General features: G+C 75.3%; 54 protein-coding genes and 2 tRNA genes (1 of these 56 cut by a window edge). 15 read left to right on the plus strand and 41 right to left on the minus strand.

Annotation, left to right across the window (positions count from 1 at the left end; translation table 11 throughout):
• Positions 1-183: 183 nt before the first annotated feature.
• From ACI781_RS05630 to ACI781_RS05645, 4 genes are all read right to left on the minus strand, one after another.
• Positions 184-1,611, minus strand: a complete 1,428-nt coding sequence (locus tag ACI781_RS05630; protein WP_456565095.1) for a vWA domain-containing protein — start codon at positions 1,609-1,611, stop codon at positions 184-186.
• Positions 1,611-2,501: an AAA family ATPase gene (locus ACI781_RS05635; RefSeq protein WP_456565096.1), complete on the minus strand. Its 891-nt coding sequence runs from the start codon at positions 2,499-2,501 to the stop codon at positions 1,611-1,613. The genes ACI781_RS05630 and ACI781_RS05635 overlap by 1 nt, the downstream gene beginning before the upstream one ends.
• A gap of 29 nt (positions 2,502-2,530) precedes the next feature.
• Positions 2,531-3,784: a glutamate-5-semialdehyde dehydrogenase gene (locus ACI781_RS05640; protein ID WP_456565097.1), complete on the minus strand. Its 1,254-nt coding sequence runs from the start codon at positions 3,782-3,784 to the stop codon at positions 2,531-2,533.
• Between the two features lie 75 nt (positions 3,785-3,859).
• Positions 3,860-4,294, minus strand: a complete 435-nt coding sequence (locus tag ACI781_RS05645) for a MarR family winged helix-turn-helix transcriptional regulator (protein WP_456565098.1) — start codon at positions 4,292-4,294, stop codon at positions 3,860-3,862.
• A 70-nt stretch (positions 4,295-4,364) separates the two neighbouring features.
• On the opposite strand from ACI781_RS05645, the gene ACI781_RS05650 reads away from it, so the two are divergent.
• Positions 4,365-5,024 carry a maleylpyruvate isomerase family mycothiol-dependent enzyme gene (locus tag ACI781_RS05650; protein ID WP_456565099.1) on the plus strand — a complete coding sequence of 220 codons (660 nt, stop codon included), beginning with the start codon at positions 4,365-4,367 and terminating at the stop codon, positions 5,022-5,024.
• Positions 5,021-5,329 (plus strand): hypothetical protein, encoded by a 309-nt coding sequence (locus ACI781_RS05655; protein WP_456565100.1) that lies wholly within the window; start codon positions 5,021-5,023, stop codon positions 5,327-5,329. The genes ACI781_RS05650 and ACI781_RS05655 overlap by 4 nt, the downstream gene beginning before the upstream one ends.
• A 6-nt stretch (positions 5,330-5,335) precedes the next feature.
• On the opposite strand, the gene ACI781_RS05660 is transcribed toward ACI781_RS05655, so the two are convergent.
• From ACI781_RS05660 to folC, 13 genes are all read right to left on the minus strand, one after another.
• A complete protein-coding gene (locus tag ACI781_RS05660; RefSeq protein WP_456565101.1) occupies positions 5,336-6,118 on the minus strand; it encodes an isocitrate lyase/PEP mutase family protein in 783 nt (260 codons plus the stop codon).
• Positions 6,119-6,141: 23 nt separating this feature from the next.
• Positions 6,142-6,414 carry a hypothetical protein gene (locus tag ACI781_RS05665; RefSeq protein WP_456565102.1) on the minus strand — a complete coding sequence of 91 codons (273 nt, stop codon included), beginning with the start codon at positions 6,412-6,414 and terminating at the stop codon, positions 6,142-6,144.
• Positions 6,415-6,502: 88 nt separating this feature from the next.
• Complete coding sequence (gene def / locus ACI781_RS05670; protein WP_456565103.1) at positions 6,503-6,985, minus strand: peptide deformylase; 483 nt, start codon at positions 6,983-6,985, stop codon at positions 6,503-6,505.
• Between the two features lie 12 nt (positions 6,986-6,997).
• On the minus strand, positions 6,998-8,134 hold the full coding sequence (gene proB, locus ACI781_RS05675) for a glutamate 5-kinase (protein WP_456565104.1): 1,137 nt from the start codon (positions 8,132-8,134) through the stop codon (positions 6,998-7,000).
• A complete protein-coding gene (gene obgE / locus ACI781_RS05680; protein WP_456565105.1) occupies positions 8,131-9,609 on the minus strand; it encodes a GTPase ObgE in 1,479 nt (492 codons plus the stop codon). The genes proB and obgE overlap by 4 nt, the downstream gene beginning before the upstream one ends.
• Positions 9,610-9,718: 109 nt before the next feature.
• Positions 9,719-9,976 (minus strand): 50S ribosomal protein L27, encoded by a 258-nt coding sequence (gene rpmA, locus ACI781_RS05685; RefSeq protein WP_113840870.1) that lies wholly within the window; start codon positions 9,974-9,976, stop codon positions 9,719-9,721.
• A gap of 7 nt (positions 9,977-9,983) precedes the next feature.
• Positions 9,984-10,295 carry a 50S ribosomal protein L21 gene (rplU, locus tag ACI781_RS05690; protein WP_456565106.1) on the minus strand — a complete coding sequence of 104 codons (312 nt, stop codon included), beginning with the start codon at positions 10,293-10,295 and terminating at the stop codon, positions 9,984-9,986.
• A gap of 189 nt (positions 10,296-10,484) precedes the next feature.
• Entirely contained in the window at positions 10,485-13,643 is a 3,159-nt protein-coding gene (locus ACI781_RS05695) for an Rne/Rng family ribonuclease (protein WP_456565107.1), read from the minus strand.
• Positions 13,644-13,904: 261 nt separating this feature from the next.
• The gene (locus ACI781_RS05700) at positions 13,905-14,672 is read right to left on the minus strand and encodes a TIGR03936 family radical SAM-associated protein (protein WP_456565108.1); all 768 of its coding nucleotides are present in this window, start codon (positions 14,670-14,672) and stop codon (positions 13,905-13,907) included.
• A gap of 2 nt (positions 14,673-14,674) precedes the next feature.
• A complete protein-coding gene (locus ACI781_RS05705; RefSeq protein WP_456565109.1) occupies positions 14,675-16,603 on the minus strand; it encodes a TIGR03960 family B12-binding radical SAM protein in 1,929 nt (642 codons plus the stop codon).
• 191 nt (positions 16,604-16,794) lie between these two features.
• Positions 16,795-17,205: a nucleoside-diphosphate kinase gene (ndk, locus tag ACI781_RS05710; RefSeq protein WP_456565110.1), complete on the minus strand. Its 411-nt coding sequence runs from the start codon at positions 17,203-17,205 to the stop codon at positions 16,795-16,797.
• Positions 17,206-17,216: 11 nt separating this feature from the next.
• A complete protein-coding gene (locus ACI781_RS05715; protein ID WP_456565111.1) occupies positions 17,217-17,624 on the minus strand; it encodes a DUF4233 domain-containing protein in 408 nt (135 codons plus the stop codon).
• Complete coding sequence (folC, locus tag ACI781_RS05720) at positions 17,621-18,970, minus strand: bifunctional tetrahydrofolate synthase/dihydrofolate synthase (RefSeq protein WP_456565112.1); 1,350 nt, start codon at positions 18,968-18,970, stop codon at positions 17,621-17,623. The genes ACI781_RS05715 and folC overlap by 4 nt, the downstream gene beginning before the upstream one ends.
• Before the next feature lie 42 nt (positions 18,971-19,012).
• On the opposite strand from folC, the gene valS reads away from it, so the two are divergent.
• On the plus strand, positions 19,013-21,601 hold the full coding sequence (gene valS, locus ACI781_RS05725; RefSeq protein ID WP_456565113.1) for a valine--tRNA ligase: 2,589 nt from the start codon (positions 19,013-19,015) through the stop codon (positions 21,599-21,601).
• A gap of 72 nt (positions 21,602-21,673) precedes the next feature.
• Here the strand turns inward: valS and ACI781_RS05730 are convergent, their stop codons facing one another.
• From ACI781_RS05730 to ACI781_RS05760, 7 genes are all read right to left on the minus strand, one after another.
• Complete coding sequence (locus ACI781_RS05730) at positions 21,674-22,609, minus strand: oxygenase MpaB family protein (RefSeq protein ID WP_456565114.1); 936 nt, start codon at positions 22,607-22,609, stop codon at positions 21,674-21,676.
• Positions 22,610-22,736: 127 nt separating this feature from the next.
• On the minus strand, positions 22,737-23,654 hold the full coding sequence (locus tag ACI781_RS05735) for a DUF559 domain-containing protein (RefSeq protein ID WP_456565115.1): 918 nt from the start codon (positions 23,652-23,654) through the stop codon (positions 22,737-22,739).
• A gap of 214 nt (positions 23,655-23,868) precedes the next feature.
• On the minus strand, positions 23,869-25,137 hold the full coding sequence (clpX, locus tag ACI781_RS05740) for an ATP-dependent Clp protease ATP-binding subunit ClpX (protein ID WP_456565116.1): 1,269 nt from the start codon (positions 25,135-25,137) through the stop codon (positions 23,869-23,871).
• Between the two features lie 324 nt (positions 25,138-25,461).
• A complete protein-coding gene (locus ACI781_RS05745; RefSeq protein WP_456565117.1) occupies positions 25,462-26,097 on the minus strand; it encodes an ATP-dependent Clp protease proteolytic subunit in 636 nt (211 codons plus the stop codon).
• Between the two features lie 20 nt (positions 26,098-26,117).
• Positions 26,118-26,753, minus strand: a complete 636-nt coding sequence (locus ACI781_RS05750; RefSeq protein WP_456565118.1) for an ATP-dependent Clp protease proteolytic subunit — start codon at positions 26,751-26,753, stop codon at positions 26,118-26,120.
• 366 nt (positions 26,754-27,119) lie between these two features.
• Positions 27,120-28,580: a trigger factor gene (gene tig / locus ACI781_RS05755; RefSeq protein ID WP_456565119.1), complete on the minus strand. Its 1,461-nt coding sequence runs from the start codon at positions 28,578-28,580 to the stop codon at positions 27,120-27,122.
• A 108-nt stretch (positions 28,581-28,688) separates the two neighbouring features.
• A tRNA-Pro gene (locus ACI781_RS05760) sits at positions 28,689-28,762 on the minus strand.
• Positions 28,763-28,882: 120 nt separating this feature from the next.
• On the opposite strand from ACI781_RS05760, the gene ACI781_RS05765 reads away from it, so the two are divergent.
• The 4 genes from ACI781_RS05765 to ACI781_RS05780 all read left to right on the plus strand — a co-directional run bounded on the left by ACI781_RS05765 (position 28,883) and on the right by ACI781_RS05780 (position 31,181).
• Positions 28,883-28,956, plus strand: a tRNA-Gly gene (locus tag ACI781_RS05765).
• Positions 28,957-29,056: 100 nt separating this feature from the next.
• Complete coding sequence (locus tag ACI781_RS05770; protein ID WP_456565120.1) at positions 29,057-29,413, plus strand: iron chaperone; 357 nt, start codon at positions 29,057-29,059, stop codon at positions 29,411-29,413.
• Positions 29,414-29,820: 407 nt separating this feature from the next.
• Positions 29,821-30,723, plus strand: coding sequence for a CmcJ/NvfI family oxidoreductase (locus tag ACI781_RS05775; protein WP_456565121.1), 903 nt, complete (start codon positions 29,821-29,823; stop codon positions 30,721-30,723).
• Positions 30,720-31,181 carry a nuclear transport factor 2 family protein gene (locus ACI781_RS05780; protein ID WP_456565122.1) on the plus strand — a complete coding sequence of 154 codons (462 nt, stop codon included), beginning with the start codon at positions 30,720-30,722 and terminating at the stop codon, positions 31,179-31,181. Before ACI781_RS05775 ends, ACI781_RS05780 begins: the two co-directional genes overlap by 4 nt.
• Positions 31,182-31,263: 82 nt before the next feature.
• On the opposite strand, the gene ACI781_RS05785 is transcribed toward ACI781_RS05780, so the two are convergent.
• The 6 genes from ACI781_RS05785 to ACI781_RS05810 form a co-directional block, all read right to left on the minus strand.
• Positions 31,264-31,833, minus strand: coding sequence for a dihydrofolate reductase family protein (locus ACI781_RS05785; protein ID WP_456565123.1), 570 nt, complete (start codon positions 31,831-31,833; stop codon positions 31,264-31,266).
• Positions 31,834-31,906: 73 nt separating this feature from the next.
• A complete protein-coding gene (locus ACI781_RS05790; RefSeq protein WP_456565124.1) occupies positions 31,907-32,335 on the minus strand; it encodes a DUF3995 domain-containing protein in 429 nt (142 codons plus the stop codon).
• A complete protein-coding gene (locus ACI781_RS05795) occupies positions 32,332-32,766 on the minus strand; it encodes an MmcQ/YjbR family DNA-binding protein (protein ID WP_456565125.1) in 435 nt (144 codons plus the stop codon). Before ACI781_RS05795 ends, ACI781_RS05790 begins: the two co-directional genes overlap by 4 nt.
• Before the next feature lie 133 nt (positions 32,767-32,899).
• Positions 32,900-33,172: a GlsB/YeaQ/YmgE family stress response membrane protein gene (locus ACI781_RS05800; RefSeq protein WP_456565126.1), complete on the minus strand. Its 273-nt coding sequence runs from the start codon at positions 33,170-33,172 to the stop codon at positions 32,900-32,902.
• A 92-nt stretch (positions 33,173-33,264) separates the two neighbouring features.
• Positions 33,265-34,743, minus strand: a complete 1,479-nt coding sequence (locus ACI781_RS05805) for a GntP family permease (RefSeq protein WP_456565127.1) — start codon at positions 34,741-34,743, stop codon at positions 33,265-33,267.
• Positions 34,740-35,294 carry a gluconokinase gene (locus tag ACI781_RS05810; RefSeq protein ID WP_456565128.1) on the minus strand — a complete coding sequence of 185 codons (555 nt, stop codon included), beginning with the start codon at positions 35,292-35,294 and terminating at the stop codon, positions 34,740-34,742. The genes ACI781_RS05805 and ACI781_RS05810 overlap by 4 nt, the downstream gene beginning before the upstream one ends.
• A 558-nt stretch (positions 35,295-35,852) precedes the next feature.
• Here ACI781_RS05810 and ACI781_RS05815 point away from each other — a divergent pair.
• Both ACI781_RS05815 and ACI781_RS05820 read left to right on the plus strand, forming a co-directional pair.
• Positions 35,853-36,542 carry an NRDE family protein gene (locus ACI781_RS05815; RefSeq protein WP_456565129.1) on the plus strand — a complete coding sequence of 230 codons (690 nt, stop codon included), beginning with the start codon at positions 35,853-35,855 and terminating at the stop codon, positions 36,540-36,542.
• Between the two features lie 4 nt (positions 36,543-36,546).
• Positions 36,547-37,092, plus strand: coding sequence for a hypothetical protein (locus tag ACI781_RS05820; RefSeq protein WP_456565130.1), 546 nt, complete (start codon positions 36,547-36,549; stop codon positions 37,090-37,092).
• Here ACI781_RS05820 and ACI781_RS05825 read toward each other — a convergent pair.
• From ACI781_RS05825 to ACI781_RS05845, 5 genes are all read right to left on the minus strand, one after another.
• Complete coding sequence (locus ACI781_RS05825) at positions 37,055-38,227, minus strand: RNA polymerase sigma factor (RefSeq protein ID WP_456565131.1); 1,173 nt, start codon at positions 38,225-38,227, stop codon at positions 37,055-37,057. The genes ACI781_RS05820 and ACI781_RS05825 overlap by 38 nt on opposite strands.
• Positions 38,224-38,631, minus strand: coding sequence for a YciI family protein (locus ACI781_RS05830; protein ID WP_456565132.1), 408 nt, complete (start codon positions 38,629-38,631; stop codon positions 38,224-38,226). The genes ACI781_RS05825 and ACI781_RS05830 overlap by 4 nt, the downstream gene beginning before the upstream one ends.
• A 93-nt stretch (positions 38,632-38,724) precedes the next feature.
• Positions 38,725-39,261 carry a DUF1697 domain-containing protein gene (locus tag ACI781_RS05835; protein WP_456565133.1) on the minus strand — a complete coding sequence of 179 codons (537 nt, stop codon included), beginning with the start codon at positions 39,259-39,261 and terminating at the stop codon, positions 38,725-38,727.
• Positions 39,258-41,495 carry an RNA polymerase recycling motor ATPase HelR gene (gene helR, locus ACI781_RS05840; RefSeq protein ID WP_456565134.1) on the minus strand — a complete coding sequence of 746 codons (2,238 nt, stop codon included), beginning with the start codon at positions 41,493-41,495 and terminating at the stop codon, positions 39,258-39,260. Before helR ends, ACI781_RS05835 begins: the two co-directional genes overlap by 4 nt.
• A gap of 121 nt (positions 41,496-41,616) precedes the next feature.
• Positions 41,617-43,101, minus strand: coding sequence for an MFS transporter (locus ACI781_RS05845; RefSeq protein ID WP_456565135.1), 1,485 nt, complete (start codon positions 43,099-43,101; stop codon positions 41,617-41,619).
• A 157-nt stretch (positions 43,102-43,258) separates the two neighbouring features.
• Between ACI781_RS05845 and ACI781_RS05850 the strand changes: the two genes are divergently transcribed.
• From ACI781_RS05850 to ACI781_RS05860, 3 genes are all read left to right on the plus strand, one after another.
• Complete coding sequence (locus tag ACI781_RS05850; RefSeq protein ID WP_456565136.1) at positions 43,259-44,428, plus strand: sensor histidine kinase; 1,170 nt, start codon at positions 43,259-43,261, stop codon at positions 44,426-44,428.
• Entirely contained in the window at positions 44,425-45,078 is a 654-nt protein-coding gene (locus tag ACI781_RS05855; protein ID WP_456565137.1) for a response regulator, read from the plus strand. Before ACI781_RS05850 ends, ACI781_RS05855 begins: the two co-directional genes overlap by 4 nt.
• Positions 45,079-45,281: 203 nt before the next feature.
• Positions 45,282-47,447: an MMPL family transporter gene (locus ACI781_RS05860; protein WP_456565138.1), complete on the plus strand. Its 2,166-nt coding sequence runs from the start codon at positions 45,282-45,284 to the stop codon at positions 47,445-47,447.
• A gap of 106 nt (positions 47,448-47,553) precedes the next feature.
• Here ACI781_RS05860 and ACI781_RS05865 read toward each other — a convergent pair whose 3' ends face one another.
• Positions 47,554-48,552, minus strand: coding sequence for a sigma-70 family RNA polymerase sigma factor (locus ACI781_RS05865; protein ID WP_456565139.1), 999 nt, complete (start codon positions 48,550-48,552; stop codon positions 47,554-47,556).
• Between the two features lie 71 nt (positions 48,553-48,623).
• Positions 48,624-50,249, minus strand: coding sequence for a hypothetical protein (locus ACI781_RS05870; RefSeq protein WP_456565140.1), 1,626 nt, complete (start codon positions 50,247-50,249; stop codon positions 48,624-48,626).
• Positions 50,250-50,455: 206 nt separating this feature from the next.
• On the opposite strand from ACI781_RS05870, the gene ACI781_RS05875 reads away from it, so the two are divergent.
• Positions 50,456-51,832: a sensor histidine kinase gene (locus ACI781_RS05875; RefSeq protein WP_456565141.1), complete on the plus strand. Its 1,377-nt coding sequence runs from the start codon at positions 50,456-50,458 to the stop codon at positions 51,830-51,832.
• A complete protein-coding gene (locus ACI781_RS05880; protein WP_456565269.1) occupies positions 51,832-52,476 on the plus strand; it encodes a response regulator in 645 nt (214 codons plus the stop codon). Before ACI781_RS05875 ends, ACI781_RS05880 begins: the two co-directional genes overlap by 1 nt.
• 28 nt (positions 52,477-52,504) lie before the next feature.
• Here ACI781_RS05880 and ACI781_RS05885 read toward each other — a convergent pair whose 3' ends face one another.
• Positions 52,505-52,924, minus strand: coding sequence for a MarR family winged helix-turn-helix transcriptional regulator (locus ACI781_RS05885; RefSeq protein ID WP_456565142.1), 420 nt, complete (start codon positions 52,922-52,924; stop codon positions 52,505-52,507).
• A 77-nt stretch (positions 52,925-53,001) separates the two neighbouring features.
• On the opposite strand from ACI781_RS05885, the gene ACI781_RS05890 reads away from it, so the two are divergent.
• Positions 53,002-54,243, plus strand: a complete 1,242-nt coding sequence (locus tag ACI781_RS05890) for a GNAT family N-acetyltransferase (protein WP_456565143.1) — start codon at positions 53,002-53,004, stop codon at positions 54,241-54,243.
• Positions 54,244-54,252: 9 nt separating this feature from the next.
• Here ACI781_RS05890 and ACI781_RS05895 read toward each other — a convergent pair whose 3' ends face one another.
• The 3 genes in view from ACI781_RS05895 to ACI781_RS05905 are tightly spaced (at most 41 nt apart) and all read right to left on the minus strand, a layout consistent with a single transcriptional unit that may run on beyond the window.
• Positions 54,253-55,152 (minus strand): hypothetical protein, encoded by a 900-nt coding sequence (locus ACI781_RS05895; RefSeq protein WP_456565144.1) that lies wholly within the window; start codon positions 55,150-55,152, stop codon positions 54,253-54,255.
• Between the two features lie 41 nt (positions 55,153-55,193).
• Positions 55,194-56,453: a hypothetical protein gene (locus ACI781_RS05900; RefSeq protein ID WP_456565145.1), complete on the minus strand. Its 1,260-nt coding sequence runs from the start codon at positions 56,451-56,453 to the stop codon at positions 55,194-55,196.
• Positions 56,443-56,551, minus strand: partial view of an RNA polymerase sigma factor gene (locus ACI781_RS05905; protein WP_456565270.1) — the final stretch only. It continues 470 nt past the right edge of the window; the window shows 109 of its 579 coding nt (coding positions 471-579); its start codon lies off the right edge, out of view — the gene reads right to left on this strand; it ends in the stop codon at positions 56,443-56,445. Before ACI781_RS05905 ends, ACI781_RS05900 begins: the two co-directional genes overlap by 11 nt.

Consider the following 56,551-nt stretch of genomic DNA (forward strand, 5'->3'; position numbering starts at 1 on the left):
AGGACCCGGCACACCAGGACCCGGCACACCAGGACCCGGCACACCAGGACCCGGCACACCAGGACCCGGCACACCAGGACCCGGCACACCAGGACCCGGCACACCAGGACCCGGCACACCAGGACCCGGCACACCAGGACCCACCCCGAGGACTCGGCGCCCGAGGACCCGGCGCCCGCGAACTCAGAGCAGCGTGACGAAGTCGGCCAGCTGGGCCGCGTTGCGGCACTCGACCATGTCGACGACCTCGGCGTACTTCGGCGCCGCCGAGTCACCGGTCCCCCACAGCCGCCTCGGCTCGGGGTTCAGCCAGTGCGCCGACCGCGACCGGCGCACCAGGTCGGTGAGCACCGGAACCCCGGGCGGCCGGTAGTTGGTGCGGCCGTCGCCGAGCACCAGCAGCGAGGTCTTCGGCCCCACCACGGTCGGGTACCGGTCGGCGAACACCTCGAAGGCGTTGCCGTAGTCGCTGTGCCCCTCGAACGCGACGACGTCGGCCTCCCGGCCGATGCGGCGGACCGCGTCGGCCACGTCGGCTCCGGGCGAGAAGAAGCGCGTCACCTCGTCGGTGGCGTCGACGAAGGCGAACGCCCGCACCCCCGAGAAGTGCTCCCGCAGCGCCTGGGTCAGCATCAGCGTGAAGTGGCTGAACCCGGCCACCGACCCGCTGATGTCGCAGAGCACCACGAGCTCGGGCTTGTGCACCGTCCGGGGCCGGTGGTGGGTCACCACCGGCACCCCGCCGGTGGCCAGCGACGCGCGCACCGTCTTGCGGAAGTCCAGCCGGCCCTGGCGTCCCATCCGCCGGCGGGCCGACAGCCGCACGGCCAGCCGGCGCGCCAGCGGCGCCACCATGCGGCGCAGCTCCGCGAGGTCGGTCTGCTGGGCGTGCAGGAAGTCCACCTGGTCGGCCAGCGGCGTGATCGCGCTCCGGGCGATGCGCTCGCGGCCGCGGTCGTCGGCCTGCCGGCGGCGCACCTCGGTGTTGACGGCGTCCTTGAACGTCTGCAGCCGCGCCCGCAGCTCGCCGCGGGCCACCTGCTCGGCCAGGCCGCCGCGCTCCCCACCGGCGAGCAACCCCTCCAGCAGCTGCGCGACCAGCGTGTCCGGCGACAGCGCGCGCATCACGCGGTAGCTGAACCACTGCTGCCCCGACGCCGACGGCGCCGTCCGCCCCAGCGCGGCGACCGCGCGCCGGGCCAGGCGTGCCAGCTCCGCCTCGTCGTCCTCGGTGAGCAGCCGGGCGAGCTCCTCGCGCATCTCGGCCGCGACGTCCGGGGCGCCGTCGCCGCCCGGCGTCTCCAGCGTCACCGCCTCGCCGTCGGCGTCCTCGCCGTCCCCCTCCGCCGTGGCGACCGACCGGTCGCCCAGCGGCCACCACAGGTCGAACAGGGTGTCGTAGATCTGCCGCTGATTGCCGCGCTGCAGGAGCACCGCCGCAAGCCCGTGCCGCAGCTGCTCGCGGTCGAGCAGGTCGACCACGGTGAGGATCTCCGCGGCGTCGACGGCCTGGCTGATGCCGACGGGGATCCCGGCGTCGCGGATGGCGCGCACGAACCCGTCGAGGTGCCCGGCCAGCCCGCCCTGGGCCGACGGCGCCGCGGCGGTCATCAGTTGAGCCGCAGCTCGGCCGCGGCCCGCTCCTGGTCGCTGGCGTGCTTGAGCACGACGCCGAGCGTCTCGCCGATCGCCGACTCGTCGAGGGTGTCCAGTCCCAGCTCGAGCAGGGTCTGCGCCCAGTCGAGGGTCTCCGAGATCGACGGCGACTTCTTCAGCTCCAGCGCCCGCAGCGCCCGCACCGTGCGGACCAGCTGCTCGGCCAGGCCCGGCGCCAGGTCGGGCACCCGCGAGAGCACGATCTCCCGCTCCCGCTCGGCGCTCGGGTAGTCCAGGGCCAGGTACAGGCAGCGGCGCTTGAGCGCCTCCGACAGCTCCCGGGTGGCGTTGGAGGTGAGGACGACGGTGGGGCGGCGGGTGGCCACGACCGTGCCGAGCTCGGGGATAGTCACCTGGAAGTCGCTGAGCACCTCCAGCAGCAGCCCCTCGACCTCGACGTCGGCCTTGTCGGTCTCGTCGATGAGCAGCACGGTCGGCTCGGTGCGCCGGATCGCGGTCAGCAGCGGCCGCGCCAGCAGGAACTCCTCGCCGAAGATGTCGTCGTGGACGGTCTCCCAGTCCGCGCCCTCCGCCGACGCCTGAGACGCCTGGATGCGCAGCAGCTGCTTCTTGTAGTTCCACTCGTAGAGCGCCCGGGCCTCGTCGAGCCCCTCGTAGCACTGCAGGCGGATCAGCTCGGCGTCCGTCGAGGCCGCCAGCGCCTTGGCCAGCTCGGTCTTGCCGGTGCCGGCCGGCCCCTCGACCAGCAGCGGCTTGCCCAGCCGGTCGGCGAGGAAGACGGTCGTGGCGATCTGCTTGTCCGGCAGGTAGCCCGCCGACGACAGCCGCTTGGCGACGTCGGAGACCGAGGAGAACTGGGGCAGCTGTGTCGGCGGGCGGGGCATGGGGCTCCTGACGAGGACGGGGCGGGCGGTCAGCGGGTGTGACCGTCTCCGGTGACGACGTAGGTGGTCGACGTGAGCTCCGGCAGGCCGAGCGGCCCGCGGGCGTGCAGCTTCTGGGTGGAGATGCCGATCTCCGCGCCGAAGCCGAACTCGCCGCCGTCGGTGAAGCGGGTGGAGGCGTTGACCATGATCGCGGCGGCGTCGACGCCGGCGGTGAACTCGGCGATCGCGCGCGCGGAGTCGGCGACGATGGCCTCGGTGTGGCCGCTCCCCCACCGCGCGATGTGCTCCAGCGCGGCGGGCAGGTCGTCGACCACCCGCACGGCCATGTCCAGCGACAGGTACTCGGCGGCCCAGTCCTCGTCGGTCGCGGGGACGACGCTGCCCTCCGCGGCGCGCGTGGCGTCGTCGCCGTGCAGCGTCACCCCGGCCGAGCCGAGGGCCGACAGCAGCCGGGGCAGCGCCGGGAAGTCCCGGTGCACCAGCAGCGTCTCCGCGGAGTTGCAGACGCTGACCCGGTGGGTCTTGGAGTTGAGCACGATCGCCTCGGCCATCGCGGGGTCGGCCGAGGCGTCGACGTACACGTGCACGTTGCCGACACCGGTCTCGATGACCGGCACCTTCGCCTCGGTGACCACCCGCTGGATGAGCGACGCCCCGCCGCGCGGGATCACCACGTCGACGAAGCCGCGGGCGCCCAGCAGCTCGCCCACGGACGCGCGCTCGGCGGGCAGCAGCTCGACCGACCCGGCCGGCAGCCCGGCCTTCTCGGCGGCCTCGGTGAGGACGGCGACCAGCGCGGTGTTGGTCCGGAAGGCCGAGGCCGAGCCGCGCAGCAGCGCCGCGTTGCCGCTCTTCAGGCACAGGCCGGCGGCGTCGACGGTCACGTTGGGGCGGGCCTCGTAGACGATCCCGACGACGCCGAAGGGCACGCGGACCTGGCGCAGCTGCAGGCCGTTGGGCAGCCGGGACCCGCGGACGACGTCGCCCACCGGGTCCGGCAGCGCCACGAGCTCGCGCAGGGCGTCGGCGACCCCGGCGACCCGGCCGGCGTCCAGCCGCAGCCGGTCGAGCACCGACTCCGGCGTCCCCTCGGCGGCGGCGGCGGCGACGTCCTCGGCGTTGGCCGCCAGGATCTCGCTCGTCCGCTCGACCAGCGCGTCGGCCATCGCCGACAGGGCGGCGTCCTTGACGTCGGTCGGCAGCGTGCGCAGGACCCGGGAGGCGGCGCGGGCGCGCAGGGCGGCGGCCCCGATCAGCGGCAGGGATGCGACGTCGGACACGCCCGCGAGGGTAGCGCGGGCGGCGTTCGTCCCGGCTCCGCGGCAGGAGCGTGCGAGGCGTAGGGGGGCCTTCCCTCAGAGCCAGGGGTCGGTGACCTCGCGCAACCGGGTGAGGGCCTCGCGCAGGGCCCGGGTCGCGTCCGCTCCCAGGTGGGCGGTCCACTCGGCCTCGACCTCGACCTCGACCCGGCGCGCCACGGCGACGGCGGCGCGCCCGCGGTCGGCGAAGCAGACCAGCCGGGCCCGCCCGTCGGACGGGTCGGGCACCCGGTGCACGTAGCCGGCCCTCTCCAGCTGGTCGACGAGGAAGCCGGCGGTCTGCTTGGTGACCTGCGCCTGCTCGGCGAGGTCGGTCAGCCGCGTGCCGTGCTCCCCCACCCGTGCCGCGATGCGGCCCTGGGCGAGCGTGATGTCGTCGAACCCGGCCGCGGCGAGCGCCTGCAGGACCCGCGTCTCCAGCGCCCGGTAGGGGAAGAAGCAGAGCAGTCCCAGGTTGAGCTCGGTGGTCACACGGGCCCCTTGACGATGGTCAGACTCTCTGACGACACTGTCAGTCTAACTGACGATCCCGGGGGCGGCCGTGGACACCGACACGATCTGGCAGACCATCGACGCGGAGCGCGGGAGCCTCGCCGATGTGATCGAGGGCCTCTCGCCCGCCGAGTGGGCGACGCCGTCCCTCTGCGACGCCTGGCTGGTCGGCGACGTCGCCACCCACCTCACCCAGGCGCACATGGGCCTGCGCGACGCCGCCGTGGCCGCCGTCCGGGCGGGCGGCAGCTTCGACCGGATGATCCGCGACTCCGCCCTCCGCGCCCGCGGCCTCTCGCCGTCCGAGTGCGCCGCGCGGCTGCGGGCGATGGTCGGCTCCCGGCGGATGGCGCCGTTCCTCCGGCCGGTCCAGCCGCTGCTCGACGTCCTCGTGCACGGGCAGGACGTCACCGTCCCGCTCGGCCGCACCCGGCCCATGCCGGCGGCCGCGTCGGCTGTGGCGGCCCGCGCGGCCTGGGCGACGAGCTTCCCGTTCGGCGCCCGCCGGCGCCTGGCCGGCTACCGCCTCACCGCGGACGACGCCGACCTCGTCCTCGGCGACGGGGCCCCGGTGCACGGCCCCGCCGGCGCCGTCCTGCTGCTGGTCACCGGCCGCACGGCGGCGGCCCTGGAACGTCTCGGGGGCGACGGCGCCCGCGAGCTCGCGGCGGCGGGCGGTCGCCGCGACGGATCGAGGAGGGCGACATGACGTACGCGGTGACGACCGACGTCCCCGGGCTGCCGGCGGAGGTCTACGACGACGTGCACCGGCGGATGCTGGCGCGGGCCGGGGCGTCCCTCGACGGCCTGCTGGTGCACCTGGCCCGGCAGACCCCCGACGGGATGCAGGTGATCGAGGTGTGGCGGTCGCGGGAGGACTACGAACGCGCCGGACGGGAGGTCGTCGGGCCGGTGGTCGCCGAGGTGCTCGCCGGCGCCGAGCACCCGGCGGAGGTCGTCACGCCGTTCGACGTCCGCGGCCTCGTCCTGCCCGTCGGCGGGGTCGTCGTCTGAGCGCGCTCAGTTCAGCGCGCGCGTGCCGGGCGGGAGGACGCCGCCGGCGACCACCTCGGCGGCGGCGTCCTGCAGCGCGGTCAGCGCGACGCGCTGGGTGAACGGCCCGGTCGACACCCGCGCCACCCCGAGCTCCTGCATCTCGCGCGCGGACAGGGAGGCACCGGGGACGCTGATCAGGGTCAGCCGGTTGCGGCCCAGGCCGTCGACGACCGCGGCGATCTCCTCGCGGTCGACCAGCCGCGGCACGAACACCACCGGGGCGCCCGCCTCGAGGTAGGCCTTCCCGCGGCGGACCGCCTCGGCGACCAGCTCGCCGCGGTCGGCGCCCTCGGCGGCGCGCACGAACGTGTCGGTGCGGGCGTTGAGCACGAAGTCGATGCCGGCGTCGCGGCCCGCGCGCAGCACCGCCTCGACGGCGGCGACCGCCTCGTCCAGCGGCTTCATCTGGTCCTCGAGGTTCCCGCCCACCACGCCCGCGGCGATCGCCCGGCGCGCGGTCTCCCCCGCGTCGCCGTAGCCGGCCTCCATGTCCATGCTGACCGGCAGGTCCACCGCGGCGGCGATCCGGGCGACCATGTCCAGGTGCAGGTCGAGCGGGATGTTCTCGCCGTCCTCGTACCCGAAGGTCGACGCGATCCCGTGGCTGGCGGTGGCCAGCGCACGGACGCCGTCGGTGGCGGCGACCACCCGGGCGGAGACGACGTCCCACACGTTGGCGAGGACGAGGATCTCCGGCGCGTTGTGCAGCTCGAGGAGGGTGCGGGCGCGGCTGGCGAGGTCGGTCACCCCTCGACCGTACGGCCCCGCGGCTACGAGCGGAGCACCTCGTAGACGGTGACCGACACCGGCCCGGGTCGTTCCTCGTCGTGCCAGCCGATCTCGCGGGCGCGCCGCGCGATCGCCGCGTGCGCCGCCGTGATGGCCTCGCGGCTGTCGTAGAGGCCGACGGACAGGCCGTTGCCGGTCTCGGGGTCGCGGAGGTGGAACGTCTCGCGGACGCCGGGGACGGACCTCGCGGCCTCCAACACCCAGGACCGGTCGTCGGTCGGCATGGGTTCCCAGACGGCGACTCGAGCGAACACGACCGGCCTCCCGACGCACCGGGCGGCGGTCCCGCCGACCGCCGCCGACGGGTCAGTGTCGAGCCCGCGGCAGGCCGCCGGCAACGGGTCAGCGCGAGTTGAGTGCCCGCAGCGCCGTCTTGCGGGCGTCGCCGCTCAGCCGGTCGAGGAAGACCTTGCCGTCGAGGTGGTCCACCTCGTGCTGCAGGCAGCGGGCCATCAGGCCGCTGCCGGCCACCCGCACCGGCTCGCCGTGCACGTCGAACCCCTCGACGACGGCGTGCATCGCCCGGACGGTGGGCGCCCAGATGCCGGGGACGGACAGGCAGCCCTCGTCGCCGCCCTGGGTCTCCTCCGACACCTCGACCAGCCGCGGGTTGACCACGTGGCCGATGACGCCGTCGATGTTGTAGCTGAACGCGCGGGCGCTCACGCCGATCTGCGGGGCCGCCAGCCCGGCCCGGCCGGGGTGGTCGACGGTCTCCTCGAGGTCGCGGACGAGGGCGGCGAGCTCGCGGTCGAAGGCGCGGACCGGGTCGGCCGGGGTGCGCAGCACCGGGTCGCCGAGCTCGCGGATCGGGCGGATCGTCACGGTCAGAGTCTCTCAGGCACCCGGGACCGGCTCCGCGGCCCGGGGGCCGACCAGCACCATCTCGTCCCGGTGCACGACCTCCCGGCGGTACTCGGGGTCGAGCTCGCCGGTCTTGCGGCCGAACAGGGCGGGCAGCTCGGCGGCGTCGTAGGCCACCAGCCCGCGGGCCACGACGACGCCGTCGGGCCCGACCAGCTCGACCGGGTCGTCGGCGAGGAACTCCCCGGTGGCGCCGGTGACGCCCGCGGCCAGCAGCGAGGCCCCGCGCTCGCGGACGGCGCGCACCGCGCCGTCGTCCAGCAGCAGCCGCCCGCGCGGGCGGGTGGCGTAGCGCAGCCAGAACTGCCGGGCGGAGGGACGGCGCCCCGACGGGCGGAACAGCGTGCCCACCCGCTCCCCGGCCAGGGCCTGCGCGGCCTGCACGGTCGAGGTGACGACGACGGGCACCCCGGCGCGGGCGGCGATCAGCGCCGCCTCGACCTTGGTGGCCATGCCACCGGTGCCCACGCCGTTGCGCGAGGCCGAGCCGAGGGTGACCGCGGCGAGCTCGGCGGGGTCGGTGACGGTGTCGATCAGCTGCGCGGGCCCGGTGCGCGGGTCCCCGTCGTAGACGCCGTCGACGTCGGAGAGCAGCAGCAGCGCGTCGGCCTGCGCGACGTGGGCGACGAGCGCGGCGAGCCGGTCGTTGTCGCCGAAGCGGATCTCCTCGGTGGCGACCGTGTCGTTCTCGTTGACGATCGGCAGGACGCCCAGGGTGAGCAGCCGGTCGACGGTGCGGTGCGCGTTGCGGTAGTGGCTGCGCCGGGTGAGGTCGTCGGCGGTCAGCAGCACCTGGCCGACGGTCACGCCGTGCCGGTCGAAGGCGTCGGCGTAGGTCTGCACCAGCCGCAGCTGCCCGACGCTGGCCGCTGCCTGGGCGGTGGCCAGGTCCCGCGGCCGGCCCGTCACGCCCAGCGGCGCCAGGCCCGCGGCGATCGCGCCGGAGGAGACGAGGACGACCTCCCGGCCGGTGGCCCGGACGGTGCCCAGCACGTCGACCAGGGCGTGCAGCTTGGCCGTGTCCAGGCCGCCCGGCAGGGTGGTCAGCGACGACGAGCCGACCTTGACGACGACGCGGCGGGCGCCGGCGATCTCCGCCCGGGTGCTCACTCGGGGTCCCCGGGCAGCTCGTCGTCGGTCCAGGTCTCGGTGAGCTCGTAGGGCACCCGGCGGGCCTTCTTGGCGGCCAGCCGCTCGGCCGCGCGGACGCGGTGCGGGGCGTCGATGCGGGCGTCGGTGCCCCGGCCGCCGAGACCGGCGGTCTCCTCGACCGACAGGGTGCCGGCGGGCAGGGTCGGCACGAAGTCGAAGGTGACGTCGCCGATGGTGACCGCGTCGCCCTCGACGGCGCCGGCCTTCTCCAGCGCCTCCTCGACGCCGAGCCGGTTGAGCCGGTCGGCGAGGAAGCCGACGGCCTCGTCGTTGGTGAAGTCGGTCTGGCGGACCCAGCGCTCGGGCTTGACCCCGCGGACGACGAAGCCGCCGTCGTCGTCGTGCGCGACGGTGAAGCCGGTGTCGTCGACCGCCCGCGGGGTGAGGGTGACCCGCACGGCCTCGGGCTCCGGCAGCGATGCGCGGTGCTGCTCGACGGCCTCGGCCAGGGCGTAGCCGAGCTCGGTCAGCCCCTCGCCGGTGGCGGCGCTGATCGCGAACACCCGCAGGCCGCGCTCCTCCAGCGTCGCGCGGACCAGGTCGACCAGCTCCCGCGCGTCGGGCACGTCGATCTTGTTGAGGACGGCGATCCGGAGCCGGCCCACGAGGTCCAGCTCCTCGCCGGAGTACTCCTGCAGCTCGTGTTCGAGCGCCTCGATGTCGCTCTCGGGGTCGCGGCCGGGCTCCATCGTGGCCATGTCGACCACGTGCACCAGCACGGCGCAGCGCTCGATGTGGCGGAGGAACTCCAGACCCAGGCCCTTGCCGGCCGAGGCGCCCGGGATGAGCCCGGGGACGTCGGCCATCGTGAACGTGACGTCGCCGGCGCGGATCACGCCGAGGTTGGGCACGAGCGTGGTGAACGGGTAGTCGGCGATCTTCGGCCGGGCGGCGGACATCGCGGCGATCAGCGAGGACTTGCCGGCCGAGGGGAACCCGACCAGGCCCACGTCGGCGATGCTCTTGAGCTCGAAGACGGCGTCCAGCGACTCCCCGGGCTCCCCGAGCAGCGCGAAGCCGGGCGCCTTGCGCCGCGTGTTGGCCAGCGCGGCGTTGCCCAGCCCGCCCCGGCCGCCGTGGGCCAGGACGACGCGGGTGCCCGCGCCGACGAGGTCGGCGATGAACTCCCCGTCCGCGGTGCTGACGACGGTGCCGGGCGGGACGCGCAGCACGCGGTCCTCGCCCCGGGCCCCGTGCCGGTTGCTGCCCTCACCGGGGCGGCCGTTGCCGGCCTTCTGGTGCGGCCGGTGGTGGAAGTCGAGCAGCGTGTGCACGCTGGGGTCGACATCGAGGACGACGTCCCCGCCGTTGCCGCCGTTGCCACCGTCGGGGCCGCCGAGCGGCTTGAACTTCTCCCGGTGGATCGACGCCACGCCGTGCCCGCCGTTGCCGGCGGAGACGTGGATGACCGCGCGGTCGACGAAAGCGGCCATGTCCGCGCCGCCTCCTACCTACTCGTCAATGACGACGAGCGCACGGACCGACCGGCCCGTGCGCTCGTCGCGATGTCTCTGCCGGGCCCCGTCTGCGGGGCCCCGGGTGTCAGGCCTCGACGGCCGTGATGGAGACGGTCTTGCGACCACGGCGCGTGCCGAAGGTCACCGAGCCCGGCTCCAGGGCGAACAGCGTGTCGTCGCCACCGCGACCGACACCCAGACCCGGGTGGAAGTGGGTGCCGCGCTGGCGCACGATGATCTCGCCGGCCTTGACGACCTGGCCACCGAAGCGCTTCACGCCGAGGCGCTGGGCGTTCGAGTCGCGGCCGTTGCGGGAGGACGAGGCGCCCTTCTTGTGTGCCATGTCGTCGTCAGCCCTTCGTGATGTCGCGGACGACCACGTCGGTCAGCGGCTGACGGTGCCCCTGGCGCTTGTGGTAGCCGGTCTTGTTCTTGAACTTGTGGATGCGGATCTTCGGGCCCTTGCCGTGGCCGACGATCTCGCCGGTCACCGTGACGCCGGCCAGCGTGGCCGCGTCGCTGGTGACGGTGTCGCCGTCGACGAGCAGGAGCGCGGGCAGCGCGACGGTGTCGCCCGCCTCACCGGCCAGGCGGTTGACGGTGAAACGGTCGCCGACGGCCACCTTGTGCTGCCGGCCACCGGCCTTGACGACTGCGTACACCACTGACTCCTCGATCGCGTGCTCGTGTCTGTCCTGGGCGCACCACCGCGCGGGACGCGGGGTGCGGGACGGGCTGCACGCGCCTCCTCGGCGGCACCGGGATCGGTGCGCTGCCCGTGGCGGTGCAACCCGACCAGCGTACCCGAGCCGCCGGGACCGGGTCGAACGCGGTCCCGGCGGCCCGGCGGGTCAGGAGGCCGGCGGCCCGGCCGGCCGGCTGGCCGCCCGGCGGCGCCGCGGTCGGCCGCCCTCGACCACCGCGGGGGCGGCCGGCTCGTCGGGTCCGGCACCGGCGGGGACGTCGTCCTCGTCGGGCTCGTCCCCGGGCTGCTCGACCGGGGCCCCGGCGGCGGCCGGCGCCGCTCCCCCGGTCGCCGGCGTCGTCTCCGGGACCGGGGTCCCGGCGGCCGCGGCGGGGACCTCCGGCGCGACGCCGGGGGCGTCGGCCGGGCTCCCGTCGGCCGGGCTGGCGTCGGCGGGGGTCGCGTCGGTCGGGGTCGCGTCGGCCGGGGTGGCGTCGGCCGGGGTCGCGACGGCCGGGGTCGCCGTGCCCTCGTCCGGCCCGGCCTCGGGGATGCCCCGCGGCGCGGCGCCGTCGGTCTGGGTGGCGTCGGCCGGGGTCGCCGCGGCGTCGTCCGTCGCGGTGCCGCTGTCGGTCCCGGCCAGCACCGCGGCGTCCTCGGCCGCGCGCTCCTCGCCGGCCTGGCCGCGGTTGCGCCGGCCCCGGTTGCGCCGGCCGCCCGAGCGCGGCTCGCCGCCCTCGGCCGGCGGCTCCTCGGCCGTCGCCTCGCCCGCGGGCTCGGCTGGCGCCTCGCGCCGCTCGGACCGCTGGTCGCTCTTCTGGCCGCCCTGGGCCTGGTCGCGGCGCCCGCCGCCGGAGCCGTTGCCCCCGCCGGAGCCGTTGCCCCCGCCGGAGCCGTTGCCGCCACCGGACCCGCCGCCCGAGCCACCACGGCGCTTCTCGTCCACCGGGTCGGTGTGCACGAGGACACCCCGGCCGCGGCAGTGCTCGCACGGCTCGCTGAAGACCTCCAGCAGCCCCTGGCCGACCCGCTTGCGGGTCATCTGCACCAGGCCCAGCGACGTCACCTCGGCCACCTGGTGCTTGGTGCGGTCACGCCCCAGGCACTCGGTCAGCCGGCGCAGCACCAGGTCGCGGTTGCTCTCCAGGACCATGTCGATGAAGTCGATGACGATGATCCCGCCGATGTCGCGCAGCCGGAGCTGGCGGACGATCTCCTCCGCTGCCTCCATGTTGTTGCGCGTCACCGTCTGCTCGAGGTTGCCGCCCGAGCCGGTGAACTTGCCGGTGTTCACGTCGACGACGGTCATCGCCTCGGTGCGGTCGATGACCAGCGAGCCGCCCGAGGGCAGCCACACCTTGCGGTCCAGCGCCTTCACCAGCTGCTCGTCGATGCGCAGGTCGTGGAAGACGTCGCCCTCGCCGGTGTAGCGGGACAGGCGGCCGACCAGCTCCGGGGAGACGTGCGCGACGTAGGCCTCGACGGTGTCCCAGGCGTCGTCGCCCTGGACCACGAGGGAGGAAAAGTCCTCGTTGAACACGTCGCGGATGACCCGGATGGCGAGGTCGGGCTCGCCGTAGAGCAGCGCCGGCGCGCTCGAGGAGGTCTCGGCCTTCTTCTGGATGACGTCCCACTGCGCCTGCAGCCGGGCGACGTCGCGGGTCAGCTCCTCCTCCGAGGCGCCCTCCGCGGCGGTCCGGATGATCACACCGGCGTCCTCGGGGACGATCTTCTTGAGGATGTCCTTGAGCCGCTGGCGCTCGGTGTCGGGCAGCTTGCGGCTGATCCCGGTCATCGAGCCGCCGGGCACGTAGACCAGGAACCGGCCGGGCAGGTTGATCTGCTGGGTGAGGCGCGCGCCCTTGTGCCCGATCGGGTCCTTGGTGACCTGGACGAGCACCTTGTCGCCGGACTTCATCGCCGTCTCGATGGAGCGCTGCTTGCCCGACAGGCCGGCGGCGTCCCAGTTCACCTCGCCGGCGTACAGGACGGCGTTGCGCCCCTTGCCGATGTCGACGAACGCCGCCTCCATGCTGGGCAGCACGTTCTGCACCCGGCCGAGGTAGACGTTGCCGGCGAACGAGGTCGCCGAGGCCTGGGTGACGTAGTGCTCGACCAGGACGTCGTCCTCGAGGACGGCGATCTGGGTGCGCTCGCCGCGCTGGCGGATGACCATCGCGCGGTCGACGGCCTCGCGGCGGGCGAGGAACTCGGCCTCGGTGAGGATGGGCGCGCGGCGGCGGCCGCTGTCGCGCCCGTCCCGGCGGCGCTGGCGCTTGGCCTCCAGCCGGGTCGAGCCGGTGACGCCCTTGACGTCGTCGTCGCTGGTGGCCCGGCCGTTGCGGCCTGCCCGCTCGGGGCGGTCGTCGTCGGAGGACCGGGCCTCGCCGCCGGCCTCGCCCTCGCCGCCGCCCCGGCGACGCCGCCGCCGGCGCCGGCGGGTGCTCGAGCCGGAGCCGGCCTCGTCGCCGTCCTCGGACTCCTCGCCGTCCTCGGCCTCCTCGCCGTCCTCGTCGTCGGAGTCGGCCTGCTCGGTCCCGCGGCGGGGGCCCTCGGCGTCGCCCGCCTCGTCCTGGTCGGCGGTGTCCTCGCCGTCGTCCCCGTTGCGGCCCCGGCCGCGGCCCCGGCGCCCGCGGCGGCGACGGCGGCTGCCGGCGCCCTCCTCGCGGTCGTCGGTCTCGCGGTCGTCGGCCTCGGTGTCGTCGCCGTCGTCGGTGCCCTCCGCCTCGTCGTCCTCGGTGGCCTCCGGCGCGCCGGCCCCGGGCTCGCTCCCGCCACCACCGCGCCGCCGGGAGCGGCTGCGGCGGGAGCGGGGGGCGGGGGTCTCGTCGTCCTCGTCGGCCGGGCCGGTGTCGAGGTCCTCGGGCTCCTCGGGCGACTCGGCCAGCGTCCGGCGGCTGCGCCGGCGCGGAGCCGGGGCCTCGGTCTCGGGAGGGGCGACGAAGCTGATGAAGGCCGGGGCCGCGGGCGGGGCGGCGGGTGCCGGCTCGACGGAGTCGGGGTCGGCCGGGGCGGCCGGACGGGTGGCCCGGCGGCGGGGGCGGGCCACGACCGCGGTGGGCTCCGGGGAGCTGAACTGGGCGCCGAAGCGGGAGACCGCCTCGGGCTCGGGCTCGGGCTCCTCGGCGGGCAGCTCGGCCGCGCCGGGCGCCACGGCCTCGACGGCCTCGTCCTCGTCCGTCTCGTCCTCGAGCGCCGCGGCGGGCTCGGCCGCCTGCCCGGCGATCCCGGGCTCGGGCGCGGGTGCCGCGGTCTGCTCCGGCTGCCCGGCGCCGGGCGCCTCGGTGTCCCCGGTGGTGGTGGTGTCGTCGTCCTGGTCGGCCACGAAGGGCTCGCCTCCTGTGTGGTGCCCCCGGGCGCCGATCGCTACGGCGGCCGCGCAGGGGCACGGGTCGGGCGGGGCGGACGTCCCCACGGGTCTGACGCGGATCGCCCGCCCTGCGAAGTCTGTGGCCGGCTCCCCCACGACGGTTGCCGCGGTCGGGACCCGGTGGTGCGGTGGAGCTGGTCTGGCTGCGTGCTGCTGGCTCACGGGTGCGTCACGTCTGGCAGCCGTGTCGCGCGACGGCGCGGGGCGCTCCGCGGCTCAGACCGTCGCGCGCTCCCCCTGGCAGTGGGTGCGCGCGGGCCGGTCGGGCCCGAGCGGATCGGCCACCCTCCCGGTGTCGTCGAGCCGGCCCTGCGCCTCACGCACGGCCCGGGCGGGCGACGGCGGGCGCAGGTCGGCGACGGCAGCCAGGGCGGCCACCACGTCGTCTGGTCGAACGGCGGGCGTCACCTGCCGGACGACCACGGTCAGTATGGCACAACCCGGCTCCCCGGCCGCGGTCGCAGCGGCCACGGCGGCCCGGGCGTCGACGTCGCGGAGACCGTTCTTCGTGCGCCGTTCCACGGTCACCACGTCGCGGGCCAGGAAGCTGGCCAGCGCGGACGCGAGCTCCGCCGGCTCCACTCCGGGGAGCTCCAGCCGCCACACCGAGGCGTCGATCCGGTCGGCCAGCGACCCGGTCCCCTCCTGCGCCGCGACGCAGTCCACGACGTCCACCCCGGGCGGCAGCGCGGCGTCCAGGGCGACCCGGACGGCCTCCGGGTCGCACGGGCGGGTCAGCCCGATCTCGACGTACTCCGCCTCGCTGGCGGCGCCGGTGGGCGCCGCGCCGACGTAGCTGATCTTGGGGTGCGGCGTGAACCCGGCCGAGAACGCCATCGGCACCTGCGCGCGCCGCAACGCCCGCTCCAGGGCGCGCGCGAGGTCGCGGTGCGAGGCGAACCGGAGCGGGCCGCGCTTGGTGTAGCGCAGCCGGAGCTTCTGGACGGTCGGCGGGGGGGGCGGCCCGTCGGGCTGGCGGGCCACGCTCAGCGGCCCACGACGGTGAGCGGCAGCAGGCTGCGCCCGGTCGGCCCGATCTGGATCTCGGTGCCGTTGGTCGGGCAGACGCCGCAGTCGTAGCAGGGGGTCCAGCGGCAGTCGCTGACCTCCTGCTCGTCCAGCGCCTGCTGCCAGTCCTCCCAGAGCCACTCCTTGTCCAGCCCCGAGTCCAGGTGGTCCCAGGGCAGGACCTCGTGCTCACCGCGCTCGCGGGTGGTGAACCAGTCCAGGTCGACGCCGAACGCCGCCAGCTCCGCGGCCGCGGCCGCCGTCCACCGGTCGTAGGAGAAGTGCTCGCTCCAGCCGTCGAACCTCCCGCCGTCGCGCCACACGCGCTCGATGACCCGGCCGACGCGGCGGTCGCCGCGCGACAGCAGTCCCTCGATCACGCCGGGCTTGCCGTCGTGGTAGCGCATCCCGATCGACCGGCCGATCCGGCGGTCGGCGTTGATCGCCTGCCGCAGCACCCGCAGCCGGTGGTCGATGGTCTCGGCGCTGGCCTGGGCGGCCCACTGGAAGGGCGTGTGCGGCTTGGGCACGAACCCGCCGATCGAGACGGTGCAGCGGATGTCCTTGCGGCCGCTGGCCTCCCGGCCGGCGCGGATCACCTCGGTGGCGAGCTCGGCGATCTCCAGCACGTCCTCGTCGGTCTCCGTGGGGAGCCCGCACATGAAGTAGAGCTTCACCTGCGTCCAGCCGTTGGCGTAGGCGGTGGTGACCGTGCGGACGAGGTCCTCCTTGGACACCGTCTTGTTGATCACGCGCCGGATGCGCTCGCTGCCGCCCTCGGGGGCGAAGGTCAGACCGCTGCGCCGTCCGTTGCGGGACAGCTCGTTGGCCAGCGTGACGTTGAAGGCGTCCACGCGGGTGCTGGGCAGCGACAGGCCGGTGTTGGTGCCCTCGTAGCGGTCGGCGAGCTCCTTGGCGATCTGGCCGATCTCCGAGTGGTCGGCGCTGGACAGCGACAGCAGCCCGACCTCCTGGTACCCGGTCGCCTGCAGGCCCTGCTCGACCATCGAGCCGATGCCGGTGATGGTCCGCTCCCGCACCGGGCGGGTGATCATCCCGGCCTGGCAGAAGCGGCAGCCGCGGGTGCAGCCGCGGAAGATCTCGACGCTCATCCGCTCGTGCACGCTCTCGGCGAGCGGCACCAGCGGGGTCTTCGGGTACGGCCACTCGTCGAGGTCCATGACGGTGCGCTTGCCGACCCGGACCGGGACGTCGTCCCGGGTGCGGGTGACCGCGGCGATGGCGCCGTCGGGACCGTAGGAGACGGCGTAGAACCGGGGGACGTACACGCCCTCGACCCGGGCGAGGCGGGCGAGGAGCTCGACGCGGCCGCCGGGGCGGCCCTGCTCCTTCCACGCCTTGACGACGTCGGTGATGTCGCCGACGGCCTGCTCGCCGTCGCCGAGCACGGCGCAGTCGACGAAGTCGGCGATCGGCTCGGGGTTGAACGCGGCGTGCCCGCCGGCGACGACGACGGGGTGGCTCTCGTCGCGGTCGGCCGCGTGCAGCGGGACGCCGGCGAGGTCGAGCGCCTCGAGCAGGTTGGTGTAGCCGAGCTCGGTGGCGAAGCTGACCCCGAGCAGGTCGAAGTCGGCGACGGCGCGGTGGCTGTCGACGGTGAACTGGCCGACGCCGTGCTCGCGCATCAGGGCGGCCAGGTCGGGCCAGACGGCGTAGGTGCGCTCGGCGAGGGCGTCGGGACGCTCGTTGAGCACCTCGTAGAGGATCATGAGGCCCTGGTTGGGCAGCCCCACCTCGTAGGCGTCGGGGTACATCAGCGCCCAGTGCACGGCGACGTCCTCCCAGGGCTTCACCTGGGAGTTGAGCTCACCGCCGACGTACTGGATCGGCTTCTGGACCTGGGCCAGCAGGGGCTCCAGGCGGGGGTACAGCGTCTGACCACTCATGACCGGTCCAGGGTAGACGGCCCGAGCCCCCCACCTCTCCCCCGCGCACCCCTCGCCCCGGCCTCCGGCACGCCTCTCCGCCGTCCCGCCCTCCCACCGCCGAGATCGGCGATCTCGGCGGCATCAGCGTCTGACAGCGCCGAGATCGCCGATCTCGGCCCGGTGTGGGCGCGGAGAGGGGGCGGGCGGGGTCAGCCCAGGTCGGGGAAGAACAGGCCGATCTCGCGGGCGGCCGACTCCGGGGAGTCCGAGCCGTGCACGATGTTGGCCTGCACCTCGAGGGCGAAGTCGCCGCGGATCGTGCCCGGGGCGGCCTTCACCGGGTCGGTGGCGCCGGCCAGCGCCCGGAACGCCTCGATGGCGCGGGGGCCCTCGACGACCACGGCCAGCAGCGGGCCGCCGGTGATGAACTCGACCAGCGACGGGAAGAAGGGCCGCTCGCGGTGCTCGCCGTAGTGCTCCTCGGCCACCTCCCGCGACAGCGTGCGCAGCTCGGCGGCGACCAGGCGCAGGCCCTTGGCCTCCAGCCGGCTGATCACCTCGCCCACCAGGCCGCGGGCGACGCCGTCGGGCTTGACCAGGACAAGGGTGCGTTCCGTCACGGGGGCGGAGCCTACGGGGTGGGCTCCCCCGGCTGGTCGTCGTCCCGGCCGACGGGAGCGCCCGGTTCGCCGAAGGGCGAGCCCAGCAGCTCCTTGCGCACCTGCAGCAGGTACAGCCAGATGAGCAGGAAGATGCCGGCGACGAACCACATCACGCTGTTGAAGAGGCCGGTCAGCAGCAGCAGCACCTGCAGCACGGTGCCCGCCATCAGCCCCCAGGGCCGGCGCTGCAGCCCGCTGGCCAGGACCAGCGCGACCGCGAGCACCAGCAGCACGGTCAGCCGGAACGGCGTCAGCCCCTCGCCGCTCTGCGCGATCCCGCGCGGGACGAAGAGGACGGCGATGCCCTCGAGCACGAGGATGGCCGCCGCCGCACCGCGCAGCGCCCTGGCCGCCCGCACCGGGTCGGGGGCGGTCACGACCGGCCGCCGAGCAGGGTGCGCGCCTCGCCGGCGGTGATGACGCTGCCGGTGACGAGCACGCCGGAGCCGCCGAGCGCGTCGTCCGGACCGGCCTCGGCCAGCTCGATCGCCTCGGTGATCGCGTCGGGCAGCCGCGGGGAGACGCTGACCCGGTCGGTGCCGAAGACGTCGACGGCCAGCGCCCCCAGCTCGTCGGCCGGCATCGCGCGCGGCGAGGTGTGCTCGGTGACGACCAGTTCGGCGCACAGCGGCTCGAGCTCGGCGAGCATCCCGGCGACGTCCTTGCCGCGGACGCAGGCCACGACCCCGACGAGGCGGGTGAAGTCGAAGGACTCGCGGATGGCCTCGACGGTGGCGGCCATGCCGGCGGGGTTGTGCGCGGCGTCGACGAGCACCGACGGCGAGGTGCGCACCCGCTCCAGCCGGCCCGGCGAGCGGACGGCAGCGAAGGCCGCGCGGACGGTCTCGACGTCGATCGGGCCGGTGCTCGCGCCGGCGCCGAGGAAGGCCTCGACGGCGGCCAGCGCGGTGGCGGCGTTCTGCGCCTGGTGCGCGCCGAACAGCGGCAGGTAGACGTCCTCGTACTCCCCGCCCAGGCCCTGCAGCCGCAGCTGCTGCCCGCCGACGGCGACCTTCCGGTCGAGCACCCCGAACTCGGTGCCCTCGCGGGCGACGACGGCCTCCACCTCGACCGCGCGGCGCACCAGCGCGTCCAGCGCGCCCGGCTGCTGGCCGGCCAGCACGGCGATCGAGTCGGGCTTGATGATCCCGGCCTTCTCCCCGGCGATGGTGGCGACGTCGGGCCCCAGGTACTCGGCGTGGTCCAGGGCGACGGGGGTGACGACGGCGACCCGCGCGTCGACGACGTTCGTGGCGTCCCACCTCCCGCCCATGCCGACCTCGACGACGGCGACGTCGACCGGGGCGTCGGCGAACAGCGCGTAGGCGAGGCCGACGGTCACCTCGAAGAACGACAGCGGGTGCTCGGAGCCGGCGTCGACCATCTGCACGTAGGGCGCGATGTCCTCGTAGGTCTCCACGAACCGCTCGGCGCTGACCGGCTCGCCGTCGAGCACGACCCGCTCCCGCATCGACTGCAGGTGCGGGCTGGTGAACCGGCCGACGCGCAGGCCGAACCCGCGCAGCAGCTCGTCGACCATCCGCGCGGTCGTCGTCTTGCCGTTGGTGCCGGCCACCTGGATGACGGGGAACGCCCGGTGCGGGCTGCCCAGCAGGTCGACCAGGGCGTTGATGCGGGTCAGGGAGGGCTCGAGGCGGGTCTCGGGCCACCGCGCCAGCAGCTCCTGCTCGACCCGCGCCATGTCACCGGTGCTGCTGCTCATCCGCCCCAGGATGCCAGCCGGGCGGTTCCTAGGATGAAGGGCATGACCACCGACATCCGCACCCCGGACACCGCTGCCCCGGGAGCCGATGCCGGCGTACCCGAGAAGCCCACGCTGGACGGGCTCGAGGAGAAGTGGACGGCCCGCTGGGCCGCGGCGGACACCTACGCCTTCGACCGCGCGGCCGCGCTGGCCGCACCCCGCGAGCAGATCTGGTCGATCGACACCCCGCCGCCGACCGCGAGCGGGTCGCTGCACGTGGGGCACGTGTTCAGCTACACCCACACCGACATCGTCGCCCGCTACCAGCGGATGCGTGGCCGGCACGTGTTCTACCCGATGGGCTGGGACGACAACGGGCTGCCGACCGAGCGGCGGGTGCAGAACTACTACGGCGTGCGCTGCGACCCGTCGCTGCACTACGACCCGGACTTCACGCCGCCGGAGAAGCCGGGCAAGGACCAGCAGCCGGTCTCGCGCCGCAACTTCGTCGAGCTGTGCGAGCGGCTGACCGAGGAGGACGAGCGGGCCTTCGAGCAGCTGTGGCGGCGGGTGGGCCTGTCGGTCGACTGGAACATCGTCTACCGGACGATCTCGGAGTCCTCCCGGGCCACCGCGCAGCGGATGTTCCTGCACAACCTGGCCCGCGGCGAGGCCTACGCGCAGGAGGCGCCGACCCTCTGGGACGTCACGTTCCGCACCGCCGTCGCCCAGGCCGAGCTGGAGGACCGGGAGCGCCCCGGCGCCTACCACCGGGTCGCCTTCTCCGGGCAGGCCGGCCCGGTGTACATCGAGACGACCCGGCCCGAGCTGCTGCCGGCCTGCGTCGCGCTGGTCGCCCACCCCGACGACGAGCGCTACCAGCCGCTGTTCGGGCAGACCGTGCGCACGCCGCTGTTCGGGGTCGAGGTGCCCGTGGTCGCCCACCGGCTGGCCGAGCCGGACAAGGGCTCGGGCATCGCGATGATCTGCACCTTCGGTGACCTCAACGACGTCACCTGGTGGCGCGAGCTGCAGCTGCCCACCCGCGCGGTCATCGGCTGGGACGGCCGGTTCGTGGCCGACGCGCCCGACGGCGTGCCGGCCGACGTGTACGCCGAGCTCGCCGGGAAGACGTCGTTCAGCGCCCAGCAGCGGGTGGTGGAGATGCTGCGCGAGTCCGGCGACCTGGACGGCGAGCCGCGGGCGATCACGCACCCGGTGAAGTTCTTCGAGAAGGGCGAACGCCCGCTGGAGATCGTCACCACGCGGCAGTGGTACATCCGCAACGGCGGCCGCTCCCCCGAGCTGCGCGAGGCGCTGGTGGCCCGCGGCCGGGAGATCCAGTGGGTGCCCGACCACATGCGGCACCGCTACGAGAACTGGGTCGAGGGCCTCAACGGCGACTGGCTGATCAGCCGCCAGCGCTTCTTCGGCGTGCCGTTCCCGGTCTGGTACCGGCTGGACGCCTCCGGCGAGCCGGTCCACGACGAGCCGATCCTGGCGCCGGAGTCGTCGCTGCCCGTCGACCCGTCCTCCGACGTGCCGGAGGGCTACACCGAGGAGCAGCGCGGCGTGCCGGGCGGGTTCGTCGCCGATCCCGACGTCATGGACACCTGGGCGACGTCGTCGCTGTCGCCGCAGGTCGCCTCGGGCTGGGACACCGACCCGGAGCTGTTCGCGAAGGTCTTCCCGATGGACCAGCGGCCGCAGGCGCACGACATCATCCGCACCTGGCTGTTCTCCACCGTCGTCCGGTCGCACTTCGAGTTCGGGGCGGTGCCGTGGTCGCACGCGACGATCTCGGGCTTCGTCGTCGACCCCGACCGCAAGAAGATGTCGAAGTCCAAGGGCAACGTCGTCACCCCGATCGACGTGCTGGAGCGCTACGGCACCGACGCCGTCCGGTGGCGGGCCGCCGGGGCGCGCCCGGGCGCGGACTCGCCGTTCGACGAGGCGCAGATGAAGGTCGGCCGCCGGCTGGCCATGAAGATCCTCAACGTCGGCCGGTTCGTGCTGGGCCTGGGCGCCTCGTCCGCGCCGGGGGCCGACGCCGTCACCGAGCCGATCGACCGCGGCCTGCTGGCGGGTCTCGCGTCGGTGGTCACCGAGGCGACCGCCGCGCTGGAGGCGTTCAACTACACCCGCGCGCTCGAGGTGTCCGAGGCGTTCTTCTGGAGCTTCTGCGACGACTACGTCGAGCTGGTGAAGTCCCGGGCGTACGGCGACGACGACGCCGCCCGGTCGGCGCAGGCCACCCTGGCGCTGGCGCTGTCGGTGCAGCTGCGGCTGTTCGCCCCGGTGCTGCCGTTCGTCACCGAGGAGGTCTGGTCCTGGTGGCAGGCCGGCTCGGTGCACCGCGCGGCGTGGCCGGTCGCCTCCGAGCTGCCGTCCGGCGGGGACCCGGCGGTGGTCACCGTGGTCGCCGAGGCGCTGGCCGCCGTCCGCAAGGCCAAGTCCGAGGCGAAGCAGTCGATGCGGGCCGACGTCGAGTCCGCGACCGTGACCGCGCCCGCCGCGCAGGTCGAGCTCGTCGAGGCCGGGCGGGTCGACCTGGCCTCGGCCGGGCGGATCGCGTCGCTGTCGGTCGTGCCCGGCGACGGGCCGCTGTCGGTGGACGTCGTCCTGGCCCCGGTCGCCGCGGAGGGCTGACCCGCCGCTGAGCGTGTGCGCTGACGCCGCGGGATCGGACCGGTTCCGCGGCGTCAGCGCACACGGTCGGTCTCAGGCGGCGTCCTCCCGCGCCCAGGACGGCGCCGGGCCCAGGCCGAGCCGCCAGCGCGCCGCCTCCTCCGACGGGCTGTACCCGCCCAGCGTCAGGCGCAGCACGCGCAGCTGGGCGCGGGTGATGGCGAGCTGGCCGGTGCTCAGGGCGCTCCCGGTCCGGCCCGGCACCCCGGCGCAGGCGGCGACGGCCGGGGAGACGACGTGGGCCGCCGCGGCGGACAGGCCCCGGTAGACCAGCCGCTCGGGCGCGCTCAGACCGGGCGGGGCGGCGAGGAACTCTCGCAGGTGGTCGGGCACGGGCCGCAGCTGCGGGCGGTACCCGGCCAGCGCCTCGGCCAGCTCCGCCGCGGTGGCCGGCAGGTCCGTGGCGCCGAGCTCCCGGGCCGCGCGCGCCCACTCCCGCACGTAGGCGTCGGGCCAGGCGCGGCCGAAGCGCGGCGTCAGGTCGGTGCCGACCGCCTGCTGGGCGGCGAGGAAGGCGTCGGTGAAGGCCAGGTGCACCCAGCGCAGCAGCGCCGGGTCGGACGCGGAGTACGGGCGGCCGCGGATGCTCCCCCGGACCCGGGTGTGCATGCCGCGGACCCGGCTCGCCTCCCGCCCGGCGAGCTCGGCCGAGCCGAAGGTGCTCACCACCAGCCAGCGGGCGGTGCCGGCCAGCCGCTTCCACGGGTCCTCGCGGTAGGCCGAGTGCCGCTGGACGCCGGCCAGGGCGAGCGGGTGCGCGCCCTGGCCCAGCAGCGCCGCGACACCGCCGACGAGCGTGGACAGGTCGCCGTGCACCCGCCAGACGACGCCGTCCGGCTCGAACCAGCCGGGGCCGGTGCCGACCCGGGCGATGTCGCGCACCCAGTCGGGAGCCCCGGTCGGGTCACCGGAGACGCGGGCCCGGAACGCCTCCCGCGCCTGCTGGGGGAGGGAGGTCAGCAACCGCACCCCTCCGAATGTGCCACGCCGGATCGTGCCCCGCCGACCGCCGACCGCCGACCGCCGCCGACCGCCGACCGCCGACCGCCGCCGAGCGTGTGCGCTCAGGCCGAGGGATGGGGCCCGGAACGCGGCGTCAGCGCACACGGCCGGGGAGGAGGAGGCGGCGGCGCGCGTCGTGGACCATCCGGATCTCGCGCCGGCACTCGTCGGCGCGCTGCGTCATCCGCCGGAAGCCGAAGCGGAGCGTCTGCCAGCCGATGGTCGCGGCGAGGGCGTCGCGGCGGATGTCCCGCTCCCGCTGCTCCCGCGAGCCGTGGAAGGCCGCGCCGTCCATCTCGACCGCGAGGAGCACCTCCTCGTAGGCCGCGTCCAGCACGAACGACTCGCCCGCCACGGTGATCCGGTGCTGCTGCCGGAAGCGCGGCATGCCCGGCGCCCCGAGGACCTCGAGACACCCCCAGATCTCCAGCTCGCTCTGGCACCCGTCGGCGAGCAGGCCGACCAGCCGCACGAGCGCGGCCCGCCCGGGCAGGCAGGGACGGCGCTCGATCTCGGACAGCAGGTCGCGCGGGCCGCACATCCGCCGGCGGACGGCCGTGATGGTGGCCGCGCGCGCGTCCTGGCGGGCCGGGCCCCGGGCGCTCCCCCACACGTCGACCAGCGCTCGCTCGGGGCAGGAGACGGGCAGGCCCTCCACCCGGCGGATCGACGAGACCACGTCCCGGCTGCGGTGCAGGACGACACCTTGGCTGCCCCGACCGCTGCGGCGGACGTCGACGGTGAGGTGCACGGGCCCGACCGGGTCCGCGAGGCCCCACAGCGCGAGCGCCGACCCGTGGCTCACCACCCCGCCGCACGCCCGCACGGCCGCAGCGACCCGCACCCGCCAGTCACCGGCCACCGCCGGGAGGGCGTACACCTCCGGCTGCAGGCGGACGAGCCGGCCGGAGCCGACCCAGCGGGCCACCGTCCCCCGGTCGACCCGTGCGGTCAGCTCCTCCCAGGTGGCCCACCCGGAGGGTCCCACCACGCTCGCGATGTCGAGCGCCATGCGCCGACCCTGGGCGCTGCGCCGGGCCGGGTGGGGCGGGTGCAGGCAACTGTGGACGGCGGCGTGACTGTGGACGGCGGCGCGGCGAGCGTGTGCGCCCAGGCCGCGGAACCGGGCTCCTCTCGCGGCCTCAGCGCACACGCTCGGGCGGCCGCCGACGCAGACGAGCCCGCCCCCGGCAGTCGGGGACGGGCTCGTCGAGGAGTCCGGGTGGTTACGCCGACTTCTCGCGTGGGGTGCGGGTGGGCTTGCGGGGCACGATCGTCGGGTTGACGTGCTCCAGCACGACCTCCTTGGTGATCACCACGGAGGCGACGTCGTCCCGGCTGGGGACCTCGTACATGACCGACTGCAGCACCTCCTCCATGATCGCGCGGAGCCCGCGGGCGCCGGTGCCCCGGAGGATCGCCTGGTCGGCGATGGCCTCGAGCGCGTCGTCGGAGAACTCCAGGTCCACGCCGTCGAGCTCGAACAGCCGCCGGTACTGGCGCACCAGGGCGTTCTTGGGCTCGGTGAGGATGTTGATCAGCGCGTCGCGGTCGAGCTTCTGCACCGCGGTGATCACCGGGAGCCGGCCGATGAACTCGGGGATCATCCCGAACTTCAGCAGGTCCTCGGGCATGACCTCGGCGAAGGCGTTGGCCTCGTCGACCTCGCTCTTGCTGCGGATCTCGGCGCCGAAGCCCATGCCCTGCTTGCCGACCCGCTGCTCGATGACCTTCTCGAGCCCGGCGAACGCGCCGCCCACGATGAACAGCACGTTCGTCGTGTCGATCTGGATGAACTCCTGGTGCGGGTGCTTGCGGCCACCCTGCGGCGGCACCGACGCCGTCGTGCCCTCGAGGATCTTCAGCAGCGCCTGCTGCACGCCCTCGCCGGACACGTCGCGGGTGATCGACGGGTTCTCGCTCTTGCGGGCGATCTTGTCGACCTCGTCGATGTAGATGATGCCGGTCTCGGCGCGCTTCACGTCGTAGTCAGCGGCCTGGATGAGCTTGAGCAGGATGTTCTCGACGTCCTCGCCCACGTAGCCGGCCTCGGTGAGCGCGGTGGCGTCGGCGATGGCGAACGGGACGTTCAGCATCCGCGCCAGGGTCTGCGCCAGGTGGGTCTTGCCGCACCCGGTCGGGCCCATCAGCAGGATGTTGGACTTGGCGAGCTCGACGCCCTCGTCACGGCTGCCGCCGCCGGCCTGCACCCGCTTGTAGTGGTTGTAGACGGCCACGGCGAGCGCCCGCTTGGCGGTCTCCTGGCCGATCACGTACTGCCCGAGGAAGTCGTGGATCTCCCGGGGCTTGGGCAGCTCGTCGAACTTCAGGTCCGAGGACTCGGAGAGCTCTTCCTCGATGATCTCGTTGCAGAGGTCGATGCACTCGTCGCAGATGTAGACCCCGGGGCCAGCGATGAGCTTCTTGACCTGCTTCTGGCTCTTCCCGCAGAACGAGCACTTGAGCAGGTCACCGCTCTCACCGATTCGTGCCACCTGCTGACCTCCAGATCGGGTGGATCAGGCCCGTCGCCGTGCGGACCCGCTGTGTTGCCTGACTGCCCGTGCTCGCCCCCGCGGTGCGCCGCGAGGCTCTCCTCCCGGCGCTGCCGGCCGGGGATCGGGCGCTGGTCGACCGTACCCGCCGGGAACGACGCCCCGGGGGACCAACGCCCCCGTGCGCCGGACCCCGGAGGGCCGTTGTCGTCGCACTCGGCACTGGCGACCCCCTGTGCACTGCGCCCCCGGGAGGGGACTCCCCGACGGTACGGGCCGACGCCGCCGGACGCGACGGTTCGGCCCGTACCGGAGGGACGTGACTCAGGCGCTGGCGGGCAGGCTGTTGAGCTTGCGGCTCTGGATGACCTGGTCGACGAGGCCGTACTCCTTGGCCTCGGTCGCCGTGAGGATCTTGTCGCGGTCGATGTCGGCCCGGACCTGCTCCGCCGTCCGGCCGGTGTGCCGGGCGAGGATCTCCTCCATCTGCGTGCGCACCCGCTCGATCTCGGCGGCGTGGATCTCCAGGTCCGACACCTGGCCGCCGGCCTCGCCGGAGGGCTGGTGGATCAGCACGCGGGAGTAGGGCAGCGCCAGCCGCTTGCCGGGGGTGCCGGCGGCCAGCAGCACCGCGGCGGCCGAGGCGGCCTGGCCCATGCACACCGTCTGGATGTCCGGGCGGATGAACATCATCGTGTCGTAGATGGCCATCAGCGACGTGAACGAGCCGCCGGGCGAGTTGATGTAGATCGTGATGTCGCGGTCGGGGTCGGTGGACTCCAGCGTCAGCAGCTGGGCCATCACGTCGTTGGCCGAGGCGTCGTCGATCTGCACCCCGAGGAAGATGATCCGCTCCTCGAAGAGCTTGTTGTACGGGTTGCTCTCCTTCATGCCGTAGCTCGTCCGCTCCACGAAGGAGGGGAGGATGTAGCGGCTGGAGGGCAGCTGGAAACCGCTCATGGTCGTCAGTCCTCGCGTGCTCAGTTGTCGGTGACCGGGTTGGCGCTGTCGGTCATGGCGGCGCGGCTGACGACGTGGTCGACGAAGCCGTACTCGAGGGCCTCGGCCGCGGTGAACCACCGGTCGCGGTCGGAGTCCTTCTCGATCTGCTCCACGCTCTGCCCGGTGTGGAAGGACTGCAGCTCGTTGAGCTCCTTCTTCGTGCGGCGGAACAGGTCGGCCTGGATGGCGATGTCGGCCGCGGTGCCGCCGACGCCGGCCGAGGGCTGGTGCATCATGATCCGCGCGTGCGGCAGGGCGTAGCGCTTGCCCTTGGTGCCGGCGGTGAGCAGGAACTGGCCCATCGAGGCGGCCAGGCCCATGCCGTAGGTGGCGACATCGCAGTCGATGAACTGCATCGTGTCGTAGATCGCCATGCCGGCGCTGACCGAGCCGCCGGGCGAGTTGATGTACAGGTGGATGTCGCTCTTGGGGTCCTCGGCCGACAGCAGCAGCATCTGCGCGGCCAGCTGGTTGGCGATGACGTCGTCGACCTGGGTGCCCAGGAAGATGATGCGCTCGCGCAGCAGCCGCTCGTAGACCGAGTCGTTGAGGTTCATCCCCCCGGCCGCGCCGCGCAGCTGCGGGGCGGCGACCTGGTTCGGGTGCGTGCTCACGGGTGGTGTGACCTCCGTTGGACGGTCGGACAGTCGGTCTGGAGTGGGTGGGTCGGGGTGGTGCGGGGCCCGGGGGCGCGCCGCCCGGAGGGGTCTCCCCCGGTGCTCGCCTGAGTCCTGTCGACCCTAACGCGGCACCCGCGGGCAGGAGTCCCGCCCGGCGGGGTGTTCGCCCTCGGCGCAGCGGCCGGGCCCGCCGACCGCGGCCCGGAACGGACGATCGCGGCCCGGAACGGACGATCGCGGCCCGGAACGGACGACGCCGCCCCACCCCGCAGCGGGGGTGGGACGGCGTCGGCTCGTTCTCGGCCCCGTCCCGAGGCTCGCGCCGCGCGGAGCGTGGCGGGAGGAGGACGGGGTCCTCCGTCAGACCTTCTTGACGTCCTCGGTGTCCTCGACCGCGCCCTCGGCGGCCTCGACCGCGGCGGCGTCGGCCACCTCGGCGTCGGGGGCGTCCTCGTCGGCCTCGTCCTCGGCGTCGGCGGCGGGCGCGGCGGCCTGCACCGTCTTCGGGCGCAGCGCGTCGAGGTCGACGGTGTTGCCCGAGGCGTCGGTGATGGTCGTCTGCTCCAGCAGCTGGGCCAGGGCCTTGGTGCGGCGCACGTCGGCGACGAACTCGGCGATGTTGCCGCCCTGCTGCAGCTGCTGCGCGTACTGCTCGGGGCTGATCCGGGCGCGCTGGGCCTGGGCCATGATCTGCGCCGAGAGGTCGTCGTTGTCGACGGTGACCTCGCGGGCGTCGGCGACGGCGTCGAGGACGAACTGCGTCTTGACCGCCTCCTCGACGTTCTTGCGCAGGTCGGCGTCGTAGGTCTCGCGGTCCTCGACGCCCGACATCTGCAGGTAGCCGTCCCAGTCCATGCCGGCCTTCTGCAGCTCCTGGCTCATGGCGTTGTTGCGCCACTCGACCTCGCGCTCGACCAGGTTCTCCGGCAGCGGCACCTCGACGGTCTCCAGCAGGTGCTCGACCAGCTTGTCGCGGGCCTGGGCGCCCTGCTGCAGCACCTTGGTGCGCGACAGGCGGCTGCGGACGTCGTCGCGCAGCTCGGCGAGGGTGTCGAACTCGCTGGCGGTGGAGGCGAACTCGTCGTCGAGCTCGGGCAGCTCCTTCTCCTTGACCGAGCGGACGGTCACGGTCACCTCGGCCGTCTTGCCGGCGTCCGGGCCGTTGAGGAGCGCGGTCTCGAAGGTCTTCGCCTCGTCGACGGACAGGCCGCGGATCGCGTCGTCCAGGCCCTCCATGAGCTGGCCCGAGCCGACCTCGTAGGACATGCCGCTGGTGGTGCCGTCCTCCAGCACCTCGCCGTCGAGCTTGGCCTCGAGGTCGATGGAGACGTAGTCGCCGTCCTGGGCCGCGCGCTCGACGGCGTTGAGCATCGCGAAGCGCTCGCGCATGACGGAGACCTGCTGGTCGATCTCCTCGTCGGTGACCTCGACGTCGTCGACGGAGACGGCGAGCGCGTCGAGCTCGGGCAGCTCCAGCTGCGGGGCGACGTCGACCTCGGCGGTGAACTCCAGGACCTGGTTGTCCTCGAGCTTGGTCACCTCGATGTCGGGCTGGCCGATGACGCGGACCTGGTTCTCCCGGACGACCTCGGAGTAGACCTCCGGCACCGCGTGGTTCACGACCTGCTCGAGGACCGCGGGGCGGCCGACGCGCTGGTCGAGGATGCGGTTGGGCACCTTGCCCGGGCGGAAGCCGGGGATGCGCACCTGGTTGCGCAGCTCCTTGTAGACCTCACCGAAGGCGTGGTCCAGGTCCCCCCAGGGCACCTCGATCGCCATCCGGACCCGCGTGGGGCCCAGTTCCTCGATGGTGCTCTTCACAGCGCAGTGCTCCTCGGGTGTCGCAGACGGAGGGCGCGTCGGGCGGGACGGACGACGCGCGTTCGACCCCCGAGTCTAGAGACGTCGGGGACGGTGCCGGGGCGGCGGTCGGGGTGACAGGATTTGAACCTGCGGCCCCCTGCTCCCAAAGCAGGTGCGCTACCAAGCTGCGCCACACCCCGTGGCGGGGCCGAGTCTAGGCGACCGCCCCTCTGCCCCCTGCCTCTCGCGAGCCCAGGACGAGCCCTCGGGGCGGCGGTCCGGGGCGGAGAGCGGGACCGGCTACGCTGGCCCGGCACCTCGCGGGTGTAGCTCAATGGTAGAGCCCCAGCCTTCCAAGCTGGCCATGCCGGTTCGATCCCGGTCACCCGCTCCACCAGTCCACACCAGGTGGAGCGCTCGGACGCGCCTCTGCCACATCGCCGACCTCCACGTCTCGATGAGTGGGCCGCCGGCTCCGGGAGGGCGACGCAGCCATGACGACGGCGGACGCCCACGGTGCCTACATCGCTGCGGCGCCCGAGCCCTTCCAGCCCTCGCTGCAGCGGTTGCGCGCGGTACTGGCCCGCGCCTTGCCCGAGGCGCAGGAGATCGTCGCCTACAACATGCCGGGGTTCAGCATCGGCGGCTCGGTCGTCGCGAGCTACGCGGCCTTCAGCAAGCAGTGCGGGTTCTACGTCCTGCCGGCCGCCATCTCCGCCCTTGCAGGAGAGATCGCGGCCGCCGGCCTGAACGCGACCAAGACCGGCGTCACCTTCTCGCTGCGCAACCCGATCCCGGACGACCTCGTCGAACGGCTGGCGCGAGCGTCACGCGAGGACGCCGGGGCCTGACGACTCCGCCCGCTCTCGAGGTGCGCACCGCCTTCCCTGTCGACGCACGCCGGGCCCAGGACAGATGGCGGGGAGCGGACACGGGGAGGACTCGCCGTCTCCTGACGCGGGGGCCTTGACACGTCGGGACGCCGCCGATTGGCTCGGCCCAACGCGATCAGATGACCCACTGGCGCTCGCGGGCGATCCCCGTCGAGCCCACCCGTGTACTGCAGCGCCGGCCTCGACTCCGCCGGCGGGGAGGCCTCGTCCGGGGCTCCTCCGTCGTCGCCCTCACCCGCCACGCGCTGTCCGCCCGAAGCGCCGGCCGGCCACGGCGGCGTCGACCAGGAGCATCGGCGAGCAGGGCCTCGGCCTCCCGGGAGGAGGCCGGCGACCGCGCCCGCCCGACGACGGATGAGGACGCGATGACCGCCCCCAGCGTGACTGCACCCCTCGGCTTCTTCTCCCGGAGCCTGCTCGCACCGGCCCAGCAGATGGTGCCGGTCGAGATCGACCTGCGCACGGTCGACCCGAGCGGCGGAGGGGCGACGACCGAGCTCGTCGAGTGCACGATCACCGACGCCCGGCACGCCCCCGAGACGCCGGGCCTGGACACGACCGGCTACACCCTGGTCCGCCGTCCGAGCGCGGTGCGGAACTGGTACGACAGCAGCGAGGTGATCGACACCTACTACCGGGAGTGCCGCGACCTCGCGCGGGAGCTGACCGGCGCCTCGCACGCCTTCACGTTCGACCACATCATCCGCGAGCCAGGGCGCCAGATCGGCGGCGGCGGGACGGCCCAGCAGGACGTGATCACGACCCAGGAGGCCGGCGGCGGCTACGTCTCCGGCGTGCACATGGACTACACCGACAGCTCGACCTGGACCGACTACCTCGCGCTGCACGGCCACACCGAACCGGCCGGCGCCAGCCGCGTCGTCGTCCTCAACTTCTGGCGGCCGCTGTTCGGATCGCCCGACCGGGCGCCCCTCGCGCTGTGCGACGCGCGGACCGTCACGGCCGACGACCTGCTGGAGACGATGCTCTACGGCTACGGCCACGAGGGGTACAGCTGGCACGACATCGGGATCTCCGTCTACCAGGTGGCCGCGTCCCCGCAGCAGCGCTGGTCGTACTTCTCGGACATGTCGCCCGACGAGGTGCTGCTGATGAAGACCTACGACACCGCAGGCGTGATCGGCCGGGGCTGCCCGCACGCGGCGTTCACCAACCCGGCCGCGCCGGAGGGGACGCCGGACCGCCGCAGCATCGAGCTGCGCGTGCTGTGCTTCATCACCGACGAGGGCGAGGCGGCCGCCTCGTGACGCTCGAGACGCGGATCGCCCGGCTCGAGGCCGCCGAGGCCATCCGCAACCTGAAGGCCCGGTACTGCGAGCTGTGCGACAGCGGGTACCCGGCCGACCCGCTCGCCGCGCTGTTCACGCAGGACGCGGTCTGGGACGGCGGGGAGGTCCTCGGCGTGCACCACGGCCGCGAGGCGATCGGCCGGTTCTTCTCGACCATGCCGTCGACGCTGTCCTTCGCCATCCACCACGTCACCAACCCCCGCATCGAGGTCGCCGCCGACGCCGACAGCGCCACCGGGCACTGGCTGCTCCTCCAGGCGGCGACCGACCCGACCGGCCAGCACGCGATGTGGCTGGCGGGGACCTACGAGGACGAGTACGTGCGCTCCGGTGACGAGTGGCTGTTCCGCCGCGTCACCCTCTCGACCCGCTTCCTCGCCCCCTACGAGCGCGGGTGGGCTGCCGCGAAGGGCTAGCACCGCCGGCAGTTCGTACATGAGGGAGCGTCCCGGAGCCGGCCGGTGACGATCACGTCGCCGGTCCGGCGGCCCGCGGCGGCTAGCGGTCCCGGCGGACGGCGTGACGCAGCTCGACGAGCCCGTTGCCGAAGCTCCGCGTCCCGAGCAGCTCCAGGTCCGTCCGGTCGTCGGAGGGCTCGAACAGGCGCCGTCCGCGCCCGATGACGACCGGGTTGACGTACAGCCGGTACTCGTCGACGAGGTCCAGGCGGCGGAAGGCCTGCGCCAGGTCGGCCCCGCCGAGGGTCATGTCCCCGCCGGGCCGTTCCTTCAGGGCGCGGATCTCGTCGGCGTCCACCTCTGACCGCAGCTCGGCGTTCGGGCCGACCTCGCGCAGCGTGCGGGAGTACACGAGCTTCGGCACCGACCGCCAGATGCCGGCGAACTCCCGCATCGTCCGCGGGTTCTCCGGGTCCTCGTCGGCGTGCGGCCAGAAGGCCTCCATCAGCTCGTAGGTGACCCGGCCCTCGATGAACAGGCTCTGCGTGGCCAGCATCCGGTTGAACTCCGCGTGCACCTCCTCGTCGACGCAGTGCCAGCCGAGGTCTGCGCCGGGGCCCTCGAAGAACCCGTCCAGCGACAGCATCATGTGCACGACGACCTTGCGCATGCGTCCTCCTGCTCCCCGTCCGGCGTCGGCAGTCCGACCGGCGGGGACCCGGGAACTGATCGGTGCCCGGCGCTCAGCGACCCGAGCGGGGCGTGCCGGCGACCACCAGCGCGGCGACGGTGGCGCACAGCGGGCCGTAGAACCGGCGGTCCAGCTCGACGAAGCGCGGGGACGGCGTCCAGGGCACGAGCGCGCCGGTGGCGCCACCCATGCCGGCGACGCCGCGGACCGCGAAGACCCCCGCGACGCACGCCCGGGCCGCGCGCGCCGGCGGCCCCGGTGCCCGGCGCGCCACCACCGCGGCCGCCCCGGCGAGCAGGCCGGCGACGGTGAGGCACGCGGCCGGGGCCGGGAACTCCTCGGTCCCGGCCACGTGCTCGGCCAGCCGGCGCCGGTCCCGCGCCGGCCAGGCGGAGCCGGTGGCCCAGACGGCGTGCAGGACGGCGGCCCCACCCAGCAGGGCCGCTGCCGCCGCCGACGGGGCGCTCGCCCGCCGCGTCACCGCTGCTCCTCGTGGCCGGCGCCGTGCTCGGCCAGCCACACCGACCGCCGGCGCGCCGAGGCCTGCGACAGCCACGCGTCCTGCACCACCTCGGCCAGCTCCGCCCGGCTGATCTCCCCCAGGCGGGAGGCCTGCACCAGCACCGAGCGGTGCCCGTCGAAGTGCGGCGTGGTGAAGAACGGCGTCCGCTCGTCCTGGACGAGGGCCAGCTTCTCGGCCTCCGACTCGACCCAGAGCACGATCACGTCGGTCAGCCGCTCCCCCGTCGCCGGGTCGACGGCGTCCGGTCGCGGCGTCCGGAAGAACACGAACGACTTCCCGCCCACCTGGTAGACGTCGTTGCCGCGGGACCCGCGCACCACGGTCACGTGCGGCATCGCCGCGGCGATCTCGTGCACGTCGGACGCGCGGGCCGGCCGGTCGGTGGTCACGGCGGCAGCGTAGGGAAGACCACCGGTGAACGGCTGGGCGTTCCCCCGGTCGGGGCGACCCGCCCCAGGACAGGCCGCGGCCCCGGCAGCCGGTGCTCGGCTGCCGGGGCCGCGACGCGTCGTGCGGCGGAGGTCAGACCCGGTGGCGCGAGCGCCGGCCGGTCACCGTCGCCGCGATGATGACCAGGACGGCCGCGACGGCGATGCTGATGATCCAGCGGATCCAGTCGATCCCCTTGGTGGCCTCGACCCCCAGGGCAGCGGCGAGGTAGTAGCCGATGAGCACGCCGCCGATGCCACAGATGACCGTCAGCCACAGCGGGATGTTGTCCCGGTCGCCGGGCGCGACGAACTTGCCGAGCAGGCCGATGATCAGGCCCGCGACGAGTACTCCGATGATCTCCATGGGACCGCCTTCCGTTCGGGTGGGCGACGCTCGATGGCGTTGCTCTACCCAGGAACCGCCCCCGTCACCCGCTGCCACCGGCCGGGGCCCCCTCAGACCACGACCGACAGGGCGAGCACCCCGAGCAGGCCGACCACCGAGATGATCGTCTCCATCACCGACCAGCTGGCGATGGTCTGGCCGACGGTCATGCCGAAGTACTCCTTCACGAGCCAGAAGCCCGCGTCGTTGACGTGGGAGAAGAACAGCGACCCGGCTCCGACGGCCAGGGCGAGCAGCGCGACGGTCGGCGAGTCCAGCCCGTCGGCCAGCGGCGCGACGATGCCGGCGGCGGTGATGGTGGCGACCGTCGCCGAGCCGGTGGCCAGCCGGATGCCGACGGCGACGAGCCAGCCGAGCACCAGCGGGGAGAAGCTCGCGCCCTGCGCCCAGTCGGCGATGAGGTCGCTGACCCCGGAGTCCACCAGCAGCTGCTTGAACCCGCCGCCGGCGGCGACGATCAGCAGGATGCCGGCGATCGCGGGCAACGCCCCACCGGTGAGGACGTTGAGGTCGTCACGGCCGAACCCGACCGCCGTCCCCAGGGTGACCATGGCGACGAGCAACCCGATCAGCAGCGCCACCGGCGGGTTGCCGAGCACGTCGGTCACCCGCTGCAGCCCGTTGTCCGGGTCGTCGACGGTGAGCTCCACGACGGCGCGGACCAGCATGAGGACGATCGGCAGCAGGATCGTCAGCACGGTCGCGGCGAACGAGGGCCTGCGTGTCGGCCACGGCCCGTCCCCGTCGTCGTCCCCCGGCTGGCCGAGGTCCCGCTCGGGGTGCTCCTCGTCGGGTCCGGTGCCCGCCGAGCCGGTGCTGCCGGTCTCGCGGCCAGCCGGCACCAGCGGCTGCGGGTGGGCGACGGCCACCCGCGGGGCGATGAGCGAGCCGAACAGCGGTCCGGCGATGACCACCGCGGGGACGGCGACGATCAACCCGAACAGCAGCACCAGCCCGAGGTCGGCGTCCAGGCTGGAGATCGCGACGAGGGGCCCGGGGTGCGGCGGGACGAACCCGTGCAGCACCGACAGCCCGGCCAGCGCGGGGATGCCGACGAGCAGCACGGGCTGCTCGCTGCGCCGCGCCACCAGCAGCACGATCGGGATGAGCAGGACCACGCCGATCTCGAAGAACAGCGGGATGCCGATCAGCGCGGCCACCCCGCCCATCGCCCAGGGCAGCGCCCGCGGGCCCACCCGGTCGACGATGCGGTTCACGATGCCGTCGGCGCCGCCGGAGTGGGTGAGCAGCGCGCCGATCATCGCGCCGAGGGCGATGAGCAGCCCCACGCTGCCGGTCGTGCTGCCGAAGCCCGTCGTGAAGCTGGTGACGATGTCCTCGGCGCCCACGCCGGCGACGACGCCGAGCACCGCCGACCCGAGGATGAGGGAGATGAACGGGTGCACCTTGAGGACGGTGATCAGCAGGACCACCGCCGCGATGCCCAGCAGGGCGGCGATCACCAGCCGGGCGGCGCTGTCGGTGTGCGCGACGGTGTCGGCCAGCACGGGGTCGGCCAGCACGGTCACGACGACGCCTCCTCACCCGAGCGGGCGCGGTCGCCCAGCGCGGCGAGCACCGCGTCGGTGACCTCCCCGGCGTCGCCGGCGCCGGAGACCTCCGCGCCGGCCTCGTCGGGCTGCAGCGGCTCCAGCGTGGCCAGCTGGCTCTGCAGCAGCGACGGCGGCATGTAGTGCCCCTGCCGCTGCTCGACCCTCCCCCGGATCAGCTCGGGGTCGGCGGTGACGTGGGCGAACCACACCGACGGGTGCCCGTCGCGCAGCAGGTCGCGGTAGCTGCGCTTGAGCGCCGAGCAGGTGACGACGGCGGAGGTCCCGGCCGCCTCGTGACCGCCGATCCACTCCGCCAGCCGCCGCAGCCACGGCCAGCGGTCGTCGTCGTCGAGCGGGGTTCCGGCGCGCATCTTCTCGACGTTCTCCGGTGGGTGGAACTCGTCGCCCTCGGCGAAGTCCCACCCCAGCCGCGACACGAGCTCGGCCGCGACGGTGGACTTGCCGGAGCCGGACACCCCCATCACGACGATCGTGGTGCTGGCCGGTCCCGCGGTCTCCTCCGCCATGATCACGACGCTAGGCGTGCCGCCGACCTGCGGCGACCCGAGCGCCGCCCCGCCCCTGCCCGTCCCGCTCTCTGCCCTCCGGAGCCCCCGCCCTCCGCCGCCGGAGCCCCGCCTTCCTGCCTCTCCCGGAGCCCCGCCCTCCTGCCTCTCCCGGAGCCCCGACCGCTGCCCTGCCCCGAAGCCCCGCCCTCCGCCGGTTCCCGCCCAGATGCGCATCGTGGTGGCCACCGGCGCCGGGATGACGACCGCCATGCGCATCCGGGCGCGGACTCCGAGCGGGGCGGGGGGGGTGCGGGCGAAGCGGGACGGGGGCGGGTGGGCCGGAGCGCCGGGGTCGGGGCAGGCCTGATCGCCGAGATGCGCATGGCGGTGGCCACCCGCGCCGGGATGACGACCGCCATGCGCATACGGGCGCGGACGCCGAGAGGGGCGGGGACGGGACGGGGGGCACGGACGCCGGGAGGGGCGGGGCGGGCGCGGCGGGCGCGGGGCGGGGCGGGCAGCGCGACGGGCGGGCGGGGACCGGCCGGCGGGCACGGGGGCTGCCACGATGGGGCGATGTGCACCGTCGTCGTCCGCAGGTCGCAGGGGCGGCCGGTGCAGATCCTGGCCATCCGCGACGAGTCCACCGCCCGCCCGTTCGACGACCCGGGCGCGTGGTGGCCGGACTGCCCCGATGTGGTGGGCGGCCGGGACCGGACGGCGGGCGGCACCTGGTGCGCCACCGACGTCGTCACCGGGACGACGGCGCTGGTGGTGAACCGCCCGGCCCGGCGCGAGGCCGCCCCCGGCGCCCCCAGCCGCGGCGTGCTCCCGCTGCTGGCCGCGCGGCACGGCGCCGCCTGGACCGAGCACGTCGACCTGCGCGGGATGGCGAGCTTCGCGCTCCTGCTGGCCGCGCCGGACCGCGCCGTCACCTGGGACTTCGACGGCGCGGAGCTGGTGAGCACCGAGCACCCGACGGGCACCCACATGCTGACCTCCGGCGGCCCCGAGGACCGCAAGGCCGACCGGCACCTGGCCGAGTTCGCGGCCACCGGCTCACTCGACGGCTGGCGGGCGATCGTCGCCCGCACCCCACCGCGCGACGACCCCGGCGCCCTGCTGGTGCGCCACGAGGTGGACGGCCGGGTGTGGGCCACCGTCTTCGCCGAGCTCATCGAGGCGGCGCCTGGCCGGCTGCACGTCGAGCACAGCCGGACGCCGTGGACCGCCGACCCGTGGCAGGTCCTCGACGAGGCCCGGTGACCGCGTGCAGACCGTCGTCCTGCTCGAGGGCCGCAGCGACGTCGCCGCCGTGCGGGCCGTCGCCGCGACCGCCGGCCTGACCGGCGGCCACCGGTTGGTCGACATGGGCGGGGTGACCGGCGTCCACCGGGCCCTGCGGGCGCTGCGCGCGGAGCCGGGCGCGGTGCGGGTGCTCGGCATGTGCGACGCCGGTGAGGCCGCCGTCGTGGTCCGCGCGCTGGGCGCCCGCGACGTGGCCGACCTCGCCGCGCACGGGTTCGCCGTGTGCCGCGCCGACCTGGAGGAGGAGCTGGTCCGCGCGCTGGGCACCGACCGGCTGCTGGCCGTCCTCGACCGGCTCGGCCTCGCGCACCGGCTGGCCGTCCTGCAGGACCAGCCGGCCTGGCGCGGCCGCCCGCTGGCCGATCAGCTGCACCGGTTCGCGGGCACGACCGCCGGCCGCAAGGAGCTGCTCGCCGGGGCGCTGGCCGCCGAGCTCACCGCCGACGAGTTCCCGGGGCCCCTGCGCGACCTCACGGGGTGGATGGCCGCCGGTCCCGCGCCGTGTTGAGCCGGGCCGCCTGCCGGGTCAGGTGGTCGCGCTCGGCGGTGTCGGTCGCCGCGCGGGCCGCCTCGGCGTAGAGGCGCGCCGCCGTCCCCGTGTCCCCGGCCCGCTCGTGCAGGTGGGCGGCGACGGCGGCGTACCGGGGCAGCCGCGGGTCCAGCTCGGCCAGCGCCGCGAGGCCCGCCCGCGGCCCGTCCGCCTCGCCCACGGCCACGGCCCGGTTGAGCCGCACGACCGGGCTGCCGGTCAGCCGCACCAGCTCGTCGTACCACTCGACGACCTGCACCCAGTCGGTCTCCTCCGCGGTCGGGGCGTCGGCGTGCAGCGCCGCGATCGCCGCCTGCGCCTGGTACTCCCCCAGCCGGTCGCGGGACAGCGCCGCCTGCAGCACCGCGACCCCCTCGGTGATGGCGGCGGTGTCCCAGCGGCTGCGGTCCTGCGCCGCCAGCGGGACCAGGCTGCCGTCGGGGGCGGTCCGCGCCGGCCGCCGCGCCGCGTGCAGCAGCATCAGCGCGAGCAGCCCCTGCACCTCCGGGTGGTCGACCACCGCCGCGAGCTGCCGGGTCAGCCGGATCGCCTCCGCGACCAGGTCGACGTCCCCGGAGTACCCCTCGTTGAACACCAGGTACAGCACCCGCAGCACGGTGCCGACGTCGCCGGGCCGGTCCAGCCGCGCGCCGGCCACCGTCCGCTTCGCCCGGCTGATCCGCTGCGCCATCGTCGCCTCGGGCACCAGGTAGGCCGCGGCGATCTGCCGGGTGGTCAGCCCGCCGACGGCGCGCAGGGTGAGCGCGACCGCCGACGACGGCGACAGCGACGGGTGCGCGCACAGGAAGTACAGCTGCAGCGTGTCGTCGGCGTCGGTCACCGGCCCGGGCACGGGTTCGGCGTCGACGGCGTCCTCCCGGCGGCGGCGTGCCACGTCGGACCGGCTGGCGTCGAGGAACCGGCGCCAGGCCACGGTGACCAGCCACCCGCGCGGGTCCCGCGGCGGCTCGGCCGGCCACACCCGCACGGCCTCCAGCAGCGCCTCCTGGACGGCGTCCTCGGCCGCCGCGAACTCGGCTCCGCGGCGGACGAGGACGCCGAGCACCCCCGGGACGAGGCCCCGCAGCAGGGCCTCGTCCAGCGGGGCGCTCACTCGCCGACGAGGGGCGGCTCGCCGTACAGCGGCCGCACCTCGAGCCACTCGTGGATCGGCTTGCCGTCCTTGCCGGGCGCGGCCGAAAGCTCACCGGCCAGCTCGATCGCCCGCTCGGGGGTGTCGACGTCGATGATCATGTAGCCGGCGATGAGGTCCTTGGTCTCGGCGAAGGGCCCGTCGGTGACCGGCGGGCGGCCCTCGCCGTCGTAGCGGACCCACATCCCCTCGGGCGCCAGCGCGTTCTCGCCCACGAACTCGCCCGCCTCGCGCAGCCGGTCGGCGAAGTCGTGCATGTACCGGATGTGGGCGGTGACCTCCTCCGGCGTCCAGTGCTCCATCGACACGTCGTTCACCGCCGCGGGCGCGCCGCGGTAGTGCTTGAGCAGCAGGTACTTGGCCATCTCGGTCTCCTCGGTCCGGCGCCCCCCGTCGGGGCGCTCACCCCGGGGACGGAGCCGCCCGGGCGTTCTCGACATCCCTGCCGGGGGAATCTCTCAGGACCGCAGCAGCCGGTCGAGCTTCTGCACGGTGTTCCAGTTCCGCACGGTGGTCACCGGGCCGCCCCGGTGCTTGCCGGCCGCGGCCATCACCGGGCTGTCCAGCTGTCCGTGCGGGCACCACACGTACAGCTCCCGCCCGCGCAGGACGTACCGGTCGTCGCGGGGGTCGACCGCCGCCAGGGCCTCCTCGAGCGACGGGCCGGGCGGCTCGGCCAGGAAGGCGACGACGTAGCGGGAGCCCTCGCCGGCGACGTCGCCCAGCGGGTCGAGCTCCACCACCGCACGCACCTCCTCCGCCGTGCGGACGACGGCGGCGACGTCCAGCCCCAGCTCCTCGGTGACGGCCCGCTCGACCGCCCGGCCCACGGCCGCGGCGCCGCGGTCGGAGTCGAGCACGACGTTGCCGCTCTGCAGCAGCGTCGCGACGCCCTCGAAGTCAGCGTCGGTCAGCAGGGCCCGCAGCTCGGGCATGCCCACCCGCTTGGCGCGGCCCACGTTGATGCCGCGCAGCAGCACCGCGTACCGGGTCATCGCTCCCCTCCCGAGGTGAGGACGACGAGCTGGGACGTCGCCCGGGTCATCGCCACGTACCGGTCGACTGCCCCCTCGACGCCGGTGCCGAACGCCTCCGGGTCGACGAGCACGACCAGGTCGAACTCCAGCCCCTTGGCCAGCACCGGCGTCAGCGACCGGACCCGCTCCGAGCCGCGGTACGCCGGGTCGCCGATGACGCAGCCGACCCCCTCGGGGTGCGCGGCCAGCCAGCCGGCCACGACGGCGTCCAGCTCCGACCGCGCCCCGTACCGCACGGGCAGCCCGCTGCGGCGGATGGACGTCGGCACGTTCGCGTCCGGCAGCGCCGCGCGGATCACCGGCTCGGCCTCGGCCATGACCTCCTCCGGCGTCCGGTAGTTCACCGTCAGCGACGCGAGCCGCACCTCGGTGAGCCCGACCCGCCGCAGCCGTTCCTCCCACGTCTCGGCGAAGCCGTGCCGGGCCTGGGCGCGGTCGCCGACGACGGTGAGGCTGCGGGAGGGGCAGCGCAGCAGCAGCATCTGCCACTCGGCGTCGGTCAGCTCCTGCGCCTCGTCGACGACGACGTGCGCGAACGGGCCGGCCAGCGGGTCGGCCGCGGCGGCCGGTGCCGCGGCCTCGTCGACCAGGGCGCCGCGCAGGTCCTGGCCGCGCAGCATCGACATCACCTGCATGTCGGAGTCGTCGGTGGTGACGAGGTCGGCGACGACGTCGGCCATCCGGGCGCGCTCGGCGGCGGTCGCCGCCTCCTGCCGCCGGCGGCGCCGCGACGTCTCCGGGTCCCCGAGCCGCTGGCGGGCCGCGTCCAGCAGCGGCAGGTCCGCCCCCGTCCAGGCGGCGGGCTCGGCGCGCTGGAGCAGGGCGACGTCGCCGGGGGTGAGCCACGGAGCGCACCGGCGCAGGTAGGCCGGCACCGACCACAGGTCGGCGACCAGGTCGGCGGGCTCGATCAGCGGCCACGCGCGGCTGAACTCCCGCAGCAGCTCGCGGTTGCCCGCCAGGGCGCGCCGGTAGACCTCGTCCGGGTCCGCCGCACCGAGCCCGTAGGCGTCGAACTGGCCGTCGGGGTCGGCCGGCTCGTCGTGGTCGTCGAGGTCGTCGTGGTCGTCCACCGCGTTGCGCAGCCGGTCGACGAGGATCCCGACCAGCGCCTGCCACACCTGGTCGCGGGCCTCGTTGTGCGGCGCGCCCGGCTCGCGCGCGTCGAACGCCTCGGCCCAGTCCGCGCCGTCCAGCTCCACCGTCGCCCACGGCGTCACGACCTCCGTCGGCCCGTCCGGCGGCACCTCGTACAGCCGCACCGCGGGCTCGATCGCCGCCACCATGCGGGCGTCGGCCTTGAGCCGGGCCACCGCCGGGTCGCGCTCGTCGCCGGCGGTGCGCCCCTCGGGGACGAGGTCGCGCAGCGTCGAGGTCGCCACCCCCTCCTCGCCGAGGCTGGGCAGCACGTCGGAGACGTAGGCGAGGTAGGGCTGGTGCGGGCCGACGAACAGCACCCCGCCGCCGCGGTGCTGCAGCCGCGGGTCGCTGTAGAGCAGGTAGGCGGTGCGGTGCAGGGCCACCACCGTCTTGCCGGTGCCCGGCCCCCCGTCGACGACGAGCGCCCCGCGGGAGCCGGCGCGGATGATCGCGTCCTGGTCGGCCTGGATCGTGCCCAGGACGTCGCGCATCCGGGCCGAGCGGTTGGCGCCGAGGCTGGCGACGAACGCCGACTGGTCGTCGAGCGCGGCGTGGCCCTCCAGCCCCTCGGCGGTGAACACCTCGTCCCAGTAGTCGGTGATCCGCCCGCGGGTCCAGCGGTACCGGCGGCGACTGGCCAGCCCCATCGGCTCGGCATGGGTGGCGCCGGAGAAGGGCGCCGCCGCGGGCGAGCGCCAGTCGACGAGCAGCCGGTTCCCGGCGCTGTCGGTGAGCCCCAGCCGGCCGACGTACACCGCCTCGCCGCCGTCCGCCCCGACCATCCGGCCCAGGCACAGGTCCAGCCCGAACCGGCGCAGGGTGCGCAACCGCGAGGTGAGCCGGTGCACCTCCAGGTCCCGGTCCAGCGCCGCCTGGCCGGGCGCGACGGGGGCGCGGCGCTCGGCGTCCAGCCGGTCGGTGAGGTCGGCGACGGTCTGCTGCAGGGAGTCGGTGACGGCGGCGAAGTGGCGCTCGTCGGCGGCGATCAGCGCGGGGTCGGCCTTGGCGGAGAGGGCGTCGGGGAGGGCGAAGACGCTGGTCAGGGGCTGCACGACGAGCGAGTGTGAGCGCTCCCCCGGGTCTTGCCGCAAGCCCCGGGTCCGGCTATACCTTGAGGTGGGAGGACGGGCCTGGCGCCGACTCCCCACCCCCCGCAGCTCGGCGACCGGCCGGTCAGTGCCCTGGCGGTGCGGCCAGGGGCGGGGCGTCCACGGCGCAGTGCCGGCGGGAGACGTCGGTGGCCGGAGGCCGCCGCCGGGGCCCCCGTGGCAGGCCGACGGCGGCGACCAGCGCCCCGGCCGCCATCAGCCCGGCGCAGATGAGCATCGACGTGCCGAAGGCCGGGTCGAGCGTCGCCGGGTCGGTCAGGCTCGCCCCGACGCCGGACAGCAGCGGGAGGACGGCGACGGCGAGCAGCCCCGCCGTCCGGGCGACGGCGTTGTTGACCCCGCTGGCCGCCCCGGCGTGCCGGACGTCGACCGAGTCCAGCGCGGTGGACGTGAGCGGCGCGACGGTCAGGGAGAGGCCGAGGCCGAGCAGCAGCACGGGCGGCAGGACGTCGGCGAGGTAGCTCGCGCCGGGGCCGATGCGCGAGGCCCACACGAGCGCGACCGCGCAGCCGAGCGGCCCGGCGGTCATCGGCAGCCGCGGCCCCACCACCGAGGCCAGCGCGCCGGCGCGGGAGGACAGCAGCAGCATCAGCACGGTCAGCGGCAGCAGCGACATGCCCGCGGCCAGCGGCGTGAAGCCGGCGACGACCTGCAGCTGCACCACCACGACGAAGAAGACCCAGCCGAGCGCGGCGTAGACGGCGAAGGTCACCAGGTTGACCGTCCGGAAGACGCGCGAGGCGAAGATCCCCAGCGGCAGCAGCGGGTGCGACGAGCGCCGCTCGAGCGCGAGGAACGCCAGCAGGGCGGCGACGCCGACGGCCAGCGTCCCGAGCACCACGGGGTCGGCCCCTCCGCGGCCGGACCACGCGGTCAGCCCGTACGTCAGGCCACCGAGGCCCACCCCGCACAGCAGCGCGCCCGGGACGTCGGTCCCCCGCGGCGCGGACGGGTCGGCCGACTCCGGGACGTGCCGGGCGGCGACCCACAGCACCCCGGCCGCGATCGGCAGGTTGACGAGGAAGACCAGCCGCCAGCTGGACGCCTCCACCAGCGCACCGCCCAGGAGGGGGCCGACGGCGCCGGCCACCCCGGCCAGCCCCGACCAGGCCCCGATGGCCCGGCCGCGGTCCTCCGGCACGAACGACGACTGCAGGATCGACAGCGAACCGGGGGTGAGCAGCGCGCCGCCCACCCCCTGCAGCGCGCGGGCCGCGACGAGCAGGCCGATGGAGGGGGCCAGGGCGCACAGCAGCGAGGCGGTCGCGAACACGGTCACCCCGACCATGAACACCCGCCGGCGGCCGAACCGGTCCCCCAACGAGCCGCCGAGGAGGATGAGCGCCGCCAGGGGCAGCGTGTACCCGTTGGCCACCCACTGCAGCCCCGCGGGGGCGTCCCCCAGCTCGTCGGCGATCTGCGGGAGCGCGATGGTGACCACGGTGCCGTCGATGAACGCCATGCCCGAGCCGAGCACCGTCGCGAGCAGCACCCACCGCCCCGACGCCCGCCCGTAGCGCAGGCCGGCGCCGGCCTCGTCGATCGTCATGCCCGCTCCCGCTCGTCGGTGCCCGCATCCGCCTGCGCGCCCAGCATGGGACCGGCCGCCGCCGGGGACGAGACCCGGGCACGGCGCGGCAGCCGGGCGCCGGGAGATCCCCCGCGCGGGGGAGCCGCCGGCAGCCCCGCCTTGGGAGGATCGCCCGGTGAGCGGGCTCCGCGCCGACCGGCGCCGCCAGTGGGCCGACCACCCGTGGGTGGTCGACGCGATGCTGGCGCTGCTCGTGCTCACCGTGTCGCTGCAGCCGCTGCTGCGCCCCTCCGGCTGCGGTTGCCCGCCGATCCCGTGGTGGGGCTACGCGCTGGTCGCCGCCGAGTGCCTGCCGCTGGTGTGGCGCCGCCGGTTCCCGTTCACCGTCAGCCTCCTCTGCGGCGTGGCCACCACGCTGCACGGGCTCAGCGACCTGCCCGACCCGCCGGTCTTCTTCGCCGGGCTGGTCGCCCTCTACAGCGTCGCCGCCCACGCCACCCGCCGGCTCGCGCTGACCGCCGCGGGGATCGCGGCGGTGGCGATCGCCGTCGGCCTGCTCGCCGACCGGGCCGACGCCGACCTCGAGGACCTCACCATCGTCTCGCTGACCTTCGCCGCCGCGTGGCTGCTCGGCGACGGCGCCCGCAGCCGCCGGCTGGCCGCCGCCCGGGCCGAGGAGCGCGCGTCCTCCCTCGAGCGCACCCGCGCCGCCGAGGCCCGGCAGGCCGTGGTCGAGGAGCGCAACCGGATCGCCCGGGAGATGCACGACGTGCTCGCCCACTCGGTCAGCATGATGGTCGTGCAGGCCGAGGCCGGTCCCGTCGTCGTCGAGCGGGACCCCCAGCGCGCCGTCCAGGCGTTCGACGCGATCAGCGCGACCGGCAGGGCGGCGCTGACCGAGCTGCGCCGGCTGCTGGGCGTGCTCCGCGACGACGCGGCGTTCCCCCTGGCCCCGCAGCCGGGCCTGGCCGCGCTGCCCGAGCTCGCCGCGTCCGTGCGGGCCGCCGGGGTCGCGGTCGACCTGCACGTCGACGGCGCGCTGCCGCAGGCCGCCCCGGCGACCGACCTGGCGGCGTACCGGATCGTGCAGGAGGCGCTCACCAACGTCGTCAAGCACGCCGGCCCGGCGCGGGTCGACGTCCGGGTCGAGGTCCGCGCCGACCGGGTGTGCCTCGACGTCACCGACGACGGCCTCGGCGGCGCGCCGGCGCCGGGTGGCCGCGGGCTGGTCGGCATGCGGGAGCGCGCCGCGGCCGCGGGCGGCACCGTGACCGCCGGACCGGCCCCGGGCGGCGGCTGGCGGGTGTCGGCCGAGCTGCCGCTGACCGCGGTGCGCGCCCGGTGACGCGGGTGCTGCTGGCCGACGACCAGGGCCTCGTGCGCGCCGGCTTCCGGATGATCCTCGAGGCCCAGGACGGGCTGGAGGTCGTCGGGGAGGCCGGCGACGGCGAGGAGGCGGTCGCGCTCGCCGCGCGGGAACGGCCCGACGTCGTCCTGATGGACATCCGCATGCCGCGGCTGGACGGCATCGCCGCGACCCGCGCCGTGGTCGCCGACTCCCCCGCCACCCGGGTGCTGGTGCTGACCACGTTCGACCTCGACGAGTACGTGTACGCGGCGCTGGAGGCCGGCGCGAGCGGCTTCCTGCTCAAGGACGTCGGCCGCGACGACCTGGTCGCCGCCGTCCGCGTGGTCGCCGCCGGCGAGGCGCTGCTGGCGCCGTCGGTCACCCGGCGGCTGCTGGCCGACTTCGTCCGCGCCCGCCCCGCGCCCGCCCCGGCGGCGGCCGCCGGGCCGCTGACCACCCGCGAGCGGGAGACGCTGGAGCTGCTGGCCCGCGGCCTGTCCAACGCCGAGATCGCCGGCCGGATGGTGGTCAGCGAGCACACGGTGAAGACCCACGTCGGCAACGTGCTGATGAAGCTCGGCCTGCGCGACCGCGTGCACGCGGTCATCCACGCCTACGAGCACGGGATCGTCCGCCCGGGCACCTGATCCCCCGGCGTGTCCTCCCCCGTCGCACGCGGCGGGGGAGGCACGCTGCCCGGCCGGGGGGACGCCTCCCCTCCCCCCGGCGACCGAGGGGCCCACCGCGCCTCCCCCGCGAGAGGGAGGCCGCGGTTGGCCGGCGCAGGGGATCCGGCCGGACGCACCGGCCGACAGGGTGGCAGCACGACGACCCGACCGAGGAGACCGCCATGTCGCTCCCCCGCCTCGCCACCTGGTGCGCCCGCCACCGGCGGCTGGTCCTGCTGCTGTGGGCCGCCGTCCTCGTCGGCGGCCTGCTCGCCGCGCCGGCGCTGTTCGGCCGCCTGAGCGGCGAGGTCGGCCGGATCGACGACAGCGAGTCCGCCCGCGCCGCCGAGCTGCTGCGTGCGGCCGACCCCGGCGGCCCGAGCATCGCCGCCGTCCTCGACGGGCGTCCCGCGCAGGACCTGCGGCCCGAGGTCGAGCGGCTGACCGCCGAGCTGGGCGGGCTGCCCGGGGTCGAGACGGTCACCACCCCCTGGTCCGGCGGCGGCACGAGCCTGGTCGCCACCGACGGGCAGGCGGTCGCCCTGGCCGTGACGTTCGCGCCGGGCGAGGCCGGCTGGGCCGCCGTGGACGACGCCGCCGCCCTGCTCCGCGACGCCGACGCGCCGCGGGCCGTCGTCGGCGGCGGTCCGCTGCAGGACGACGAGATGGACGCCCAGGCCGCCGACGACCTCGCCCGCGCCGAGACGATCAGCCTGCCCGTCGCGCTCGTGCTGATGGTCGTGCTCTTCGGCGGGGTCGTCGCGGCCGGCATCCCCGTGCTCGTCGCGCTCGTCGGCGTCGCCGCGACCCTCGGGGCGCTGCTGCTGGCCAGCGTCGTCGCCGACGTCTCCGTCTACGCGGTCAACGTGGTCACGATGCTGGGCCTGGGCCTGGCGGTGGACTACGGGCTGCTGCTGGTCTCCCGCTTCCGGGAGGAGAAGGCGCTCGCCGACGACGCCACCGCCCTGCGCCGCACCCTGGCCACCGCGGGCCGGACGGTCGCCTTCTCCGGCCTCACCGTCGCCGCCGCCCTCGGCGGCCTGCTCGTGTTCCCCGACGACTTCCTGCGCTCCATGGGCCTGGCGGGGCTCTCCGTGGTGCTGCTCGACCTCGTCGCCGCGCTGACGCTGGTGCCGGCGCTGCTGGCGGTGTGGGGACGGCGGATCCGCCCGGCCCGGCCCGGCGCCACCGACGGCGCCCGGTTCGCCCGCATCGCCCGGGCCGTGCGGCGGCGCCCGGTGCTCGTCGCCGTCGCGGTCTCGGGCGTGCTGCTGCTCGCGGCGGCGCCGTTCCTCGGGGTGCGCTTCGCCGACCCCGATGCCCGGTCGCTGCCCGAGGCCTCGGCGTCCCGCCAGCTGGCCGAGATCGCCGCGGAGCGCTTCGCCGTCGACCAGGACGTCGACCCGCTCACCGTCGTCGTGCCGCAGGCCCTGCCCGAGTCCGAGACCGCCGCGTACGCCGGCCGGCTGGGCGCCCTGGACGGCGTGCGCGCGGTGTCGGTGCGCCCGGACGTGCCCGGGCTGACGGTCCTCGACGTGGTGCCCGAGGGCGACTCGCAGGGCCCGGTGGCGCTGCGCCTGGTGGACGACGTCCGCGCCCTGGACGGCCCGGCCGGCGTGCTCGTCACCGGGGACGCCGCCGCGCTCGTCGACTACGAGCAGGCGCTGACCGACCGGCTGCCGTGGATGCTCGCCGTCATCGCCGTGGCCACCACGGTGCTGCTGTTCCTGTTCACCGGATCACTGGTGGTGCCGCTCAAGGCGCTGGTCCTCGGCGCGCTGAGCCTCGGCGCCAGCTTCGGGGCGCTGGTGTGGGTCTTCCAGGACGGGCACCTGGGCGCGCTGGTGGGCACCGAGGCGCTGGGCAGCCTGAGCATCACCACCCCGGTCATCGTGCTGGCCATCGCGTTCGGGCTGTCGATGGACTACGAGGTGTTCCTGCTCGGCCGCATCGCCGAGGAGCACCGCCGCACCGGGGACAGTGACCGCGCCGTCGAGCGCGGCCTGGCGCAGACCGGGCGGATCGTCACCGCCGCCGCGGCACTGCTGGTGGTGGTGTTCGCCGGCTTCGTCGCCGGCGGGTTCTCCCCCATCAAGCAGATCGGGCTGGGGCTCGCGCTGGCGGTGCTGGTCGACGCGACGCTCGTGCGGATGCTGCTGCTGCCCGCGGTCATGACGCTGATGGGCCGCCGCAACTGGTGGGCTCCCGCGCCGCTGCGCCGGCTGCACGCCCGGCTGGGCCTCACCGAGGAGGCACCCGCCCCGGCTGCCGCCACCACCCGAGCCGCCACCCCGGCGGACGCCGTCATCCCGGCCCCTCGGCACGAGTTGATCCCGACCGAGGGCTGACCCGGACCCCCTCCGCGTTGATCATCGGCAGATGGCTGTGCGACACGCCGAGAGCAGCAGCCACCTGCCGATGATCAACGCCAGGTGGGGGCAGGCGGGGGTGGGGTCAGGCGGAGGGCTCGGGGTCCAGGCGGGCGGGCAGGCCCAGCCGCACGAACAGCCCCGTGTCCAGGTCGAGGAAGCTGGAGATGTGGGCGATCCGGCCGCCCTCGATCTCCAGCACGTGCAGTCCCCACGGGACGTGACCCCCGCCCTCGGCCGGCCGGTACTGGGCGAACGCCGGCGACCCGTTGGCCGTGGTCTCGATGATCCGGGAGTCCCGGCAGCCGGCGCCGGGGCCCAGCATCCAGGTGCCGATGTCCTCCCGGCCGCGCAGCCACATCTCGAACGGCGGCATGTGCTGCGTCGCGTCCTCGTGCAGCAGCCGCACGAACGCCTCGATGTCGTACCGCTCGAACGCGTCGACGTAGCGGTCGAGCAGGTCGCGGTGGTCGGCGTCCAGCGGCCGGCTGTCCAGTTCCCCGCCGACGGCGGCCAGCGTCGCGCGGGCCCGCTGCAGCGCGCTGTTCACCGACGCCACGGTCGTCTCCAGCAGGCCGGCGACCTCGTCGGCCTTCCAGCGCAGCACGTCGCGCAGCAGCAGCACCGCACGCTGGCGCGGGGGCAGGTGCTGCAGCGCGGCGACGAAGGCCAGCCGGATCGACTCGCGGGCCACCGCCTGCTCGGCCGGGTCGCCGTCCTCGGGCAGCACCTGGCGGTCCAGCACCGGCTCGACCCACGCGTCGGCCGGCCGGGTGGCGGCCAGCGACGCCTCGACGGGCTGCCACGAGGTGCCCGACAGGTCCATCGGCAGCGCCCGCCGCTTGCGCCCGTTCAGCTGGTCGAGGCAGACGTTCGTGGCGATCCGGTACAGCCACGACCGCAGCGCCGAGCGGCCCTCGAAGTCGTCCAGGGCCCGCCAGGCGCGGACCATCGTCTCCTGGACGGCGTCCTCGGCGTCGAAGGACGAGCCGAGCATCCGGTAGCAGTAGCCGGTGAGCTCGCGGCGGTGCTCCAGCAGGCGCGGGTCGAGCTCGCCGGTCTGGCCGGGCAGGACGGAAGTCACGGGCTCCTCCTGGGGTCGCGGGCGGAGCGCCAGCAGACCACAGGTGACCGACGGAACGGGAGTCCCCGCGGCTACTGGTAGCTGACCAGCTGGGGTACCGGGTCCACCTGCTGCACGGTCTGCTCGGGGGTGAGCATCGGCGCGTCCTCGTCGATGAAGTTCTTCCAGCCCCAGGCCACCGGCGGGGCGTCGCGGTGCAGGGCCTGCCAGGTCGCCTGCTTGTCCCCCTGCGACCCCTGGCCGTCGGCGTGGACCAGCACGGCGAGCTCGTCACGGGAGGTGTCCAGCCGCTCGCGGCCCGGGATCATGTCGAGCCGGAACTGGTGCAGGACGAGCAGCTTCTGCGGCAGGGCGTTCTCCCGGGTGAGGTCGGCCAGCCAGGTCACCACCCGGTTGACCTCCTCGACGCCCACGGAGCCGATCTGGGTCAGGTGCACCTCGTCCGGCCCCAGCCGCCACTCCGGGTCCAGGGCCAGCCCGACGTGCGGCAGCTCCAGCAGCTCGCGGTAGCGCTCGGCCTGGGTGACGAAGTCGGTGCGGCCCGGCTGCAGGTCCAGGACGACGTAGACGCCGGCCTCGCCCGCGGCCTCCACCCACGGCCGCAGCGTCTCCAGGTCCGCCTCCGCCGAGTAGTCGCCGTCCGCCCCGGCCGACGACGAGGCGACGGTCGCGATGAGCTCGAAGGTGGGGACCACGGGGACGTCGACCAGCGGCTCGTAGGCCGCGGCGTACTCCCGGGCGCGGTCGACCGCCCCGGGCAGGTCCTGCTCGCCGAGCAGACCCAGCGCCGCCGTGCCGGGGTGGCCGTACAGGGCGATCAGCATCCGGCCGGGGAACAGCGTCTGCGCGCCGCCGGGCAGCTGCTGCCCCGTCGCGGCGGTGTCCAGCTTCCACTCCAGGCCCGGCTCCGTGCCCAGGTCGGCGCCGACCGCGACGACGGCGGCCGGCTCCTCCTCGCCGAGCAGCTCCACGAGGTCGGCGGAGGAGCGCGGGTCGGCGTCGTCGAGCACCTGGACGCGGGCCCCCGCCGCGCGGGCGGTCGCGACCGCGGCCAGCGACTCCGGTCCGCCCGTGGCGACCACCAGCGTGCCGGTCAGCGGCTCGGCGCGGTCGACCGACGGCACGCGGCCGTCGCCGCCGCCCTCTGCGGCCGCGCCCCCCGGCGGCACCAGCGCGGCCGGCCGCTCCGGGTCCAGCCCGGCGACGGCGACGACCGCATCGTCGTCGGCGACCTCCTCCGCGTCGCCGAGGTCCAGGCCGGTGGCGCCCTCGACCGCGCCCGGGTCCGCCGCGACGGCGACGACGTCGACGCCCGCGCCCTCCGCGCGCGCCTCGCCGACCGCCAGCACCGTCGTCGCCCCCAGCCGGTCCAGCTCACCGGCCAGCGCGGATCCGCCGCCGTCCGCGGGCTCCAGCAGCAGCGGCACGCCGAGGCCGGCCGCGGCGGAGGCGCCGAGCAGCTCGCCGGGCCGGTCCCCCTCGCGCGCGACGACGGCGACACCGGCCCGCTCGAACAGCGCCCGGCTGGCCGAGGCGGCGGCCGCCACCGGGTCGGCGTCCCCGACGACGGTCAGCCGCTCGCCGGGCGCGGAGGTCTCGACCGGCCCGCCGGTGTCGGCCGACGCCGTCGGGCCGCCGGACGAGCAGCCGCCCACGAGCAGGAGGGCGGCGGCGACCCGCACCGCGGTGCTGCGCACGTCCCCACCTCCCCGCCCGGACCGGACCCGACCCTAACCAGAGCGCGCGGCGGGCGCGGCCCCTGGACACCGGGACCCTCCCCCGCGACGATTCCGGACGTCATGGGGACCCCGCCGCGCACGCACCGACCGTCGGGCCAGCCCGACACCGGAACGGCCGGGTGGCGGGATCGGCCGCGGGCGGCCGCCGCAGCAGGCTCGAGGCCATGACCACCGACGCCACCACCGACGCCACCACGGACGCCACGCCTCCTGACATGACCGCACCCGACGAGGCCGCCGACACCATGCGGCTGCCGCTCGTGCCCACCGCGGCGCCGCCCCTGCGCGGCCGCGGGTTCCTCCGCCAGCTCGGTCTCGACACCGCCTACGCGCTCGTCTCGTTCCCGATCGGCATCGCCGCCTTCGTCGCGATCGTCACCGGGCTGAGCGTCGGGGCGGGGCTGCTGGTGATCTGGGTCGGCGTCGCGGTGCTCGCCCTGACCCTGCTCGTCGCGCGCGGGTTCGCGACCGCCGAGCGCGCCTGGCTGCCCGCCGTCCTGCGCCGGGAGCTGCCGCGGCCGGCCTACCGGCGCGCCGAGGGGACGGCGCTGCGGCGGCTGCTCACGCCGCTGCGGGACGCACAGTGCTGGCTGGACGTCCTGCACGCCGTCGTCCGCTTCCCGTTCGCGATCCTGTCGTTCGTCGTCACCGTGACCTTCTGGTCGATCGCGCTCGGCGGGCTGACCTACGGCGCCTGGGACTGGGCGCTGCCCGACGCGAGCACCGACCCCGGCCAGGAGGACCTGCTGGAGCTGCTCGGCCAGGACAGCTCGGCCGGCAAGCGGATCCTGTTCTACGCGCTCATCGGGCTGGTGGCCGCGCTGCTGCTGCCGTTCGCCGTCCGCGGGGTCGCGGTGCTGCAGGCGCAGGTCGGCCGGGCGCTGCTGACCTCCCGGGCCGCCGCGCAGGAGCAGATCGACCGGGCGACGCAGGGGCGTGACGCCGCCGTCGCCGCCGAGGCCGTGGCGCTGCGCCGGCTGGAGCGCGACATCCACGACGGGCCGCAGCAGCACCTGGTCCGCCTGGGCATGGACCTGGCTCGGGCGCAGCGGCAGCTCGACCGCGACCCGTCGGCGGCGCGGGACACGCTCGGCGAGGCCGCGGGGCTGGCCCGCGAGGCGCTGGAGGAGCTGCGCGCGCTGTCGCGCGGCATCGCCCCGCCGGTGCTGGCCGACCGCGGGCTGGGCGCCGCCCTCGCCGCGCTGGCCGCCCGGTCGCCGGTGCCGGTGGAGCTCGCCGTCGACCTGCCCGAGGAGCGGCTCGCGCCGGTCGTGGAGAACACCGCCTACTTCGTCGTCAGCGAGGCGCTGGCCAACGTCGCCAAGCACAGCGGCGCCTCGGTGTGCCGGGTGGCCGTGGCGCGCGACGGCGGGACGCTGCGGGTCACCGTGGAGGACGACGGGCACGGCGGGGCGGTCGCGGCGCCGGGTCACGGCCTCGCCGGGCTGGCCGACCGGCTGCGGGCGGCCGACGGCACGCTCACCGTGGACAGCCCGCGGGGCGGCCCGACCCGGCTGGCCGCGGAGGTGCCGGGCGCGTGATGCGGGTCGTGCTGGCCGAGGACTCGGTGCTCCTCCGGGAGGGCCTCGTGCGCCTGCTGGAGGAGGCCGGGACCGAGGTCGTCGCGGCCGTCGGCGACGGGCCCTCGCTGGTGCGGGCGGTCGGCGAGCTGCGGCCGGACGTCGCCGTGGTCGACGTCCGGATGCCGCCCACCCACACGGACGAGGGGCTGCGGGCCGCGGTGCAGGCGCGGGCAGCCGTCCCGGGGACGGCGGTGCTGGTGCTCAGCCAGTACGTCGAGGTGGCCTACGCCGACGAGCTGCTGGCCGACGGCCGCGGCGGGGTCGGCTACCTGCTGAAGGACCGCGTCGCCGACCTCGACCAGCTGATGGCCGCGCTGTCGGACGTGGTCGCCGGCGGCACCGTGCTCGACCCGCAGGTGGTGGCGCAGCTGTTCGCGCGGCGGCGGGCCGACGACCCGGTGCGCCGGCTCACCCCCCGCGAGCGCGAGGTGCTCGGGCTCATCGCCGAGGGGCACTCCAACGCGGCGATCGCGCGGCTGCTCGTGGTCACCCCCGGCGCCGTCGAGAAGCACACCCAGCGGATCTTCGCCAAGCTCGGGCTCGCGCCCGACGAGGACCGCAACAGCCGCGTGATGGCGACCCTCGCCTACCTCCGCGGCTGAACGGGACGGCCGCGGCGGCCGCGCGTCGTCACTCCGCCCGGCCCAGCGCCCGCTCGACGTTCTCCGCCATCCGCTGCAGCACCAGCACGGTGCGCTCGTACTCCTGGCGGGACAGGCCGTCGGCGACGTGCCGGCGGACCCGCCCGATCGCCCGCTCCAGCCGCTCGTGCGCGAGGCGCCCCTCGGCGGTCAGGCCCAGGTCGCCGGTGGCGCGGTCCACCCAGCCGCGGCCGAACAGGTCCGCGGCGACGGCCGGCAGGTGCCCGTCGAAGTCGGCCAGCGCCCGGGCCAGCGCGCCCTCGTCCGTGGGCCCGGCGGCCAGGGTGTGCAGCACCTGCCAGTGGCGGCGGGTGAGCCCGTCCCCGGCGACGGCGGCGTCGACGACGTCCTCCAGCAGGGCGTCGAGGTGCTTGACCCACCACCCGATGGGCCGCTGCGCCGGATCCATGCGCGGCATCCTGACATCGACCGGCACGCAGACGAACCCGTTGGCGCACCGTCGTCCCCGGCCGGTAGACAGCAGGGGTGGAGGACCTCACCGAGCAGCTGCGCCCCGCGACCGCCGCCGAGTGGCCCGCATTCGGGCGCGCCCTGGCCGCCGGCTTCGGCAACGACGCGTCCCCGGAGTGGCTGGCCGAGCTGCCCGTCACCGCCGAGATGGACCGCACGCTCGCCCTGTGGGACGGCGACCGCGTCGTCGCCACCTCCGGCGTCTACAGCCGCGAGCTGACCGTGCCCGGCGCCGTCGTCCCCTGCGCGGGCGTCACCTGGGTGACCGTCGCCCCCACGCACCGCCGCCGGGGCGTGCTGACGGCGATCATGCGCCGGCAACTCACCGAGCTGCACGAGCAGGAGCGCGAGCCGGTCGCGGCGCTGTGGGCGTCGGAGGGGTCCATCTACGGCCGGTTCGGCTACGCCCCGGCCACCGTGCGCGGCGGCCTGCAGGGACGGACGGCGCAGCTGGCCCTGCGCCCCGACGTCGCCACCGGGGACGGCAGCGTGCGGCCCGTGACCGTCGAGGAGTACCGGCCGGCCGCGGTCGCGCTGCACGAGCGGCTGCGCCGCGGCGTGCCCGGCACGGTGACCCGGACGGCGACCTGGTGGGACCACCTGCTGGAGGACCGGCCCGAGCGGCGGCCGGGCACCCCGGCACGCCAGTACCTGCTGCACACCGAGCCCGACGGCACCGTGACCGGCCACGCCGCCTACCGGGTGCGGCCGGCGTGGGACGAGGACGGCATGGCCGACGGCACGGTCACCGTCGAGGAGGTCCGCGCGGAGGGCACCCCCGCCTACGCGGCGCTGTGGCGGTACCTGCTGTCGATCGACCTGGTGCGCACCGTGCAGGCGCCGACCGCGTCGGTCGACGAGCCGCTGCGCCACCTGCTCACCGATCCCCGCGCGCTGCACGCCCGGCCGCGGGACGGCCTGTGGCTGCGGCTGGTCGACGTCGGCCGGGCGCTGGCCGCCCGCCGGTACCCGACGCCGATCAACCTGGTGCTCGAGGTGCGCGACCCGTTCTGCCCGTGGAACGACGGGCGGTGGGCGCTCACCGCGCACCCGGCCGGCGGGTTCTGCGCCCGCACCGACAGCGACCCGGACCTGGTGCTCGGCGTCGACGACCTCGCCGCGGCCTACCTCGGCGGCGTCTCGCTGGCCACGCTGCAGGCCGCCGGCCGGGTGACCGAGGTGAGTCCCGGCGCGGTCACGCTGGCGGCGACCGCCTTCGGCTGGCCGGTCACCCCGTGGTGCTCCGACGACTTCTGAGCCGGCTGCCTATCCGCCGAGCTCCTCGATCACCTGGGTGATGCGGGCGTCGTACTCGCGGTACTCCGCGCGCACGGCCTCGAAGGCCTCGACGTCACGGCCGATCGCCGCGAGCTCGCCACCGGCCCGGGCCCGCAGCTCGGCACCGTCGACGTCGGCCTCCGCACGGCAGCGCGCATCGGCGACCGCGACCTCCTGCTCCCGCGCCGAGGGCACGACGCTCCCGGCAGGCCGGTCCTGTTCCTGCTCGCTGAGCCGCGGGACGACGGAGACCGGCGGCATCTCGTTCGGGGACGCCGGCAGGTCGGCGATGGCCGCGGGAGCCATGCAGGCCCGCCACGCCTCTTCGGCCGCCCTCACCTCGTCGCTGCTGTCGACGGCCGCCCAGCCGGCCGACTCGACGGTTCCGAGCAGCGAGGCGGGCGGCTCTCCCAGCCGTGCCCGAGTTCGCTCCCCGCACCGCAGCCCCCGCTCCTGGACGGCCGGGGTGTAGGTCTCGGCGTCCGGGCGCACGACCGGTGTCGCCGGCGCGGGGAGCTGGTACCCCCACCGGGCCGCGATCTGCTCGCTGAAGATGCGTCGATGGGTCCGGGGTTCGAAGCCGGGGTCGAGGTCCGGGCTCGGTGGGAGCACCTGGAACTCCGCGACGCCGTCCATGCACTGGCTGAGCAGCAGATTGCGCGCGTACGTGTCGCGCGGGTCCTGGTACTCCGGCACCAGCGCGTAGACGGGGGACAGGCCGTCCGAGGACAGGTCGTACCCGTAACGGGCCGCGACCTCCGCCGCGGACAGGGACCCAGGCGTCATGGCGTCCACCGTGTCGGCGGCCGGCGCGCCGGAGCCGCAGCCCGCGGCGATTGCGCCGACGACCAGCACGCAGGCGGCCAGGGGGCGGTTCGGGCGACGCATGACGGGGGCCTCTCGACGTGGGATCAGGAACGGGTGGGAGGTCATGGCGCGTAGGTGACCTGCTGAGCGATGGCGAGGACGTCGTCACGGCTCAAGGCCGGGGACGCCGTGAGGAAGTAGAGCGTCCCGTCGGCGAACTGCCCGGCGAGCCACCACTGGGCGTCACTGGCGGCGCTGTCCTCGACCATGCCGAGGCGGGCCGGCCGTCCTCCGACGGTCTCGCGGGTCACCGGTCCCAGCCCGACGACGAGGTCGAGCATGTTCTCGGGGTTGTAGCCGCGCCATGCCTCCTGGAGAGCGACGCTCACCTGCAGGCTCGGGTCCTCGTCGCTCGCGACGGTGATGTGGGCGTCGTCGGCGTAGGACGTCACCGACCAGCCCACCGGGGCCAGGCGGATCTGCAGGTCGACCGGGACGGGGCGCTCCGTGATCGACGCCGCCACCGTGACGACCGCCGAGGTCACGGCGTACGTGTCCTCACCGCGGACCCACACCCACCGGCCGTCCGGCCGCTGCAGGATGAGGTCGGCGAAGGACGAGACGCACACCGTCGCCGGCTCCTCCCGCTGTGTCGGCGTCGCGGTCGCGAAGCGGCAGACCGGCCGGTCGTAGTGCCCGCGCACCAGAGCGGCCTCGGAGCCGCCCACCACCACGGTCCCGGTCTCGGTGACGTCGTCGGCGTCGTGATCGTCCTGCGGCTGCTGGAACTCGTACTGCCAGTCCCCTCGCGGGTCGGCATCGGAAGTCCAGACGGTGAAGCCGGCGCCGTCCGCGGACCGGTAGTCCGCCGTGAAGACCACCGGGCGGTCGCCGGCCGGCGTCGGACCGCCGGAGCGGGTCAGGGTCCGGGTGAGTCCCGGCGGGGCGGGGTCGAGGGACAGCGGGAAGGTGGTCTCCTCCGACGCGACCAGCTCGATCCCGCTCGTCGGCGTCACCGTGCCCGCGGTCGGTCCCGAGACGCTGGCGCCGGGCTGCTGGGGCTCCCCGGCCGACACGGTGAGGACGGCCGTGCACGCCGCCGCGAGCGACAGGACCGCCGCACCCGCGCGCAGGAGGGCCGCGCGGCCCGGTCGCCGTCGCCGCCGACGCACCGACCGACGCGCCTCCCGCGCATCGCTGACGATCTGCCGGGCCGCCACCACGGAAGCCGGCTCCCGCTGGGCGCCGGTCGAGTGTTCGTGCGGCTCGCCGGCGGCTCCGTCGCGCAACTGGAGCAGGAAGTCCTCGGGCAGCGCCGGAAGTGGGCCGTCGAACCCCGCCGCGGCGGCCAGCCGGGCATCCAGCTCGCGCTCAGTGATCACGGTCGACCTCCTCGACGGTCGCGGATGTGTGCAGTGCCCGGCGCAGGCGGGCGCGCGCCCGGTGGAGCCGCACCCGGGCGGTCCCCGCGGACAAGCCG

The sequence above is a fragment of the Blastococcus sp. SYSU D00695 genome (assembly GCF_054050555.1).

What these genes read in the sequence shown, in the direction of transcription:
- ACI781_RS05630 (WP_456565095.1), bottom strand. Translation starts at nt 1,611, where the DNA reads ATGACCGCCGCGGCGCCGTCGGCCCAGGGCGGGCTGGCCGGGCACCTC.
- ACI781_RS05635 (WP_456565096.1), bottom strand. Translation starts at nt 2,501, where the DNA reads ATGCCCCGCCCGCCGACACAGCTGCCCCAGTTCTCCTCGGTCTCCGAC.
- ACI781_RS05655 (WP_456565100.1), top strand. Translation starts at nt 5,021, where the DNA reads ATGACGTACGCGGTGACGACCGACGTCCCCGGGCTGCCGGCGGAGGTC.
- obgE (WP_456565105.1), bottom strand. Translation starts at nt 9,609, where the DNA reads ATGGCCGCTTTCGTCGACCGCGCGGTCATCCACGTCTCCGCCGGCAAC.
- rpmA (WP_113840870.1), bottom strand. Translation starts at nt 9,976, where the DNA reads ATGGCACACAAGAAGGGCGCCTCGTCCTCCCGCAACGGCCGCGACTCG.
- ACI781_RS05705 (WP_456565109.1), bottom strand. Translation starts at nt 16,603, where the DNA reads ATGAGTGGTCAGACGCTGTACCCCCGCCTGGAGCCCCTGCTGGCCCAG.
- folC (WP_456565112.1), bottom strand. Translation starts at nt 18,970, where the DNA reads ATGAGCAGCAGCACCGGTGACATGGCGCGGGTCGAGCAGGAGCTGCTG.
- valS (WP_456565113.1), top strand. Translation starts at nt 19,013, where the DNA reads ATGACCACCGACATCCGCACCCCGGACACCGCTGCCCCGGGAGCCGAT.
- ACI781_RS05735 (WP_456565115.1), bottom strand. Translation starts at nt 23,654, where the DNA reads ATGGCGCTCGACATCGCGAGCGTGGTGGGACCCTCCGGGTGGGCCACC.
- ACI781_RS05745 (WP_456565117.1), bottom strand. Translation starts at nt 26,097, where the DNA reads ATGAGCGGTTTCCAGCTGCCCTCCAGCCGCTACATCCTCCCCTCCTTC.
- ACI781_RS05770 (WP_456565120.1), top strand. Translation starts at nt 29,057, where the DNA reads ATGACGACGGCGGACGCCCACGGTGCCTACATCGCTGCGGCGCCCGAG.
- ACI781_RS05775 (WP_456565121.1), top strand. Translation starts at nt 29,821, where the DNA reads ATGACCGCCCCCAGCGTGACTGCACCCCTCGGCTTCTTCTCCCGGAGC.
- ACI781_RS05785 (WP_456565123.1), bottom strand. Translation starts at nt 31,833, where the DNA reads ATGCGCAAGGTCGTCGTGCACATGATGCTGTCGCTGGACGGGTTCTTC.
- ACI781_RS05800 (WP_456565126.1), bottom strand. Translation starts at nt 33,172, where the DNA reads ATGGAGATCATCGGAGTACTCGTCGCGGGCCTGATCATCGGCCTGCTC.
- ACI781_RS05810 (WP_456565128.1), bottom strand. Translation starts at nt 35,294, where the DNA reads ATGGCGGAGGAGACCGCGGGACCGGCCAGCACCACGATCGTCGTGATG.
- ACI781_RS05815 (WP_456565129.1), top strand. Translation starts at nt 35,853, where the DNA reads ATGTGCACCGTCGTCGTCCGCAGGTCGCAGGGGCGGCCGGTGCAGATC.
- ACI781_RS05830 (WP_456565132.1), bottom strand. Translation starts at nt 38,631, where the DNA reads ATGGCCAAGTACCTGCTGCTCAAGCACTACCGCGGCGCGCCCGCGGCG.
- ACI781_RS05835 (WP_456565133.1), bottom strand. Translation starts at nt 39,261, where the DNA reads ATGACCCGGTACGCGGTGCTGCTGCGCGGCATCAACGTGGGCCGCGCC.
- ACI781_RS05845 (WP_456565135.1), bottom strand. Translation starts at nt 43,101, where the DNA reads ATGACGATCGACGAGGCCGGCGCCGGCCTGCGCTACGGGCGGGCGTCG.
- ACI781_RS05860 (WP_456565138.1), top strand. Translation starts at nt 45,282, where the DNA reads ATGTCGCTCCCCCGCCTCGCCACCTGGTGCGCCCGCCACCGGCGGCTG.
- ACI781_RS05875 (WP_456565141.1), top strand. Translation starts at nt 50,456, where the DNA reads ATGACCACCGACGCCACCACCGACGCCACCACGGACGCCACGCCTCCT.
- ACI781_RS05880 (WP_456565269.1), top strand. Translation starts at nt 51,832, where the DNA reads ATGCGGGTCGTGCTGGCCGAGGACTCGGTGCTCCTCCGGGAGGGCCTC.
- ACI781_RS05885 (WP_456565142.1), bottom strand. Translation starts at nt 52,924, where the DNA reads ATGGATCCGGCGCAGCGGCCCATCGGGTGGTGGGTCAAGCACCTCGAC.
- ACI781_RS05895 (WP_456565144.1), bottom strand. Translation starts at nt 55,152, where the DNA reads ATGCGTCGCCCGAACCGCCCCCTGGCCGCCTGCGTGCTGGTCGTCGGC.